Annotated in this window: 49 protein-coding genes (1 of these 49 running past the window's edge); 28 read left to right on the top strand and 21 right to left on the bottom strand. The window is 67.8% G+C overall.

Features of this window, described 5'->3' with window-relative positions:
* From AC5P9I_RS10550 to AC5P9I_RS10495, 12 genes are all read left to right on the top strand, one after another.
* Positions 1-511: the 3' portion of a phosphatidate cytidylyltransferase gene (locus AC5P9I_RS10550; protein ID WP_049464402.1), read on the top strand. It extends 326 nt beyond the left edge of the window; 511 of the gene's 837 nt are visible here — the last part of the coding sequence; its start codon lies off the left edge, out of view; its stop codon occupies positions 509-511.
* A gap of 2 nt (positions 512-513) precedes the next feature.
* Complete coding sequence (locus tag AC5P9I_RS10545) at positions 514-1,704, top strand: 1-deoxy-D-xylulose-5-phosphate reductoisomerase (RefSeq protein ID WP_049464399.1); 1,191 nt, start codon at positions 514-516, stop codon at positions 1,702-1,704.
* Positions 1,705-1,759: 55 nt separating this feature from the next.
* Positions 1,760-3,118, top strand: a complete 1,359-nt coding sequence (gene rseP, locus AC5P9I_RS10540; protein WP_049464397.1) for an RIP metalloprotease RseP — start codon at positions 1,760-1,762, stop codon at positions 3,116-3,118.
* A gap of 74 nt (positions 3,119-3,192) precedes the next feature.
* On the top strand, positions 3,193-5,556 hold the full coding sequence (gene bamA / locus AC5P9I_RS10535) for an outer membrane protein assembly factor BamA (protein ID WP_049464395.1): 2,364 nt from the start codon (positions 3,193-3,195) through the stop codon (positions 5,554-5,556).
* A 432-nt stretch (positions 5,557-5,988) separates the two neighbouring features.
* On the top strand, positions 5,989-7,011 hold the full coding sequence (gene lpxD, locus AC5P9I_RS10530) for a UDP-3-O-(3-hydroxymyristoyl)glucosamine N-acyltransferase (protein ID WP_053506636.1): 1,023 nt from the start codon (positions 5,989-5,991) through the stop codon (positions 7,009-7,011).
* The gene (gene fabZ / locus AC5P9I_RS10525) at positions 7,008-7,466 is read left to right on the top strand and encodes a 3-hydroxyacyl-ACP dehydratase FabZ (protein ID WP_005415845.1); all 459 of its coding nucleotides are present in this window, start codon (positions 7,008-7,010) and stop codon (positions 7,464-7,466) included. Before lpxD ends, fabZ begins: the two co-directional genes overlap by 4 nt.
* A gap of 16 nt (positions 7,467-7,482) precedes the next feature.
* On the top strand, positions 7,483-8,274 hold the full coding sequence (gene lpxA / locus AC5P9I_RS10520; RefSeq protein WP_049464391.1) for an acyl-ACP--UDP-N-acetylglucosamine O-acyltransferase: 792 nt from the start codon (positions 7,483-7,485) through the stop codon (positions 8,272-8,274).
* Positions 8,275-8,327: 53 nt separating this feature from the next.
* On the top strand, positions 8,328-9,530 hold the full coding sequence (lpxB, locus tag AC5P9I_RS10515) for a lipid-A-disaccharide synthase (protein WP_049464408.1): 1,203 nt from the start codon (positions 8,328-8,330) through the stop codon (positions 9,528-9,530).
* On the top strand, positions 9,527-10,186 hold the full coding sequence (gene rnhB / locus AC5P9I_RS10510; RefSeq protein ID WP_049464389.1) for a ribonuclease HII: 660 nt from the start codon (positions 9,527-9,529) through the stop codon (positions 10,184-10,186). The genes lpxB and rnhB overlap by 4 nt, the downstream gene beginning before the upstream one ends.
* 273 nt (positions 10,187-10,459) lie before the next feature.
* Positions 10,460-14,050, top strand: a complete 3,591-nt coding sequence (dnaE, locus tag AC5P9I_RS10505; RefSeq protein ID WP_049464387.1) for a DNA polymerase III subunit alpha — start codon at positions 10,460-10,462, stop codon at positions 14,048-14,050.
* A gap of 55 nt (positions 14,051-14,105) precedes the next feature.
* Positions 14,106-14,975 (top strand): hypothetical protein, encoded by an 870-nt coding sequence (locus AC5P9I_RS10500; protein WP_049464385.1) that lies wholly within the window; start codon positions 14,106-14,108, stop codon positions 14,973-14,975.
* Positions 14,976-15,088: 113 nt separating this feature from the next.
* Positions 15,089-16,048, top strand: coding sequence for an acetyl-CoA carboxylase carboxyltransferase subunit alpha (locus AC5P9I_RS10495; RefSeq protein ID WP_049464383.1), 960 nt, complete (start codon positions 15,089-15,091; stop codon positions 16,046-16,048).
* A gap of 139 nt (positions 16,049-16,187) precedes the next feature.
* On the opposite strand, the gene AC5P9I_RS10490 is transcribed toward AC5P9I_RS10495, so the two are convergent.
* Positions 16,188-16,643, bottom strand: coding sequence for a CopD family protein (locus AC5P9I_RS10490; protein ID WP_049464381.1), 456 nt, complete (start codon positions 16,641-16,643; stop codon positions 16,188-16,190).
* A gap of 150 nt (positions 16,644-16,793) precedes the next feature.
* On the opposite strand from AC5P9I_RS10490, the gene AC5P9I_RS10485 reads away from it, so the two are divergent.
* Positions 16,794-17,384, top strand: coding sequence for a class I SAM-dependent DNA methyltransferase (locus AC5P9I_RS10485; RefSeq protein ID WP_049464380.1), 591 nt, complete (start codon positions 16,794-16,796; stop codon positions 17,382-17,384).
* A 93-nt stretch (positions 17,385-17,477) separates the two neighbouring features.
* On the top strand, positions 17,478-18,785 hold the full coding sequence (locus AC5P9I_RS10480; RefSeq protein ID WP_049464378.1) for a polyhydroxyalkanoate depolymerase: 1,308 nt from the start codon (positions 17,478-17,480) through the stop codon (positions 18,783-18,785).
* Between the two features lie 55 nt (positions 18,786-18,840).
* Here AC5P9I_RS10480 and AC5P9I_RS10475 read toward each other — a convergent pair whose 3' ends face one another.
* Both AC5P9I_RS10475 and AC5P9I_RS10470 read right to left on the bottom strand, forming a co-directional pair.
* Positions 18,841-19,830, bottom strand: coding sequence for a sensor domain-containing protein (locus tag AC5P9I_RS10475; protein WP_049464376.1), 990 nt, complete (start codon positions 19,828-19,830; stop codon positions 18,841-18,843).
* Complete coding sequence (locus tag AC5P9I_RS10470) at positions 19,827-20,192, bottom strand: PadR family transcriptional regulator (protein WP_004150914.1); 366 nt, start codon at positions 20,190-20,192, stop codon at positions 19,827-19,829. The genes AC5P9I_RS10475 and AC5P9I_RS10470 overlap by 4 nt, the downstream gene beginning before the upstream one ends.
* Before the next feature lie 136 nt (positions 20,193-20,328).
* Between AC5P9I_RS10470 and AC5P9I_RS10465 the strand changes: the two genes are divergently transcribed.
* On the top strand, positions 20,329-21,231 hold the full coding sequence (locus AC5P9I_RS10465) for a peptidylprolyl isomerase (RefSeq protein WP_049464374.1): 903 nt from the start codon (positions 20,329-20,331) through the stop codon (positions 21,229-21,231).
* Positions 21,232-21,802: 571 nt separating this feature from the next.
* On the opposite strand, the gene AC5P9I_RS10460 is transcribed toward AC5P9I_RS10465, so the two are convergent.
* The gene (locus AC5P9I_RS10460; RefSeq protein WP_495217361.1) at positions 21,803-22,675 is read right to left on the bottom strand and encodes a DMT family transporter; all 873 of its coding nucleotides are present in this window, start codon (positions 22,673-22,675) and stop codon (positions 21,803-21,805) included.
* Between the two features lie 115 nt (positions 22,676-22,790).
* On the opposite strand from AC5P9I_RS10460, the gene AC5P9I_RS10455 reads away from it, so the two are divergent.
* Together AC5P9I_RS10455 and AC5P9I_RS10450 are read left to right on the top strand one after the other, a co-directional pair.
* Positions 22,791-23,735: a LysR substrate-binding domain-containing protein gene (locus tag AC5P9I_RS10455; protein WP_049470180.1), complete on the top strand. Its 945-nt coding sequence runs from the start codon at positions 22,791-22,793 to the stop codon at positions 23,733-23,735.
* Between the two features lie 68 nt (positions 23,736-23,803).
* Positions 23,804-24,097, top strand: coding sequence for a hypothetical protein (locus AC5P9I_RS10450; protein WP_049470178.1), 294 nt, complete (start codon positions 23,804-23,806; stop codon positions 24,095-24,097).
* 31 nt (positions 24,098-24,128) lie between these two features.
* Here AC5P9I_RS10450 and AC5P9I_RS10445 read toward each other — a convergent pair whose 3' ends face one another.
* Positions 24,129-24,908, bottom strand: coding sequence for a DUF4349 domain-containing protein (locus AC5P9I_RS10445; RefSeq protein WP_049441426.1), 780 nt, complete (start codon positions 24,906-24,908; stop codon positions 24,129-24,131).
* Positions 24,909-24,940: 32 nt separating this feature from the next.
* Entirely contained in the window at positions 24,941-25,297 is a 357-nt protein-coding gene (locus AC5P9I_RS10440; protein ID WP_049470176.1) for a GFA family protein, read from the bottom strand.
* 112 nt (positions 25,298-25,409) lie between these two features.
* Here AC5P9I_RS10440 and AC5P9I_RS10435 point away from each other — a divergent pair, with 112 nt between their 5' ends.
* Together AC5P9I_RS10435 and AC5P9I_RS10430 are read left to right on the top strand one after the other, a co-directional pair.
* The gene (locus tag AC5P9I_RS10435) at positions 25,410-27,218 is read left to right on the top strand and encodes a DUF885 domain-containing protein (RefSeq protein WP_130768556.1); all 1,809 of its coding nucleotides are present in this window, start codon (positions 25,410-25,412) and stop codon (positions 27,216-27,218) included.
* 145 nt (positions 27,219-27,363) lie between these two features.
* The gene (locus tag AC5P9I_RS10430; protein ID WP_088475791.1) at positions 27,364-28,362 is read left to right on the top strand and encodes a polysaccharide lyase; all 999 of its coding nucleotides are present in this window, start codon (positions 27,364-27,366) and stop codon (positions 28,360-28,362) included.
* 9 nt (positions 28,363-28,371) lie between these two features.
* Here the strand turns inward: AC5P9I_RS10430 and agp are convergent, their stop codons facing one another.
* From agp to AC5P9I_RS10415, 3 genes are all read right to left on the bottom strand, one after another.
* A complete protein-coding gene (agp, locus tag AC5P9I_RS10425) occupies positions 28,372-29,601 on the bottom strand; it encodes a bifunctional glucose-1-phosphatase/inositol phosphatase (protein WP_088475790.1) in 1,230 nt (409 codons plus the stop codon).
* 67 nt (positions 29,602-29,668) lie between these two features.
* A complete protein-coding gene (gene smrA / locus AC5P9I_RS10420) occupies positions 29,669-31,501 on the bottom strand; it encodes a multidrug efflux ABC transporter SmrA (RefSeq protein ID WP_049470159.1) in 1,833 nt (610 codons plus the stop codon).
* 157 nt (positions 31,502-31,658) lie between these two features.
* Positions 31,659-33,221: a serine hydrolase gene (locus AC5P9I_RS10415; protein ID WP_235645182.1), complete on the bottom strand. Its 1,563-nt coding sequence runs from the start codon at positions 33,219-33,221 to the stop codon at positions 31,659-31,661.
* A gap of 110 nt (positions 33,222-33,331) precedes the next feature.
* Here AC5P9I_RS10415 and AC5P9I_RS10410 point away from each other — a divergent pair, with 110 nt between their 5' ends.
* A complete protein-coding gene (locus tag AC5P9I_RS10410; protein WP_049470154.1) occupies positions 33,332-33,775 on the top strand; it encodes a VOC family protein in 444 nt (147 codons plus the stop codon).
* Positions 33,772-34,647: a DUF72 domain-containing protein gene (locus AC5P9I_RS10405; protein ID WP_049470151.1), complete on the top strand. Its 876-nt coding sequence runs from the start codon at positions 33,772-33,774 to the stop codon at positions 34,645-34,647. Before AC5P9I_RS10410 ends, AC5P9I_RS10405 begins: the two co-directional genes overlap by 4 nt.
* Here AC5P9I_RS10405 and AC5P9I_RS10400 read toward each other — a convergent pair.
* Positions 34,568-35,182 (bottom strand): Pr6Pr family membrane protein, encoded by a 615-nt coding sequence (locus tag AC5P9I_RS10400; RefSeq protein ID WP_049470148.1) that lies wholly within the window; start codon positions 35,180-35,182, stop codon positions 34,568-34,570. The two genes, AC5P9I_RS10405 and AC5P9I_RS10400, sit on opposite strands and share 80 nt — an antisense overlap.
* Before the next feature lie 78 nt (positions 35,183-35,260).
* Here AC5P9I_RS10400 and AC5P9I_RS10395 point away from each other — a divergent pair, with 78 nt between their 5' ends.
* Complete coding sequence (locus AC5P9I_RS10395) at positions 35,261-36,208, top strand: DMT family transporter (protein WP_049470145.1); 948 nt, start codon at positions 35,261-35,263, stop codon at positions 36,206-36,208.
* Positions 36,209-36,247: 39 nt separating this feature from the next.
* Here AC5P9I_RS10395 and AC5P9I_RS10390 read toward each other — a convergent pair whose 3' ends face one another.
* The 5 genes from AC5P9I_RS10390 to AC5P9I_RS10370 form a co-directional block, all read right to left on the bottom strand.
* Positions 36,248-37,318, bottom strand: coding sequence for a GGDEF domain-containing protein (locus AC5P9I_RS10390; RefSeq protein ID WP_049470142.1), 1,071 nt, complete (start codon positions 37,316-37,318; stop codon positions 36,248-36,250).
* A 144-nt stretch (positions 37,319-37,462) separates the two neighbouring features.
* Positions 37,463-38,185: a pseudouridine synthase gene (locus AC5P9I_RS10385; RefSeq protein WP_049470139.1), complete on the bottom strand. Its 723-nt coding sequence runs from the start codon at positions 38,183-38,185 to the stop codon at positions 37,463-37,465.
* Positions 38,186-38,219: 34 nt separating this feature from the next.
* On the bottom strand, positions 38,220-39,884 hold the full coding sequence (locus tag AC5P9I_RS10380; RefSeq protein WP_049470136.1) for a sensor domain-containing diguanylate cyclase: 1,665 nt from the start codon (positions 39,882-39,884) through the stop codon (positions 38,220-38,222).
* A gap of 107 nt (positions 39,885-39,991) precedes the next feature.
* A complete protein-coding gene (locus AC5P9I_RS10375; protein WP_130768557.1) occupies positions 39,992-42,415 on the bottom strand; it encodes a putative bifunctional diguanylate cyclase/phosphodiesterase in 2,424 nt (807 codons plus the stop codon).
* Positions 42,416-42,627: 212 nt separating this feature from the next.
* Positions 42,628-44,565: a DEAD/DEAH box helicase gene (locus AC5P9I_RS10370; RefSeq protein ID WP_049470132.1), complete on the bottom strand. Its 1,938-nt coding sequence runs from the start codon at positions 44,563-44,565 to the stop codon at positions 42,628-42,630.
* Positions 44,566-44,830: 265 nt separating this feature from the next.
* On the opposite strand from AC5P9I_RS10370, the gene AC5P9I_RS10365 reads away from it, so the two are divergent.
* Complete coding sequence (locus tag AC5P9I_RS10365; RefSeq protein WP_014036469.1) at positions 44,831-45,052, top strand: RNA-binding S4 domain-containing protein; 222 nt, start codon at positions 44,831-44,833, stop codon at positions 45,050-45,052.
* A gap of 11 nt (positions 45,053-45,063) precedes the next feature.
* Here the strand turns inward: AC5P9I_RS10365 and ubiM are convergent, their stop codons facing one another.
* The 4 genes from ubiM to AC5P9I_RS10345 all read right to left on the bottom strand — a co-directional run bounded on the left by ubiM (position 45,064) and on the right by AC5P9I_RS10345 (position 48,491).
* Positions 45,064-46,242 carry a 5-demethoxyubiquinol-8 5-hydroxylase UbiM gene (gene ubiM, locus AC5P9I_RS10360; protein ID WP_130768558.1) on the bottom strand — a complete coding sequence of 393 codons (1,179 nt, stop codon included), beginning with the start codon at positions 46,240-46,242 and terminating at the stop codon, positions 45,064-45,066.
* A gap of 80 nt (positions 46,243-46,322) precedes the next feature.
* A complete protein-coding gene (locus AC5P9I_RS10355) occupies positions 46,323-46,712 on the bottom strand; it encodes an MAPEG family protein (RefSeq protein ID WP_049470127.1) in 390 nt (129 codons plus the stop codon).
* Positions 46,713-46,723: 11 nt separating this feature from the next.
* Positions 46,724-47,269, bottom strand: coding sequence for a DUF4019 domain-containing protein (locus tag AC5P9I_RS10350; protein ID WP_049470125.1), 546 nt, complete (start codon positions 47,267-47,269; stop codon positions 46,724-46,726).
* Positions 47,270-47,327: 58 nt separating this feature from the next.
* Positions 47,328-48,491 carry a COG3904 family protein gene (locus tag AC5P9I_RS10345; RefSeq protein ID WP_049470122.1) on the bottom strand — a complete coding sequence of 388 codons (1,164 nt, stop codon included), beginning with the start codon at positions 48,489-48,491 and terminating at the stop codon, positions 47,328-47,330.
* A 290-nt stretch (positions 48,492-48,781) separates the two neighbouring features.
* On the opposite strand from AC5P9I_RS10345, the gene AC5P9I_RS10340 reads away from it, so the two are divergent.
* The 3 genes from AC5P9I_RS10340 to AC5P9I_RS10330 all read left to right on the top strand — a co-directional run bounded on the left by AC5P9I_RS10340 (position 48,782) and on the right by AC5P9I_RS10330 (position 52,107).
* Complete coding sequence (locus AC5P9I_RS10340) at positions 48,782-50,260, top strand: DNA-3-methyladenine glycosylase 2 family protein (protein WP_049470119.1); 1,479 nt, start codon at positions 48,782-48,784, stop codon at positions 50,258-50,260.
* Entirely contained in the window at positions 50,257-50,748 is a 492-nt protein-coding gene (locus tag AC5P9I_RS10335; protein WP_049470116.1) for a methylated-DNA--[protein]-cysteine S-methyltransferase, read from the top strand. Before AC5P9I_RS10340 ends, AC5P9I_RS10335 begins: the two co-directional genes overlap by 4 nt.
* Positions 50,749-50,853: 105 nt before the next feature.
* Positions 50,854-52,107 (top strand): alkaline phosphatase family protein, encoded by a 1,254-nt coding sequence (locus tag AC5P9I_RS10330; protein ID WP_049470114.1) that lies wholly within the window; start codon positions 50,854-50,856, stop codon positions 52,105-52,107.
* Between the two features lie 133 nt (positions 52,108-52,240).
* On the opposite strand, the gene AC5P9I_RS10325 is transcribed toward AC5P9I_RS10330, so the two are convergent.
* Together AC5P9I_RS10325 and AC5P9I_RS10320 are read right to left on the bottom strand one after the other, a co-directional pair.
* Positions 52,241-52,420, bottom strand: coding sequence for a 30S ribosomal protein THX (locus AC5P9I_RS10325; RefSeq protein WP_004150462.1), 180 nt, complete (start codon positions 52,418-52,420; stop codon positions 52,241-52,243).
* Positions 52,421-52,530: 110 nt separating this feature from the next.
* Complete coding sequence (locus AC5P9I_RS10320) at positions 52,531-52,944, bottom strand: MerC domain-containing protein (protein ID WP_049470111.1); 414 nt, start codon at positions 52,942-52,944, stop codon at positions 52,531-52,533.
* Between the two features lie 136 nt (positions 52,945-53,080).
* Between AC5P9I_RS10320 and AC5P9I_RS10315 the strand changes: the two genes are divergently transcribed.
* Complete coding sequence (locus AC5P9I_RS10315) at positions 53,081-55,285, top strand: TonB-dependent receptor (protein ID WP_049470109.1); 2,205 nt, start codon at positions 53,081-53,083, stop codon at positions 55,283-55,285.
* A 169-nt stretch (positions 55,286-55,454) separates the two neighbouring features.
* Positions 55,455-55,904 (top strand): hypothetical protein, encoded by a 450-nt coding sequence (locus AC5P9I_RS10310; RefSeq protein ID WP_049470105.1) that lies wholly within the window; start codon positions 55,455-55,457, stop codon positions 55,902-55,904.
* Positions 55,905-56,078: the final 174 nt, after the last annotated feature.

Genomic DNA, 56,078 nt, shown 5'->3' with positions numbered 1-56,078 from the left:
GCCCTCGCGGATCCTGAAGATGGCGGCCGGCACCCTGGCCATCGTCCCGGCCTGGGCCGCCCTGGTGCTGATCCATGCCGGCGGCGACCCGCCGGGCAAACAGGGCCACCTGTGGCTGCTGGCCGCGCTGGCGCTGGTGTGGGCGGCCGACTCGGGCGCCTATTTCGCCGGCCGCCATTTCGGCAGGCACAAGCTGGCGCCGCGGATCAGCCCCAACAAGACCTGGGAAGGCCTGTTCGGCGGCCTGCTGGCCGGTGTCGCCGTGGCCGTCGGCCTGGGCTGGCTGGCCGGCATCGATGCCGCGCACCTGCCGGGCCTGCTGATCACCTCGGTGGTGGCCGTGTTCGCCTCGGTGCTGGGCGACCTGTTCGAGAGCCTGATCAAGCGACACGCCGGGGCCAAGGACTCGGGCCACCTGATCCCGGGCCATGGCGGCGTGCTCGACCGTGTCGACGGCGTCCTGGCCGCGGTCCCGGTGTTCGCGCTGGGCAAGGAAATCTTCGGGTTCTGACCATGAATGCAGCTGCAGACCTGCGCCGGGTCGCCGTGTTCGGCGCCACCGGTTCGATCGGTGCCTCCACGCTGGACGTGATCGCCCGCCACCCGCAGCGCTACCGGGCCACCGTGCTGGCCGCCGGGCGCCAGGTGCAGGCGCTGCTGGCGTTGTGCCGCCAGCATGCGCCGGCCCATGCGGTCATCGCCGATGAATCGCTGTATGCCGAGCTGCGCGACGGCCTGCGCGACGCCGGCCTGGCCACCGAGCCCCATGCCGGCCAGGCCGCGCTGGACCAGCTGGCCGCCAGCGACGCCTGCGATACCGTGGTTGCGGCCATCGTCGGTGCCGCCGGCCTGTCCTCGACCCTGGCCGCGGCGGCCGCGGGCAAGCGCATCCTGCTGGCCAACAAGGAATCACTGGTGCTGGCCGGCGAACTGCTGACCCGCACCGCCGAGCATGCCGGCGCCGAAATCATCCCGATCGACAGCGAACACAGCGCGATCTTCCAGTGCCTGCGCTCGCGCGATGCCAGCGTCGACGGCGCCGGCGTGCGCCGGATCCTGCTGACCGCCTCCGGCGGCCCGTTCCGCGGCCGCAGCCGCGCCGAACTGGCCCAGGTCACCCCGGCACAGGCCGTTGCCCACCCCAAGTGGTCGATGGGGCCGAAGATCTCGGTCGATTCGGCGACGTTGATGAACAAGGGCCTGGAAGTCATCGAGGCCCATCACCTGTTCGGCGTGCCCGGCGAGCGCATCGAGGTACTGGTGCACCCGCAGAGCCTGGTCCATTCGCTGGTCGAATTCGTCGACGGCTCGACCCTGGCCCAGATGGGCCTGCCGGACATGCGCACCACTCTCGCCGTTGGCCTGGGCTGGCCGCAGCGCATCGAATCGGGCGTGGCCGGGCTGGACCTGCTGGCCCAGGGCCGGCTGGATTTCGAGGCCCCGGATACCGACGCCTTCCCCTGCCTGGCGCTGGCTTGGCAGGCGATGCAGGCCGGCGGCACCGCGCCTGCGGTGCTGAACGCCGCCAATGAAGAGGCGGTTTCAGCGTTTCTTCAGGGCCGGATCGGTTTCCTGACCATCCCGGCGCTGGTTGCTAACGCGCTTTCAACACTGCCGACCGAGCCAGCCGATACACTGGAGGTCCTGTTGTCCGCCGACCAGCGGGCACGCCAGCTCACCCTGAACGCCATCGACGCCGCCTGAACGACCGCCTAGCCCCGCATGACGCCGCCGCCCCTGCCCGCCACTGTGAGCCTGCATGACTGACTTCATCGGATCGGTCTGGTGGATGATTGTCAGCCTCGGGCTGCTGGTCACGTTCCACGAGTTCGGGCATTACTGGGTCGGGCGCCTGTGCGGGGTCAAGATCCTGCGCTTCTCGGTGGGCTTCGGCCGGCCGCTGTGGTCGCGCCGCGACCGGCACGGTACCGAGTTCGCGATCGCCGCCATTCCGCTGGGCGGTTATGTGAAGTTCCTCGACGAACGCGAGGTCGAGGTCCACCCGCACGAGCGCGGCCAGGCCTTCAACCACAAGACCGTCTGGCAGCGCATCGCCATTGTCGCTGCCGGCCCGATCGCCAACCTGCTGCTGTGCATTCTGCTGCTGTGGGCGATGTTCGTGATCGGCAAGCAGGACTACTCGCCCACCATCGGGCGTGTCAGCGGCATCGCCGCCAGCGCCGGCCTGGCCAGCGGCGACCGCGTGCTGCGCGTGGACGAGCGCCCGGTGGCCACCCTCGGCGAGGCCAGCATGGCGCTGACTGCCGCGGCGATGGACCGGCGTGACGTGAAGCTGGAAGTGCTGGACCCGGCCGACCAGGTGCGCGTGCGCACGCTGCCGCTGTCGCAGCTGCCAGCCGGTTTCGATGAACGGCGGGTCCCGATCCTGGCCGGCCTGTACTGGCAGTCCTGGCTGCAACCGGCCCTGGTCGATTCGCTCACCGCCGATTCCGTGGTGGCCGGGCAGCTGCAGCCGGGCGACCTGATCGTGGCCATCGACGGCCAGCGCATCGACAGCGTCGACCAGGTGATCGGCGAGATCCAGGCCCTGGGCCGCGCCGGCGGCCCGGGCATGATCGAGGTCCTGCGCGGCGGCGAGCGGCTGGCGCTGGAGGTCACCCCGCGCCAGGGCAAGGATGGCAAGGGCGACCCGGTCTGGCAGATCGGCGTCGGCTTCCCCACCCGCTACAGCCCGGCCTATGACACCCTGCTGCGCTATGGCCCGCTCGATGCGGTGACCGTGGCGGTGCGCGAGACCGGCCGCCTGGCCGCCGACTCACTGGGCATGATGGCCCGCATCGTGACCGGCAAGGCCTCGCTGCAGAACGTTTCCGGGCCGGTCACCATCGCCCGCGTGGCCAATGTCTCGGCCCAGCGCGGCCTCGACTGGTTCCTGCAGTTCCTGGCCCTGCTGTCGCTGAGCCTGTGCATCATCAACCTGCTGCCGATTCCGATCTTGGACGGCGGGCACCTGCTGTATTACCTTATCGAGTTGGTCAAGGGCAGCCCGCTGAGCGAGCGTGCCATCGCCGCCGGCCAGTACATCGGCCTGGCGTTGCTGGCCGGGCTGATGGGGTTGGCGTTCTACAACGACATCCTCGGCCTGGTCCCGCGATGAACTTTTCCACGTTGTTGCCGTCTACAGCGTCGGCATCCCGCACCAATGAAATCGACCTTCCTACCGGACGTGACATGACGCGACTCCCCAATCGCCGCCTGCTGGCCCTCGCCCTCGCCGCCGTCACCGGCGCTCCCGCCCTGGCCCAGGCAGCCGAGCCCTTCACTGTCAGCGACATCCGCGTCGACGGCCTGCAGCGCATCAGCTCGGGCACGGTATTCACCTACCTGCCGGTGGAGCGTGGCGAGACGGTCACCGACAACAAGGTCGGCGAGACGATCCGCGCCCTGTACAAGACCGGCTTCTTCGAAGACGTGCAGCTGGACCGCCAGGGCACGATCTTGGTGGTGACCGTCAAGGAACGCCCGGCGATCAACAAGCTGACCGTGACCGGCAACAAGGACATCAAGTCCGACCAGCTGCTCAAGGGCCTGTCCGACATCGGCCTGACCGAGGGTGGCACCTTCGATCGCCTGAGCCTGGACCGCGTGACCCAGGAACTTCGCCGGCAGTACAACGACCGCGGCAAGTACAACGTCGACATCACCCCGACGGTGAGCCCGCTGGACCGCAACCGCGTGGACATCGCCATTGCCATCAAGGAAGGCAAGGCGGCCAAGATCCGCCACGTCAACCTGGTCGGCACCGAGAAGTACGACAGCAAGGACATCCTCGACACCTGGGAGTCGAAGGAGCACAACTGGGCGTCGTGGTACCGCCGTGACGACCAGTACTCGAAGGAGAAGCTGTCCGGCGATCTGGAAAAGCTCAACTCCTGGTACCTCGACCGCGGCTACGTCGACTTCAGCATCGATTCCACCCAGGTTTCGATCAGCCCCGACAAGCGCGACATGTTCCTGACTGCGGGCGTTACCGAGGGCGCGCAGTACAAGATCTCCGAGATCAAGGTCAGCGGCGACACCATCCTTCCCCAGGAGGATGTCGAGCGCATGGTGGTCCAGAAGTCCGGTGACACGTTCTCGCGTGCGCTGCTGGAATTCAGTTCGGACACCATCACCAACTCGCTGTCCAACATCGGCTACGCGTTCGCCAAGGTGAACCCGATCCCGACCACCAACCGCGCCGAGCAGACCGTCGCCATCAACATGCAGGTCGTGCCCGGCCCGCGCGTGTCGGTGCGCCGCATCCTGTTCCGTGGCAATACCCGCACCTCCGATGAGGTGATGCGCCGCGAAATGCGCCAGTTCGAGAACAGCTGGTACTCGCAGGCCGCGATCGACCGCTCCAAGATCCGCCTGCAGCGCCTGGGCTACTTCGAATCGGTGGAAGTGGAAACCCCGGCCGTCAGCGGCAGCAACGACCAGGTCGACGTCGTCTACAACGTCAAGGAAACCACCTCGGGCAGCTTCGTGTTCGGCCTGGGCTACTCGCAGTCCTACGGCATGACCACCTCGGTGCAGCTGTCGCAGAACAACTTCCTCGGCGGCGGCAACCGCGTGTCGGTCGAAGCCTCGCGCAGCAGCTACCTGCAGCGCTACGGTTTCAGCTACACCAACCCGTACTTCACCGATGACGGCGTGTCGCTGGGCTACAACCTGTCCTGGCGCGAACTGGACTACTCCGACTTCAACACCGCGCAGTACAACAGCACCAACGGTGCCGCGCAGGTGGTGTTCGGCGTGCCCCTGACCGAGACCGACACCGTCTCGCTGATGTTCGGCATCGACAGCAACCAGATCACCACGTACCAGGGTTCTACCCCGCAGTCGATCATCGACTACATCAACGCGGTCGGTAAGCGCACCTTCCATGCCTGGCGCACCGAGCTGGGCTGGGCGCGTGACTCCCGCAACGACTACTTCATGCCGACCCGCGGTACCTACCAGCGCATCGGCCTGGAAACCACGCTGCCGGGTTCGACCATCGAGTACTACAAGCTGAACTACCAGATCAGCAAGTACTGGCCGATCATGCCGTCGCTGGTGATCAACACCCGCGCCGAAATCGGCTACGGCGATGCCTACGGCAAGGACTACACCCGTACGCTGACCAATCCCGATGGCACCACCCGTACCGTCACTGCCAGCGGCCTGCCGTTCTTCGAGAACTTCTACGCCGGTGGCACCAACTCGGTGCGTGGCTTCGAGGACAACACCCTGGGTCCGCGCGAAGTCACCACCGGCTATCCGGAAGGCCAGCCACTGGGTGGTTCGCTGAAGACCGTCGGCTCGGTGGAAGCCTACTTCCCGCGCCTGTTCGACAGCCCGTCGGCGCGCGTGTCTGCCTTCGTCGACTTCGGCAACGTGTATACCGGCGTGGACAACTTCAAGGCCAACGAACTGCGCGTATCCACCGGTGTGGCGCTACTGTGGCGCGCCCCGGTCGGCCCGATCTCGATCAGCTACGCCTTCCCGCTGAAGAAGGAAGACGATGACAAGATCGAGCGGCTGCAATTCACGTTCGGTGGCCAGTTCTGAGGAACGTCGTTCCTCAGAACTGATCCACCTCCGGTGAATTGCCCGCGCATTTCACCTATCCCCCGCGCCGTTGGCGCGCCCCCCTTAACAAAGGGGGGCTCTCCACCAGACGGGGTGCGAAGCGCCGGGCATTGCCCGGCGTTTTCGTTTGGCCTGGATGCCGGAAGCGCCCGCTCTGCTTTTGATCTTTCTGTTTTTCCGTGGCTGGCACTCGCGCCAGGCCGTCGGAGGTCGGACGGGGTGGGGCTGCGGGGGTGTGAGCCGCATGGATGTGGCGACCAAGGCTACATGGACGTACTTGCGCCGCCCCCCGCAGTCCCGCCCCGTCCGACCCAGCCCATGACACTGGCTCTGCCGGCCGCGAGGGGCCCTGCCGTTGGCTGCATATGCCCCCCGCATGACCGAAATGGCGCCACACGTTAAACTCCCGCCGTGAATACTCCCACCTACACCGCCCAGCAACTCGCCGAGCAGTTCGGCCTGCAGGTCCATGGCGACCCCGCCACTGCCATCCATGGCGTGGCCACCCTCGCCCACGCCGGTCCTGGCCAGCTGACCTTCCTCGCCAATCCGCGCTACCGCGCCCAGCTGGCCGACAGCCAGGCTTCGCTGGTGGTGCTGCGTGCCGACGATGTCGAGGCCGCCCCCGGCGCCGCGCTCGTGGCCAAGGACCCCTACACCGCATTCGCCAAGATCGCCGCGCTGTTCGACATCGCGCCGACCCGCCCGCCGGGCATCCACCCCAGTGCGGTCATCGATCCGGACGCACGGGTGGCTGCCAGTGCCCACATCGGCCCGTTCGTGACCATCGGCGCGCGCAGCGTCATCGGCGAGAACTGCATCATCGGTGCCGGCAGCGTGATCGGCGAGGACTGCAGCCTCGATACCGGCTGTGAACTGATCGCCCGCGTCACCCTGGTCACCCGGGTCAGGCTGGGCAAGCGCGTGCGCATCCATCCCGGCGCCGTGCTCGGCGCCGATGGCTTCGGCCTGGCCATGGATGCCGGCAAATGGATCAAGGTGCCGCAGCTGGGCGGCGTGCGCATCGGCGATGATTGCGAGATCGGCGCCAATACCTGCGTTGACCGCGGCGCGCTGGAAGACACCGTGCTCGCCGAGGATGTGCGCCTGGACAATCTGGTGCAGATCGCCCACAACGTGCAGATCGGTGCGCACTCGGCCATCGCCGGCTGCACCGGCATCGCCGGCAGCGCCAAGATCGGCCGCTACTGCCTGCTCGGTGGCGCCGTGGGCGTGGTCGGCCACCTCGAGATCTGCGACAAGGTCGTGATCACCGGCAAGTCGGTGGTCCGCAACTCCATCACCGAGCCGGGCGAGTACTCGTCCGGCACCCCACTGACCGACAACCGCACGTGGCGCAAGAACGCCGCGCGCTTCAAGCAGCTCGACGCACTGGCTCGCCGTGTCCTGGCTGCTGGCAAGGAGAAAGAATGAACGATTCGCTGCAGCTTCCGATCGACGTCTGCCAGATCCAGGAACTGCTTCCGCACCGCTATCCGTTCCTGCTGGTGGACCGGGTGCTTGAACTCGACGTCGAGGCCAAGCGGATCCTGGCGCAGAAGAACGTCAGCATCAACGAGCCGTTCTTCCAGGGGCACTTCCCGGGCCGCCCGATCATGCCCGGCGTGCTGATCATCGAAGCGCTGGCGCAGGCCGGCGGCGTCATGACCCAGCTCACGCTCGGCCGCGATGCGCAGTCCAAGCTGTTCTACATGGTCAAGGTGGAAAACGCCCGCTTCAACAAGCAGGTCGTGCCCGGCGACGTGCTGATGCTGGACGTGCAGATGAAGCGCCTGATCCGCAACATGGGCTGGTACTACGGCGAAGCCAAGGTCAACGGCGAAGTCGTTGCCTCGGCCGAGGTCATGTGCGCCGGCGCCAAGGGCTGATCCACTGGAGGCAGCAATGACTGACAACGCACCGCGGATCCACCCCACCGCCGTCATCGACCCGGCCGCACGCCTGGCCGACGATGTCCAGGTGGGCGCCTTCACCCTGATCGGCCCCGACGTTGAAATCGATGCCGGCACGGTGGTGGGCCCCCATTGCAGCATCCACGGCCCGACCCGGATCGGCCGCGACAACCGCTTCGTCGGCCACGCCGCGATCGGTGGCGAGCCGCAGGACAAGAAGTTCGGCGGCGAGCGCACCGAACTGGTGATCGGCGACCGCAACGTGTTCCGCGAGTTCGTCACGCTCAACCGCGGCACCGGCGGCGGCGGTGGCATCACCACCATCGGCAACGACAACTGGATGCTGGCCTATACGCACGTGGCACACGACTGCCATGTCGGCAATTTCTGCGTGTTCTCCAACAACACCACCCTGGCCGGCCACGTGACCGTGGGCGACTACGTGATCATCAGCGGCTTCGCCGGTGCCCACCAGTTCTGCCGCATCGGCGCGCACGCCTTCCTCGGCATGGGCGCACTGACCAATGGCGACGTTCCGCCGTTCACCATGGTCGGCACCGATTCGCTGGGCCGCCCGCGCGGCATCAACAGCGAAGGCCTGAAGCGCCGCGGCTTCGACGCCGAGCGCATTTCGGCCATCAAGCGTGCCTACCGCACGCTGTACGTGGCAGGCCTGCCGCTGGCCGAGGCCAAGGTGCAGCTGACCGAACAGGCGCGTGACAGCGACGACGTGAAGGCGATGCTGGACTTCATCGAGCACGCCGAGAGGCCCCTGCTGCGATGAGCAGCGTGACCGGCCAGGCGCCGGCCGGCGCCGCGGTGATCCCGCTGGCCTCGATGGCCGGCAGCGTTCCTGCGCAGCGGGTGCTCAGCGAGCGCCCGTTGCGGATCGCGCTGGTTGCCGGTGAAGCCTCCGGCGACCTGCTCGGTGCAGGCCTGGTGCGCGAATTGAAGGCGCGCTTCCCGAATGCCGAGTTCGCCGGCATCGGCGGCGACGCCATGCGCAGCGCTGGCTGCCAGACCTGGCACGATGCCAGCGAGCTGGCGGTGATGGGGCTGACCGAAGTGCTGCGCCACCTGCCGCGCCTGCTGAAGCTGCGCTCGGCGTTCCGCCAGCGTGCGCTGGACTGGCAGCCGGACGTGTTCATCGGCATCGACGCACCCGACTTCAACCTGGGCATCGAGCGCTGGCTGAAGCAGCGCGGCGTGCGCACCGTGCATTACGTCAGCCCCTCGGTCTGGGCCTGGCGCGAGAAGCGCGCCGAGAAGATCGGCAGCAGCGCCGACCTGGTGCTGTGCCTGTTCCCGATGGAGCCGCCGATCTATGCCAGGCACGGCATCGACGCGCGCTTCGTCGGCCACCCGATGGCCGATGACATTCCGCTGCAGGGCAACCGCGAGGAAGCGCGTGCCGCGCTCGGCTTGCCGACCTCGGCCAAGGTGCTCGCCGTGCTGCCGGGCAGCCGCCTGGGCGAGATCTCGCGCCTGGGCGAGCCGTTCTTCGAAGCGGCCTGGCAGGTTTCCGAGCGCATTCCCGGCCTGCACGTGGTGGTGCCTGCCGCCAATCCGGCCTGCAGGCAGCTGATTGAAGAACAGCTGTCGCGCTCGGCATTGCCGGTGGCCTACTCGCATGTACTGGATGGCCAGGCGCGCAACGCGATGATCGCCGCCGACGTGGTGGTGCTGGCGTCGGGCACCGCGACCCTGGAAGCGATGCTGGTGAAGCGGCCGATGGTGGTCGGGTACCGCGTCAACGAGCTGACCTATCGCCTGGTGAAGGCGCTTGGGCTGATCAAGGTCGACCGCTTTGCCCTGCCCAACATCCTGGCCGGCCAGGACCTGGCGCCGGAACTGATGCAGCACGACTGCACGCCGGACCGGCTGGCCGCGGCCATCCAGCAGTGGTTTGACCACCCGCAGCGGGTGACCGATCTGCAGGATACCTACGTGCGCCTGCACGAACGCCTGCGCCGCAACGCCTCGGCGCGTGCCGCCGACGCCGTCGGCGAACTGCTGATGCGCGACCAGGCACAGCCATGAGCCGCCGTCACGCCGCCGCAGCCAGCCTGACCCTGTTCGACGGTGTGGCCGTGGTCGAGCCGGAGCGTCTGGTGGCCGGCGTCGACGAGGCCGGCCGTGGCCCGCTGGCCGGGCCGGTGGCAGTGGCGGCGGTGGTGTTCGACCCGTCGCGGCCACGCATCAACGGCCTGGACGACTCCAAGCAGCTGACGGCGGCACGCCGCGAACAGCTGCATGACCGCATCATCGAGCGTGCGCTGGCCTGGCACGTGGTGCTGGTGGACGTCGACACCATCGACCGCCTGAACATCTACCAGGCCACCCTGCAGGGCATGCGCGAGGTGGTGGCAGCGGTCGCCCACGTGGCCGGCTTCGCCCGCATCGACGGCAACGTGGTGCCCAAGGGCCTGGTGCTGCCGGCCCAGGCGCTCATCGGTGGCGACGGCATCGACCGCGCGATCATGGCGGCGTCGATCCTGGCCAAGGTCTCGCGCGACCGTTACATGCAGGACGTCCACGCCCGCCACCCGCAGTACGGCTTCGAGCAGCACAAGGGCTATGGCACGCCGGCCCACCTGGCCGCCCTGCGTGAACACGGCCCCTGCATGGAGCATCGACGCAGCTTCGCCCCGGTACGTGAGTGCCTGGACACCACCCGCGGCCCCGCGATCGCCTGAACGGCCGCCGACAGCGACAAGCCGTGCGGTGAGGAGTGCCCCCGAGCCGGGGGGACGCGCCAGCGACGCGGGGGTGTGGAAGCACGGCAGGACAGGGCCCGCGGCTCGCCTGCGAACCGTGGCAAGCGATAGCGCGAATGCGATATCGCGTGCCGTCAAGAGCTTGTCGCCACCCCCTGCCCTCGCTACCCTGACCGGGCACTCCAGCGCTTCCGACCCCGGCGACGAACCTCCGTCAGCACCCGGGGCCCGCGCGCTCCAACCTGGTCCGGCATGTCCAACTCCCGCTTCGTACATCTCCACGTCCACACCGAGTTCTCGCTGGCGGACTCGACCATCCGCGTGCCGGCCAAGCCGGACCAGGCGGACCCGAAGAAGGCCAAGCAGGCCAACCTGCTGTCGCGCTCGGTCGAACTCGGCCTGCCCGCGCTGGCGGTGACCGACCTCAACAACCTGTTCGCCCTGGTCAAGTTCTACAAGGCCGCCGAAGGCGTCGGCATCAAGCCGATCGCCGGTGCCGACGTGCTGATCGCCGAGGAAGGCCAGGACCCATGGCGGATGACCCTGCTGTGCCGCGATCGCGAGGGTTACCTGAGCCTGTCGCGGCTGCTGACCCGCGCCTGGATGGAAGGCCATCGCCCCGAAGGCGGCGTGGCCATCCACCCGGACTGGCTGAAGGCCGGCAACGCCAACCTGTTCGCGCTGGCCGGGCGCCAGAGCCTGGCCGGGCGCCTGGCGCTGGACGGCAAGCATGAGCTGGCCGAGCAGCAGCTGGCCGACTGGCAGCGCGTGTTCGGCGATGGCCTGCACCTGGAGCTGACCCGCACCGGCCGCGAGGGCGAGGAGACCTTCAACCAGTTCGCGCTGATGGCCGCCGGCCAGCGTGGCCTGCCGGTGGTGGCCAGCAATGACGTGCGCTTCCTGTCGCCGTCGGACTTCAGCGCGCACGAAGCGCGCGTGTGCATTTCCACCGGCCGCGTGCTGGACGATCCCAAGCGCCCGCGCGAGTACAGCGACCAGCAGTACCTGAAGTCGGCCGAAGAAATGTGCGCGCTGTTCGCCGACATTCCCGATGCCATCGACAACACGCTGGCGCTGGCCGAGCGCTGCAACATCGAGATGCGGCTGGGCACCTACTTCCTGCCCAACTACCCGGTGCCCGACGACGAGACCCTGGACACCTGGATCCAGAAGATGTCGCGTGATGGCCTGGAAGAGCGCCTGGAGAAGAATCCGCTGGCGCCGGGCAAGACCCGCGAAGACTACTTCGAGCGCCTGGAGTTCGAGCTCGACACCATCATCAAGATGGGCTTCCCCGGCTACTTCCTGATCGTGGCCGACTTCATCCAGTGGGGCAAGAACCAGGGCATTCCGATCGGCCCCGGCCGTGGTTCGGGTGCCGGCTCGCTGGTGGCATGGGCGCTGAAGATCACCGACCTGGATCCGCTGCCGTACAACCTGCTGTTCGAGCGCTTCCTGAACCCCGAACGCGTGTCGATGCCCGACTTCGACATCGACTTCTGCATGGACCGTCGCGACGAGGTGATCGACTACGTTGCGCGCAAGTACGGGCGCGAACGCGTCAGCCAGATCATCACCTACGGCACCATGGCCGCCAAGGCGGTGGTGCGCGACTCCGGCCGCGTGCTCGGTTTCCCGTACGGCCTGGTGGACGGCGTCTCCAAGCTGATCCCGAACATCCTGGGCATCCACCTCAAGGATGCGCTGGGCAAGGGCAAGGAAGGCCCCAGCTCGGAAATGGCCTCGGCCGAACTGATCCAGCGTTACGAGACCGAGGACGATGTCCGCGACCTGATCGACCTGGCGCTGCAGCTGGAAGACCTGACCCGCAACGCCGGCAAGCATGCCGGTGGCGTGGTGATCGGGCCCGAGCCACTGAGCGAGTTCTGCCCGCTGTACGCCGAACATGACGAGAACGGGCTCGGCAAGAACCCGGTCACCCAGTTCGACAAGAACGACGTGGAAGAAGTGGGCCTGGTGAAGTTCGACTTCCTCGGCCTGCGCACGCTGACCATCATCGACTGGGCAGTGAAGGCGATCAACAAGCGCCACGAACGCGCGGGCATCCCGCCGGTCGACATCGCCGCGATCCCCCTCGACGATGCGCCTACCTACAAGGACATCTTCGCCAACGGCAACACCGGCGCGGTGTTCCAGTTCGAATCCTCCGGCATGCGCCGCCTGCTGAAGGATGCGCGCCCCGACCGCTTCGAAGACCTGATCGCGCTGGTGTCGCTGTACCGCCCCGGCCCGATGGACCTGATTCCTTCGTTCAACGCGCGCAAGCACGGGCAGGAAGAGATCATCTATCCCGATCCGCGCACCGAAGCCATCCTGAAGGACACCTACGGCATCATGGTGTACCAGGAGCAGGTCATGCAGATGGCGCAGATCGTCGGCGGCTACTCGCTGGGCGGCGCCGACCTGCTGCGCCGCGCGATGGGCAAGAAGGTGCCGGCGGAAATGGCCAAGCACCGCGAGATCTTCCGCGAAGGTGCAGCCAAGGGCGGCGTCGATGGCCCCAAGGCCGACGAAATCTTCGACCTGATGGAGAAGTTCGCCGGCTACGGCTTCAACAAGTCGCACGCCGCCGCCTACGCGCTGGTCAGCTACCAGACCGCATGGCTGAAGCGCCACTACCCGGCCGAGTTCATGGCGGCCACGCTGTCGTCCGATCTGGACAACACCGACAAGGTGGTCGGCTTCCTCGACGAAGTGCGCAACCTCGGCCTGACCGTACTGCCGCCCAAGGTGAACCAGTCGGCCTTCATGTTCGAAGCGGTGACGCCGGACACCATCCAGTACGGCCTCGGTGCAATCAAGGGCGTCGGCCAGGGCGCCTGCGAAGCAGTGGTCGAGGAACGACTGAAGGGCGGCCCGTTCAAGGACCTGCTCGACTTCTGCACGCGCGTTGGTTCGGCCAAGCTCAATCGCCGTACCCTGGAAGCGATGATCAACTGCGGTGCGCTGGACGAGCTCGGCCGCAACCGGGCCTCGCTGATGCTGCAGCTGCCGGAAGTGATCAAGGCCACCGACCAGATGGCGCGCGAACGTGCCTCCGGGCAGAACTCGCTGTTCGGCGGTCCCGACCCGAGCGCCGTGTCGATCCAGCTGGACCTGCCCGAGGCCGAAGAATGGCCGCTGCTGCAGCGCCTGAACGGCGAGCGCGACACGCTGGGCTTCTACCTGAGCGGCCACCCGTTCGATCCCTGGCGCGACGATGTGCGCGACCTGGTCGGCAACGACCTGGGTTCGGTGGAGAAGATCTGGAGTGCCAACAGCGGCGGCGGCGGCGGCGGCGAAAAGCGCTGGCGGCCGGAAGTGCAGACCGTGCTGGCCGGCCAGGTGGTCGGCGTGCGCCGCAAGGGCGAGAGCCAGATCTTCATCCAGCTGGAAGATGGCCGCGGCCGCGTCGAGTGCAGCGCGTTCTCCGACGCGATGGCCGAGTTCGGCCACCTGATGACCAAGGACCGCATCCTGGTGGTCAAGGGCGGCCTGCGCGAGGACGAGTTCAACGGCGGCTTCGCGCTGCGCATCCGCCAGTGCTGGGACTTCGATGAAGTCTGCGCCAACTACGCCACACGGTTGTCGCTGCGGCTGGACCTGCGCCAGCAGCGCCCGGTCTGGGAGCGCATCGATGCGCTGCTCGACCGCCATCGCCCGGGGCGGACGCCACTGCGCCTGGACCTGCTGCTGAAGGGGCCGCACGGCGGCGTCGCCGGCATGCTTGATGTGTCCGGGCAGAGCGCGGTGCGCATCGATTCCAAGCTGATGGAGGCGCTGCGCGCCGATCCTGCCGTGCGCACGCTGAAGGTGCGTTACAGCCCCCCCTGGGCCAGCTGAGGCTGGCTCCGTGGTTTTCCCGTTTCCGCGTTCCATGTATCAAGGACGATTGCCGATGAAGACCCTGCTGTTCCCGTTCGCTGCCGCACTGGCCCTGGCCGCCTGCTCCCCGTCGAAGATCGAGTTCCAGATCGACAACCCGACCGACACGCCGCTGGCGCTGAGCATCGACGGCCAGGACCTGCCGGTGGCCGCACACGGTTCGCGCCCGGTCTCGCTCGCTGTCGGCGAGCATCGCCTGCATACCGAAAAGCTCGGTGATGTGCGCTTCATCGTCTACGTCGACGGCCGTGGCGGCCTGATCAACCCGACCCTGAGCGAGTACGTGATCGCCCGCGAGGTCTATGTCACCGACGAGAGCAAGCTGAAGAACTTCGGCACCGGCACGGCCGGCATCGAACTGGGCGGCGTCGACTTCGAAGGTCCCTTCGAGAAGCGCCACGACCTGTTCATCGACAAGACCTGGACCTACGGCGTGCGCGAGCCGTTCCCGAAGGAAAAGGTGGTGGCCCATGTCGATTCCAGCGGCGGCCAGATCGTGGCAAAGGTGTTCACCGCCCCGGACTTCATCACCTACGTCGAGGAAGGCATGGGCCAGCCCGGCGCGTTCAAGCGCGAACAGCCGGCCGGCTACGTCGCGCCGGCATTCAGCCTAGAGCCGGCCCCGGCCAGCCTGCCGGCCCTTGACCCCGCCTTCGAGGCGCATGCCGCGCCGCTGCGCGAGGTCTATGCGCGCTGGCTGAAGGCCACCACCGCCGATGAACAGAAGGCCCTGCGCAAGCAGGACTTCGACGCGCAGATGGCCTTCACCTCGGCCACCGCGACCCTCGGCGCCAACCTCGGCCGGGAGGCCAACGAGGCCTACAACGACTTCGTCTCCCAGCGCGGGCAGCTGATGGGCCGCAGCGCCCTGGTGGTGCCCTGAACTGACTGGCGCGCCCTGCCCGCCTGCGCTACCGTCGCCTTCCAGACGAAGGCGTACGGGCGGTTTGCACGCATTCGGCTAGAATTGCCCCCTTCTTTACACGACGGCTTCCGATGAATCCGAACTACCTCGACTTCGAGCAACCCATCGCCGACCTGGAAGCCAAGATCCAGGAGCTGCGCAACGCCAGCGCCGGGCCGGCGGTCAATGTCGAGGCGGAAGTGCATGCGCTGCAGGACAAGCTGCGCGTGCGCACCGCGCAGATCTTCCGCAACCTGACCTCGTGGCAGGTGCTGCAGCTGGCCCGCCACCCGTCGCGGCCGTACACCGCCGACTACATCCGCATCATCTGCGATGAGTTCCAGGAGCTGGCCGGTGACCGCGCCTTCGCCGACGACAAGGCCATCATGGGCGGCCTGGCCCGCATCAATGGCCGCGCAGTGATGGTGATCGGCCACCAGAAGGGCCGCGACACCAAGGAAAAGATCAAGCGCAACTTCGGCATGCCCAAGCCGGAGGGTTACCGCAAGGCGCTGCGCCTGATGAAGATGGCCGAGCGCTTCGGCCTGCCGGTGCTGACCCTGATCGACACCGCAGGCGCCTGGCCGGGCATCGACGCCGAATCGCGCGGCCAGTCCGAAGCAATCGCGCGCAACCTGATCGAGATGGCCGAGCTGAAGGTGCCGATCATCTGCACCGTGATCGGTGAAGGCGGCTCCGGCGGCGCACTGGCGTTGGGCGTGGGCGACCGCACCGTCATGCTGGAATATGCGGTGTACTCGACCATCACCCCGGAAGGCTGCGCCTCGATCCTGTGGAAGGACGCCGGCAAGGCCAAGGAGGCGGCCGAGCAGCTGGGCCTGACCGCGCCGCGCCTGAAGAGCCTGGGCCTGGTCGACAAGGTCGTGCGCGAGCCGACCGGTGGCGCCCACCGCAACCCGACCCAGATGGCCAAGCGCCTGAAGGCGGTGCTGCTGAACGAACTGGACGCACTGGACGCGCTGTCCACCGAACAGCTGCTGGAGCAGCGCTACACGCGCCTGCGCAGCTACGGCACGTACGAAGCAGCCTAAGCCCTGTAGGGCCGGCCGCTGGCCGGCAACACGAGGTGATTGCAGAAATGAAAGAGCCGGGCATTTGCCCGGCTCCTTCGTTTGCGCCCTGACAGCATCCACGCATGGCGTGGATCTACCGGGCGCAGGTGACCCCGCCTCAGAACGGCTTGGCCAGCACCAGCCACACGATGGGAATGAACGCCAGCAGCGGGATCTCGTTGATCCAGCGCAGCGCGCGCGACGACGGCAGCGCCCGGCCCTTGGCCACGCCCTTGAGCAGGCGACCGGTCCAGCCGAAATACACCAGCAGCAGCACCACCAGGCCCAGCTTGGCGTGCAGCCAACCGGCGCCGCCCGGAGCGACCATGGTCGGGAAATCGGGGATGACCTTGTAGCCCAGCCACAGCACCAGGCCGAGCAGGAACGCCAGCCCGAACATCGAGTGGCCGAAGCGGTACAGACGCAGGCCCATCAGCTGCAGGCGCTCGGTCACCGCTGGCTGGCCCGCGGTTTCAGCCAGGTTGACCAGGATGCGCGGCAGGTAGAACACCGTGGCCATCCACGCCACCACGAACACGATGTGGAAGGTCTTGACCCAGTAGTAGCTCTGCATGCGCTCGCTCCGGCGGCTGGCGTAGGTTGGCGGCCATTCTCGCATGCCGTGGCGAAGCCGCCGCAGCCACGCATGCCGCGACACATCGACGCATGGCGCGTCGCAACACCGTACGATAGGCGCCGTTTTCCGCCGATCGCGCACCGCCCCATGGACAAGACCTACGATGCCGCCTACTTCCAACGCTGGTACCGCCGTGCCGACATCGGCGGCAGCGCCCGCCTGGCGCGCAAGGTCGCATTGGCCGTGGCCAGCGCCGAGTACTACCTGGAGCGGCCGATCCGCAGCGTGCTGGACATCGGCTGCGGTGAAGGCGCCTGGCGCGCGCCGCTGCTGAAGCTGCGTCCGAAGGTCGAATACCTTGGCTTCGACGGCAGCGAGTACGCTGTGCGCCGCTACGGCAGGACCCGCAACCTGCACCTGGCGCGCTTCGGCGATTTCGCCTGGCTGCGGCCCTGCGCACCGGTCGACCTGCTGGTCTGCTCGGACGTGATGCATTACGTGCCCAACCGTGAACTGCGCGCCGGCCTGGCCGGCCTGGCCGAGCTGACCGGCGGGGTGGCCTTCCTGGAGACCTTCGCCGCCGAGGACGCGTTCGAAGGCGACCACGACGGCTTCCAGGCGCGCCCGGCGCGCTGGTACCGGCGTGAGCTGACCCGCCAGGGCCTGCAGCCGGTAGGGTCGCACTGCTGGCTCGGCCCCGCCCTGGCAGGCGATGCGGCCGCGCTGGAGCGGATGTGAATCCGGATTCATTATTTTCAGCCGACTTAACCTGCGGGACACCCGGATGGGATATGCTGCGCGGCAACATATGACCATACATATTCGGTCGTCATGCTCTATCAACTGCACGAACTGACCCGCAACCTGCTCGCCCCGTGGGTGCACCAGGCCCAGGCCAACGCCAAGTTCTTCGCCAACCCGGGCCATTGGTGGTCGCAGATGCCCGGTGCCGATCGCCTGGCGGCGGTCAATGAACTCTTCCATCGCATCGGCAAGGATTACGAGAAGCCCGAGTGGGGCATCAACGAAATCGAGGTCGAAGGCGAGCGCGTGCCGATCGTCGTGCACGAGGAAGTGAGCAAGCCGTTCTGCAAGCTGCTGCGCTTCAAGCGCCACAGCAATGAAGCCGACCAGCTGCACACCATGCTCAACCAGCCGTTCGTGCTGGTGGTGGCGCCGCTGTCGGGCCACCACGCCACGCTGCTTCGCGATACCGTGCGTACGCTGCTGCGCGACCACCGCGTGTACGTCACCGACTGGGTCGACGCGCGCATGGTGCCGTCCAGCGAAGGCGAGTTCGGGTTGGATGACTACATCGCCTACATCCAGGAGTTCATCCGCCACCTCGGCGTGGAGCGCCTGCACGTGGTGAGCGTGTGCCAGCCGACCGTACCGGTGCTGGCTGCGGTTTCGCTGATGGCCAGCCGTGGCGAACCGACGCCGCGCACGCTGGTGATGATGGGTGGCCCGATCGATGCGCGCTGCAGCCCGACCGCAGTGAACAACCTGGCCACGCAGAACCCGCTGTCGTGGTTCGAGAACAACGTCATCCACACCGTGCCGGCCAGCTATCCGGGTGCCGGTCGTCGCGTGTACCCGGGCTTCCTGCAGCACGCCGGCTTCCTGTCGATGAACCCGAGCCGCCACTTCAGCTCGCACTGGGATTTCTACACCGACCTGGTCAAGGGCGACCTGGAAGACGCCGACGCGCACCGTCGCTTCTACGACGAGTACAACGCGGTGCTGGACATGCCGGCCAAGTACTACCTGGACACCATCCGCGTGGTGTTCCAGGACTTCCTGCTGCCGCGTGGCGAGTGGGTGGTGAACGGCGAGAAGGTCGATCCGTCGGCAATCCGCGATACCGCGCTGCTGAGCATCGAAGGCGAGCTGGACGACATCGCCGGCCTTGGCCAGACCGAGGCGGCGCAGGCGCTGTGCACCGGCATCGCGGCCGATCGCCGCGAGCATTTCATCGTCGAAGGTGCGGGGCACTACGGCATCTTCAGTGGCCGTCGCTGGCGCGAAGTGGTGTACCCGAAGGTGCGTGATTTCTTCGCCGCGCATGCCGAAGCACCGGCGGCGAAGGCTACGAAGAAGAAGAGCAACGTCACCCCGTTGCGCCGGAAAGCGGGTTGATTCCCGGCAGGGGTCGGAGCCCTTTCCAACGGAAAGGGATCCGACCCTTGGCCTGTTACAACCGCACCAGCAGGTTCTTGGCGATCAGCCCGTGCAGCTTGCCGATGCCACGGGCCATGTGCAGGGTCAGCACCAGCAGCAGCGCGCCGGCCGCGGCCAACGTGATCGCCACCAGCGGCGAGGCCGCCATCGGCAGTACATTCACGTCGTTGATGTACACGCCCGGGATGTCACCACTGAAGATCGCCGCGACCGGCGCCCAGATCAGGCTCAGCGACAGCGAGAGCAACGTCACCGCGATGGTGAAGTAGATGATGCCCAGCGGCAGCATCAGCACGAAGTACAGCAGGGTCAGCCAGGTGCGCCCGTCGGTGAACATGTCGCCGATGCGCTGCAGCCAGGTGCGGCTGCGGTCGGTGTAGCGCGGGCGGCGCGGCATGCGCTCGCCCAGCAACGCTTCCACCAGCCGACCTTCCAGCAGCGCCAGCCCGCGCACCGAGCCGAAGAACAGCACGGTCAGCGGAATGCCGACGATCAGGATCAGCAGGCCGAGCGACAGCGACAGGCCGGTCACCACCCAGGTGAAGAAGAAGATGCCCGTGGCCAGCGACAGCAGCATGTAGAACAGCGCGCCGTAGGTGTGCGGATCGGCCACCACGCCGAAGAAGCGCGCCAGCAGCGAACGCGGCACCGGTGCCGGCGGCGGTGCGGCCGGCTCGACGCCACTGGCTTCGGCCGCCGCACGCAGCACCGGCGCGGTGTCCGCACGCGGCGTGCGCAGCGCGCGATTCACCGTCACTTCGGTCTCGCGGTAGATCTCGGCCACTTCATCCGGGGCGCCATAGCTGCCGGCCACGTCGGCGATGACCTCGGCTTCGCTGCGGCCGGGCTGCGCCGCCAGCTCCGAGCGCAGGTATTCCTCGGCGTCATACAGCGCGTCCTGCACCATCGCCGGGTCGGCGCCTTCCAGCGCCGCCCGCAGCTGCGCCAGGTACTGCGGGATGGTCGTGGGCAGGGCGCGGCCTGCCAGGCTCGGGTCGTTCATTGCGGTACCCCCTCCAACACGGAATCGACGGAATCGCGGGTGGCCTGCCAGGCCTGGCGCCACTGCGCCAGCACTTCGCGGCCGCGTTCATTGATGCGGTAGTAGCGGCGCGGCGGACCGCTGCTGGACGGCTCCACGTGGCTTTCCAGCAGGCCGGCGCCCTCCAGGTTGCGCAGCACCGGGTACAGCGCACTCTGCTTGCCGCTCAGCACGCCCTCGCCCACCCGCTCCAGCTCCTTGGCAATGAGGTAGCCGTACAGCGGCTCCCCGGCCCGGGCCAGCACCGCCAGCAGGGCCAGCGATACCGTTCCGGCGCTGAGCTCCTTCTGGAACTTCTTCAGGTGGACATCGTCCTCGGACATGACCGGCCCTCCACTACGTTGAAGTCCACAGTAGTGCGAAGTTCGGTATAGCGAATGTGTCGTTAGTCACTCTGCCGGTTGGCGCGACTGCGCGGCTCGCGCAGAATCGAAGCCTCGTTCATGTTCCGGGGTTCCCATGCCGCACCGCCGTTGCCTTGTCCTGACCGCCCTCGCCCTGTCCTGCCTGCTGCCCGCCCTCGCCAGCGCGGCCACGCCCTACCGCAGCCCGCAGCAGATCCTCGACGCCTCGGCGGCCAGCGACTGGCGCACCCCGGACCCGGCCAACCTGCTGTACATGGACCTGCCGGCCGGTCGGGTCATCATCGAGCTGGCACCGCAGTTCGCCCCGCGCCATGTCGCCAACATCCAGACCTTCGCCCGCGAGCATTTCTGGGACGGCACCAGCATCTACCGTTCGCAGGACAACTTCGTGGTGCAGTTCGGCGATGCCGACGCCGATGATGCGGCCAAGGCCAAGCCGTTCGGCAGTGCCGCACGCAAGCTGCCGGCCGAGTTCGAGCGCGCCAGCGCCGGCCTGAAGGTCAGCGTGCTGCCGGACCGTGATGGCTGGGCCGCGCAGACCGGTTTCGTCGACGGCTTCCCGGTCGGCCAGGACCCGCAGGCCGGCAAGGCCTGGCTGGCGCACTGCTACGGCATGCTGGGCGCGGGCCGCAGCAACGAAGAGGACAGCAGCATCGGCGCCGAACTGTACGTGGTGACCGGGCAGTCGCCGCGCCAGCTGGACCGCAACATCACCCTGGTCGGTCGCGTACTGAAGGGCATGGAGCTGCTCAGCGCGACGCCGCGTGGGCCGGCGCCGATGGGCTTCTACACCGACCCGACGCTGCGTACGCCGATCGTATCGATCCGCCGCGCCAGCGACGTGCCGGCGGCCGAGCGCACGCCGATCCAGGTACTGCGTACCGATTCGAAGACCTTCGCCGATACGGTGGAGGCGCGGCGCAATCGCGTGGATGATTTCTACAAGCGTCCGGCCGGGCATATCGATCTGTGCAATATTCCGGTGCCGGTGCGGTGATGGTTTCCTGCGCGTGACGCGTGCTGAAGGTGCTTCCCTGTTCATGGGCGTCACTTTTCTTTTCGCGCGAAAAGAAAAGTAACCAAAAGAAACGCGCCGCCAGGTCGCGAGCCGCCGTGCTTCGCACGTCGGTCCCCTGCGCTTCTCGGTGAATCAGGGGACGGTGCCGAACTCGCTGCGCTCAGACATCGGCACCTCTTCGCCCCTGATTCCCCTGCGATGCTCGGCTCACTCAAGGCGGACCCAAGGTCAAGAGCCACAGCTGCACGACGATGCTTGGTAGTGCCGGGCCGGGCCCGGCGAGCGAAGCGACCGTTTCTGCCTTTGATCTTGGATCCGCCTTGAGCGAGCCGAGCACCGCAGGTCCGGCGAGGGCGAAGAGGCGCGGGTGTCTGAGCGCAGCGAGTTCCCGCGCCGTCCCTCGACGGGCCGAGGAGCGCAGGGTACCGGTGCGCAGCACCGGCTCGGGACCTGGCGGCGTGTTTCTTTGGTTACTTTCTTTGCACGAGCAAAGAAAGTGACACCCATGAACAGTGAAGCACCTTCAGCACGTGCCACGTGCAAAAACGCCTCAGCCCTTCTGACTCACCGCCACGCTACCCAGAATCAACGCGCCCGCAATCAGCATCTGCAGCGTCACCGGCTCACCCAGGAACAACCACGCAAACGCCGCGCCGAACAGCGGAATCAGGTAGGTCACCGTCGACGCACGCGACGGGCCGATGCGGCCGATCAGGCGGTAGAACATCAGGAACGCCAGGCCGGTACAGGCGACGCCCAGCGCGATCGCTGCGCCCCAGGCCTTCAGTGGAATCGCCGCCTGCGGCCAGTGGGTCACCGCCATCGGCAGCATCCACAGCGAGGCACACGACAGCGTTGCAGCAGCGGCCGCGGCCGAGGGCAGGCCGGTCATGTGCCGCTTCACCAGGTTCACGCCGAGGCCGTAGAGCAGCGAGGCCGCCGCACCGGCCAGCACTGCAGTGCCGATGCTCAGGCCCGAGACCTTGGCCGTGGCCAGGACCACCACGCCGGCGAAGCCGACCAGCAGCGCGCGCACACGGCGCATGCCGATCTTTTCACCGAAGAACAGGAACGCGATCAGCGCGGCGAACAGCACGGTCATCGCATTGCAGATCGCACCGATCGCGGCCGGTGCCTGCTCGGCCGCGTAGGCGAACAGCACGAACGGCAGCGCCGAGTTGATCAGGCCGATCGGTGCCAGCCACAGCCAGCGCCGTGGCGGGAACTGTGCGCGGGCGCGCCACAGGAACGGCAGCAGCACCAGCGCACCCAGCACCAGCCGAAGCTCGACCAGCGCGAACGGGCCGAACGAGGGCACCGCCACCCGCATGAACAGGAACGAGCAACCCCAGATGGCGCCCAGCAGGGTCAATTCCAGCGGCGTGCGCCAGTCGCGCTCGGCCGCCTGTGGGACCGCATTCATGCCCTGCCTCCGTCCATCGTCTGTTCCTGGTCAAGGCGTACAGGATCAGGCGCAGACGCCCGCCGCACAAGCGCGTAGTATCGCTGCCAGCCACAAGTATGGTTTGAGGCTGGACATGCAGCTACGCCCTTCCCTGCTCCCCGCACTGGCCGTGTTCGCGGTCGCCGCGCGCCACCAGAACTTCGCCCAGGCCGCGCAGGAGCTGCACCTGACCGCCAGCGCGGTCAGCCATCACGTGCGCCGCCTGGAGGAGGTGCTCGAGACCCGGTTGTTCCTGCGCCACGCCCGCGGCGTGCGCCTGACCGCCGAGGGCCGGCAGCTGGCCGATGCCGCCAGCGCGGCCTTCACCGACGTTGCGGCGGTGGCCCACCACCTGCATCCGGATGCCGACAGCGTGCCGCTGCGGATCACCACGCTGCGCTCGCTCTCCTACTGCTGGTTGCTGCCCCGGCTGCCGCGCTTCACCCAGGCCTATCCGCATATCCGCATCGAGCTGCACACCGGCAGCGGCCTGGATCGCTACGACGACAACGGACCGGAAGTCGGCATCCGCTACGGGCTGGGCCAATGGCCGGGCCTGCGTGCGCAGCACCTGATGGATGACTACCTGTTCCCGGTGGCCTCACCGGCGCTGGCCGGGGTCGAAACGCTGCTCGATCCGGCGCGCATCGCCGACCTGCCGCTGCTCACCGACCTGTCACCGCAGGGCTGGCGCGACTGGTTCCGCCACGCCGGCGTGCGCCCCCCGTCGCCGCTGCCACCGATGCACACCTTCGCCGACAGCACCGATGCGATGCGTGCGGCGGTATATGGCATGGGCGCGGTGCTGGCGCGCACCCACATCGCCCAGCCCTACCTGCAGCGTTACGAGGTGGTGCGCCTGCCCGGCCCCGCACTGAAGGCGCGCTACGCGTATCACGTGGTGCACGCCGAGGGACAGCCTCCCAGCCCCGCCGCACGCCTGTTCATCGACTGGTTGCTGGAACAGGCGCAGGACGAGCGCACGCCGGTTCCGGCGTTGCCGGAAAGCCTGCTCGGCCGCCCGGCCACGCTTGCCTGACTTCGCCCTCACCCGTTCTTTGCCCGATGCTGGCTAGGCTGCGTGCACCTCCACAACGTACCTACGCCATGGCCATGCTGCGACTGCGCATCACCGGAACCGAAGACGACGCCCGTGCCATCAGCGACCTGCTGCTCGGCCTGGACGGCATCGAACATGTCGAGGAAATCGACGACCTGATGCCACACATGGACGACGACGATTCCAGTTCGGCCGGGCTGTCCGACGACATCGGCCCCGGCATCCATGAGCTGGAAGTGGAAGTCGGCAATGAAAGCACCGCGCAGAAGGTACGCGACGCCGTGCAGGAGCTGGCGCTGGAGCTGGATGTGTTCGTCGAGTACGAGACCGACGAGGGCTGATGCCGGCCGGCGGCCGGCATCAGCCTTGACCTCAGACGTTGGGCGGCAGCGTGCGGCGGCGGCGACGCCACCACGCGCGGGCCCCCCAGGCCACGACCAGGGCCAGCACGCCCACCGGCAGCAGGGCCGCCACCGCGCGGATCAGGAACGCGATGCTGCTGCCGAGGATGCCGCCCGATTCGCTCAGCGCCTCGCCGATCTCGCTGCGGCTGCGCTGGCCAGAGGTGGTCTCGAAGTGCAGCGTCACCAGCTGGGTATCGATGCGACGACGCTGCTGCGCGGCGTCCTTGTTGGCCTGCTCGACGCCGGCCTCGATTTCCGACAGGCGCGTGGTGATCGCCATCAGGTCTTCGATCTTCAGGTCCTTGCGGTCCTGGTAGGACAGCAGACGGGCGTGTTCCTTCTCCAGCCGCGCCTTGGTCAGCGCCGTGTCCGCCACGGCCTGTGCCAGATCCTCGGCGCGGGTGGTGCGCGACTGCAGCGTGCCGCCCTCACCGGCCATCGCGATCAGCGGCTCGGCGCCCTTCGGCGCGATGCGCACCTTGACCTCCCCGCTGGGTTGCTCGCCACTGCGCTGGTCGACCTGCAATACCGCGCAGTCGCCGAACTTCGCGCTCTGGCAGGCCTGGGCGATCTGCTGGATGCGCGGTGCGATCTTCGCCGCCTCCAGCTGCACCTGCACGTCATGTTCATAGGCCAGGAACGCACCTTCCGGCGACGCGACCGCCGCTTCGGCGGCCGGGGCGCCCGCATCGGCGGCCATGTCGCCCTGCTTGGCGCAGCCCGCCAATGCCAGCAGCACCACCGGCATCGCCAGACTCCGCGTCCAGGCGCGCGCGCCCGTCACAGTGCGGCTCCGTTATACGAAGTGACCGAAAGACCGGCCAGATCCACCTGCGGTACGCAGCGCACGTTCACCGCCACCATCGGCGTGCCGGTACGCGGGTCGACCGCCTCGCTGTAGGGTGCGATGCCGCACGTGCGGCAGTGGTGATGGTCGATGTGGGCCTTGTTGAAATGGTAGGTGGCTACGTCCGCCGGATCGGTGACCAGCTCGAACGCCTCACGCGGGGCAAACCACAGCAGGCCGCCGCGGCGGCGGCACAGCGAGCAGTTGCAGTCGAGGACGTCGCTGATCGGCGCCTCGGCCTGTACGGTGAATGCGATCCTGCCGCAATGGCAGCTTCCCTGGTATTGCATGTCCTGCGCTCCGCTGGAGGGTCCTTGTCTGTATCCATGGTAATCCTATGGCACGGGGACAAAGCAGCCCCAGGGCCCTATGCTCGGGGTTTGCCCCTGTACAGGAACGCCGATGCGCCCGCATCTTCTTGCCCTCGCCCTGGTCGCTGCGCTGGCCGGTTGCCAGCCAGCCGACGCCCCGACCACCGCTGCCGCCCCGGCCGCCGGCCAGCAGGCCGCTGACGCGGCGGTCGACGCCGCCTTCGCCGATCTGTCCAAGCGCGCGCTGGACACCTGGATGCAGCTGTCGCCGGTCAGCGCCACCCAGATCGGTGACCACCGCTACGACAGCGAACTGGACGACCTGAGCGTCGCCGGCCAGCAGAAGACCGTGGACGCCTACAAGGCGTTGCTGGGCGAGCTGGACAAGATCGATGTGGCCAAGCTGGGCCGCGAGAACCAGGTGGACGCGGCGATCCTGCGCAAACAGCTGCAGTCGGAAATCTGGAACGCCGAAGTGCTGCAGTCCGGCAAGTGGGACCCGCAGCTGTACAACGGCGTCGCCGGCAGTGCGATCTATGGCCTGATGGCGCGCGAGTTCGCGCCGCTGCCGGAACGCCTGAAGTCGGCCACCGCGCGCATGGAAAAGCTGCCGGCGATCTTCGCCCAGGCGCGCGAGAACCTGGATCCGGCCCGCGTGCCGAAGATCCACGCCGAGACCGTGGCCAAGCAGAACAAGGGCATCCTCAGCATCGTCGATACCTTCATCACCCCGCACATCGGCGAACTGCCGCAGGCCGACCAGCAGCGTCTGCAGGCGGCCATCGAGGGCCTGAAGAAGGCGGTGGACGAGCAGCAGACCTGGCTGGACAAGACCCTGGTACCCAATGCCAAGGGCGACTTCCGCATCGGTGCGGAAAAGTACGACCAGAAGCTGAAGTTCGCGCTGAACTCCTCGCTGTCGCGCCAGCAGATCGGTGAGCGTGCGCGCGCCGAACTGACGCGCGTTCGCCAGGACATGTACGGCATCGCGCAGACCGTGCTGAAGGACAAGCCGGGGGCGCCGGAGATGCCGGCCCAGCCGACCGACGAGCAGCAGCAGAAGGCAATCGAAGCCGCGTTGGAACTGGCCTACGCCGACAAGCCGGCTCGCGACAAGGTGGTCGACGACGCCAAGGCCGCGCTGGCGCAGTCCACTGCATTCGTGCGCGAACACGACCTGATGACCCTGCCCGGCGCGCCGGTGGACATCATCCTGATGCCGGAATTCCAGCGCGGCGTGGCCGTGGCCTACTGCGATTCGCCGGGCCCGCTGGACAAGAACCTGAAGACCTTCTACGCCGTGTCGCCGATTCCGGACGACTGGAACGAGAAGCAGGTCGACTCGTTCCTGCGTGAGTACAACTCGCGCATGATCCACCTGCTGAGCATCCACGAAGGCACCCCGGGCCACTACCTGGAAGGCTGGCACTCGGCCAAGTTCCCCTCCACCCTGCGTGCGGTGCTGCGTTCGGGCCTGTTCGCCGAGGGCTGGGCGGTCTACACCGAGCGCATGATGCAGGAGCAGGGCTACCTCAACAACGACCCGCTGTTCCACCTGGTGCAGCTGAAGTTCTACCTGCGCACGATCTCCAACGCGATCCTCGACCAGGGCGTGCACGTGGACAACTGGGATCGCGAGAAGGCGATGCACCTGATGACCCACGATGCGTTCCAGCAGGAAAGCGAAGCGGCCGGCAAGTGGGTGCGTGCGCAGCTGACCTCGGCACAGCTGCCGACCTACTTCGTCGGCGCGCAGGAACACTTCGACACCCGCAAGGCGGTGCAGGAGAAGCTGGGCGACAAGTTCAACCTCAAGGCCTACCACGACCAGATGCTGTCCTACGGCGCACCGCCGGTGCGTTTCGCACGCCAGCTGATGCTGGACCAGCCGATCGAGTGATCGGGACGGTGTGAGATGAAGCGGAGCGGCCCGGGGAAACCCGGGCCGATCTGTTTGTGGGGGATCGCCAGGCCATCTCCGCATCACGTGCCGGCAACATGGCCAGGCGCATCGTTCGCCGGATTCCCCCTTCCGCCGGTTTCCAATGTCTCTCCCCTTGCTTCGCCTCGCCCTGCTGTCCACGCTGCTGGCCAGTGCGGGTGCCTTCGCCGCCTGCCCCGCGCCGCCGCCCGGCCAGCCGGACATCCGCGCGCTTGGCTACTACACCGACAAGGTCGGCTCGGTGATCGACCCGGCACTGCAGCAGCAGAACAGGGACGCCACTGCACCGCTGGACCGCTATGCCGCCGACGTGGCGCGCATGAGCGATGACTACCTGCGCGACGGTGACTCGGCAGCCGCACAGTGCACGCTGAACTGGCTGGGGGCGTGGGCCGACGATGGCGCCATGCTCGGGCAGATGATCCGGGTCAACAACGATCAGTCGTTCTACATGCGGCAATGGATGCTCGATGCAGTGGCGATGGCCTACCTGAAAGTGCACGACCAGGCCGATGGCCGCCAGCGTGCGCGCATCGATCCCTGGCTGCAGAAGCTGGCACGGGCCAACCTGGGGTACTGGGACAACCCGAAACGGCGCCGCAACAACCACTACTACTGGGGCGGCCTGGGCGTGCTGGCCACCGGACTGGCCACCGACGACGATGCGCTGTGGCAGGCCGGCCACGCCGCGTTCCAGAAGGGCATCGATGACATCCAGGACGATGGCAGCCTGCCGCTGGAGATGGCCCGCGGGCAACGGGCCCTGCACTACCACGACTACGCATTGGCGCCACTGGTGATGATGGCCGAGCTGGCGCGTCTGCGCGGCCAGGACTGGTATGCGAGCAGGGATCACGCGATCGACCGCCTGGCGCGACGGGTCATCGAAGGCAGCAGGGACCCTGCATGGTTCAACCAGCACACCGGCGTTGCCCAGTTGCCCCTGCAGGCCAGCGGCTGGGTCGAGTTCTACCGCCTGCGCTCACCGGATGGCGGCGTGTTCGACGCCGCGCATGCGCGCGGACCGTTCCACTCGCCACGGCTGGGCGGCGACCTCACGCTGATGGCCGCGCAGGGCATCGTGCGCACACCGCTGCGATAGCCCTCTGTTTCAGTTCCAGCGAAGGCCCCGCTGCAGCAGGTGCTTGAACTGCGCAGGGCTGCAGCCCTGCCGATTGCAGCCTGGCAAGGACAGCACGACGCGCCCCGGCGGCTGCGCCTCGGTCAGCGGCACGGCATCGCGTAGCTGCGCGGAGGTCGGATAGACGTAGGCCAAGCGGAACCGCTCGCCACCGCTCCGGCGGTCACGCCAACGCTCGAACTGCAGCAGGCCACCAATGGGCGTCTTCTCGTACTGCCCTGGCAGCCGGTAGTCACCGATTCCCATTGCGGCCAGCACCGAACCGATGTTCGAATCGTGGCCGACCAGCAGGCTCACCTTGGGCGACGCCGGATCGTCGAACAAGGCATCGAGCTCCGCCAGCAGCGGCGCGGCCACGTCCCGTGCCACGTCAGGGGTGCCAAACAGGATGTCCTGGTAGCCGTTACGGATCTGCGCCAGCGCCTGCCATTGGCGTTCCGCGTTCAAGCGGCCCCAACCTTCGCGCGGAACGCCACTTCCCTGGTAATGCTCCATCAGCAGGGCATCGACCAGACCGCTGGCCAGTGCCAGTGAACCCGAAGCGCGTGGCTCCTTGCCCGGCTCCGCACTGAAGGTCGTGTCGGCCAGCGTCAGATGGCAGTCGCTGCGCCCCGCACAGGCCGCCGACTGCGGGTAGAGGGTGATCGCCTCCACTGCGGACAGTGCCGGTGCCAGATCTGCTGCGGCCAGCGCCTGCTGCATTGCCGCCAGCGCGCGCTTGCGGAAGGCCGCGTCGTCACGGTGGATCACCGGATTGAACAACGGATCCATCGTGCCCAGCGCCCTGCGCTGCTCGACCTCCACATGACAACCCGGGAATGCGCCGGCAACGAAGAACTGCGCGGTGGCCTGGGTGCGCTGCAGGCTGTTGGCATGGGCGTGGAAGTCAGCCCGCTGCGGGCAACCCGACCCCGGCAGCAGCTGCGCCTGGCGCACCCACTGGCCGATGTAGCGGCCCATGTAGACCTCCAGCACGCCGCCCTTGGTGGTCAGCTCGCCGGGGCTTACGTCCCAGCGTGTCCAGTGCTCTGGCGTGGCATGGGCCAGGGCGCCCGACGCGACCACCGGCGCGCGCAGGTTGTGGCGGCTGAGCAGGACGACCTGCTCGAGCTGTTCGCCTTGCACGGGTGCCGTCGCCGCGGCTGCGGCCGTTGTGGCCAAACCAAGTGCCAGCAGCAGTGGGCGCAGGCATCGGATCATGCAGGTCTCCTGAGACACGCCGGGGTCAGAGCCCTTTCCTCCTGAAAGGGATCCGACTCCGAAACCGTTACTGATCGGCCGCCACGAAACCACCGGTCTGCCGCGCCCACAACCGTGCGTACAGGCCACCGGCGGCAATCAGCTCGGCATGGCTGCCGGTCTCGACGATGCGGCCCTGGTCCATCACCACCAGCCGGTCCATGCGCGCGATGGTCGACAGCCGGTGCGCGATCGCGATCACCGTCTTGCCGCCCATCAGCTCATCCAGGCTGTCCTGGATCGCCGCTTCCACTTCCGAGTCCAGCGCCGAGGTGGCTTCGTCCAGCACCAGGATCGGGGCGTCCTTCAGCAGCACGCGGGCAATGGCGATGCGCTGGCGCTGGCCGCCGGAGAGCTTCACGCCACGCTCGCCGACATGCGCGTCGTAGCCGCGACGCCCCTGCCCGTCCACCAGCGTGTCGATGAAGGCTTCGGCACGCGCCTTGGCCACGGCAGCGCGCAACTGCTCTTCGGTTGCGTCTGGACGGCCATACAACAGGTTGTCGCGGATCGAGCGATGCAGCAGCGAGGTGTCCTGGGTGACCACGCCGATCTGCTGGCGCAGGCTTTCCTGGGTGACGTGGGCAATGTCCTGACCGTCGATCAGGATGCGGCCGCTCTCCAGGTCGTACAGGCGCAGCAGCACGTTGACCAGGGTCGACTTGCCGGCGCCGGAGGGACCGACCAGGCCGATCTTCTCACCCGGCTTCACCACCAGGTCGAGGCCGGCGATCACGCCGCCCTTCTTGCCATAGTGGAAGTGGATGTCCTGGAAGTGCACGCCACCGCGGGTCACCTGCAACGGTACCGCATCCTCGCGGTCCTGCACGGTCAGCGGCTGGGCGATGGTGGTGATGCCATCCTGTACCGTGCCGATGTCCTCGAAGATGCCGTTGATGGTCCACATGATCCAGCCGGACATGTTGTGGATGCGGATCACCAGGCCGGTCGCGAGCGTGATCGCGCCGACGGTGATGTGGCCGCCATTCCACAGCCACAGGGCCAGGCCACAGGTACCGGCAATCAGGAAACCGTTGACGATGGCGATGGTCAGGTCCATGCCGGTGGTCACCCGGGTCTGCGCGCGGTGCTTGACTGCCAGCTCCTGGATCGACTCGGCCACGTAGGCCTGCTCGCGTCCGCCGTGGGCGAACAGCTTCAGCGTGGGGATGTTGGTGTAGCCATCGACGATGCGGCCCATCGCCTTGGAACGCGCTTCGGACGCAATCCAGGCCCGTTCCTTCGCGCGCGGGACGAAGTAGACCAGGATCACCGCGTAGGCCAGCAGCCACAGGATCAGTGGCACCATCAGCCGCCAGTCGGCCTGCGCGAACAGGTACAGCGCGGTGCCGGTATAGACCACGATGTACCAGAGCGAGTCGACCATCTGCACCGCCGACTCGCGCAGCGAGGTACCGGTCTGCATCACCCGGTTGGCAACGCTGCCGGCAAAGTCGTTCTGGAAGAAGCTCAGGCTCTGCCGCACCACGTAGTTGTGCATCAGCCAGCGCGAGCGGTTGCTCAGGCCGGGCACGATGGCCTGATTGACCAGCAGGTTGTGCAGGCCGACCAGGATCGGCCGCGCGATGACCGTGATGAACAGCATCCAGCCCAGTTCATTGGCATGGCGCCTGAAGAAATCGGCACCGGGCTGCTCGGCGACCATGTCGACGATGCGGCCCAGGTAATCGAACATCGCCACTTCCACCAGCGCCAGCAGCAGGCCGGCGATCAGCGTCGCCAGCAGCACCGGCCACACCGGGCGCAGGTAGTGCAGGTAGAACGGCAGCACCTTGCGCGGTGGCATGCGCCCATCCACGGGCGGGAACACTGGAATCAGGGATTCAAACCAACGGAACATCGCATTCCCTCGCCTCTTGCAAGCGGCGGAGTATCCCACGACGGATGTGTACGCCAGCCGACGGTCACCCGCGGCTCCGGTAGTGCCGGCCGCTGGCCGGCAGCCTCGCGACGCATCCGGGGATCATCGGGTTGCCGGCCAGCGGCCGGCACCAGCCTCACTCCCTGACCGGGGTGAACAGCAGGTCCTGGAAATCGAAGCTGAAGTCGGTCAGGTCGGAAATCGACTGCATCCGTACCTCGCGCACCTTGCCATCCGGATCCAGGCTGAAGTTCACGAACGCGTCGGCGTTGAGCGAACGGTCGTCCCAGCGCACGATGAAGGTGTCGTGCTGCCAGTGCTCCAGGCGGCCGCTCAGCTGCGCGGTCTTCATGAAGCGCAGGCGCAGGCCCTTGCCTGCGGCACTGACCTGCATGTCGCCATACCAGCGGTCGCGGAACGTGCCGGTGTAGCCGGCTAGCGCCAGCGACGGCCTGCTGCCCTTGTCGCGCGCGCTCTGATGCTTGGCCCAGGCCTCGTCGGCCTTGTCCTGGCCCTTGGCCACGGCCTTGGCATAGGCGTCCACCCAGTCGTGCTTGTCGCCGCCCATATAGGCATCAAGCACGCTCAGGGTGATCGCGTTGAACGCCGCGCCCACTTCCTGGTTGGTCAGCACCACCACGCCCAGCTTTTCGCCCGGCACCAGGGTCAGCCGCGAGACCATGCCCGGCCAGCCGCCGGTGTGCCATACCAGCTTGCGTCCACGGTAATCGCTCAGGCTCCAGCCCTCGCCATAGCCGGCAAAATTGGCCCGTGCCGGTGCCAGCTCCGGCACGCTCGGCGCCGGGATCGACTGCGGGGTGATCATCCGCCACATCTGCTGCTGGCTTTTTTCACTGAACAGCACCGTGCCATCGGCAAGCTTGCCCTCGGCCAGCTGCACCTGCATCCAGCGCGCCATATCGTGCGCGCTGGAATAGATGCCACCGGCACCGGCATTGTTCGACCAGGTCAGCGGCGCGACGGTGCGCAGGTCCTTGAAATCGTACTTGGCATGGCCGACCGCGGCCTTGTCGCCCGGCTTCAGGTGGTCGGCGTTGTAGCGCGTGCCGGCGATGCCCGCCTTGTCGAAGATGCGGGTCTGCAGGAACTGCTGGTAGCTCATGCCGGAGACATGTTCGATCACCTGCTGGGCCACCGCGTACAGGATGTTGTCGTAGGCATAGTTTTCGCGGAAGCCGCCCTTCAGCGGCACCCTGCCCAGCCGCTCCACCACTTCGGCGTTGCTGTAGGAGGTGGTCGGCCAGAACAGCAGGTCGCCGGCGCCCAGGCTCAGTCCGCTGCGGTGCGAGAGCAGGTCGCGGATCGTCATCTGCCCGGTCACGAACGGATCGGACATGCGGAACGATGGCAGGTGCTCGATCACCTTGTCGTCCATCTTCAGCTTGCCGTCCTCAGCCAGCAGGTTCAGCGAAGTGGAGGTGAACGCCTTGGTATTGGAGGCGATGGCGAACAGCGTGTCGGCCTGCACCGGCTCCGGCTTGCCCTGCTCGCGCACGCCCCAGCCGCGCTCCAGCACCACCTCGCCGTCCTTGACCACGGCCACCGCGATGCCGGGCACGTCGAACTGCGCGCGCACGCGCTCGACGGTCGCATCCAGATCCTGCAGCGGCGGCGGGGTCGCCGCGCTCGCCATGGTCGTGCACGCCAGCAGCACGGCTCCTCCAATCCAGGTGTTCATGCAGCACGATCTCCGAACAGGGGTGGCGGCCGTGTGCAGGCCGTCACCGGGGTTTCGCGGGATGGTAACGGTCGCCGATGCACCCTGCCCTGTGCCATAGGAGGGGTGTCATGGGACAGAACGGGCAGTCCGGCAAGGGCTCCACCATCATTCCATGCCTGCGCTACCGCGATGCGCTGGCCGCCATCGACTGGCTGCAGCGCGCCTTCGGTTTCCATGCCCAGGCCGTATACGCCGACGGCGATACCGTGTTCCACGCCCAGATGACCTTCGGCACCGGCATGATCATGCTGGGCTCGGCAGGTAACCAGAGCGCATGGAGCGAACACGCGGTACTGCCCGGCGAAGTCGGCGGGCGCCAGACCCAGAGCGCCTGCGTGATCGTCAGCGATGCCGACGCGCACTATGCCCGGGCCAAGGCTGCCGGCGCGCGCATCGTCATCGACATCGCCGACCAGGACTACGGCGGTCGTGGCTACGCCTGCGCCGATCCGGAAGGCTACCTGTGGTGGTTTGGCAGCTACGACCCGTGGCGCGAGGACCACGGCCAGTGATCGCGTCGTCGCACCCGGCGGAGATCCGCTGTGGCATCGGTGGCTGGGTGTTTCCCGCGTGGCGCGGCGGCGTGTTCTATCCGGCAGGGCTGCCACAGCGCGAGGAACTGGCCCACGCCAGTCGCGCCCTGCGCTGCATCGAGATCAATGGCACCTTCTACCGCACGCCCACCCCTGGCCAGTGCGCGCAGTGGGCAGCACAGACGCCGCAGGGCTTCCGTTTCTCGATGAAGGCGCCACGCTACCTGGTCCAGCGTCGCGACCTGTCCAGCACCGTGGACGCGGCCGCGCCCTTCCTGGAGGCGGCGCTGGCGCTGGGTGACCGGCTCGGCCCGTTGCTGTGGCAGTTCGATCCACGCCATCCGGCCGATGCCGAAGCGCTGGATCGGCTGATGGCTGAGCTTCCCAAGCAGCTGCAGGGTGTGCCGCTGCAGCACGCGCTGGAGGTGCGCAACGCCGCGGCACATGGTCCGGCACTGGTCGCCGCCGCGCGCCGCCACGGCGTGGCGCTGGTGATCGAAGACAGCGACGAGGCGCCGTTGCACGGCGATGTCAGTGCCGGCTTCGTCTACGCACGGATCAAACGCAGCCAGGCCCGCTTGAAGGAGGGGCTGCCCGCCCCGGTGCAGCGGCGCTGGGCCGAGCGTGCGCTGCGCTGGTCACGCGGCGAGCCGGTGGACGACCTGCCCTGCCTGGCCAAGCCAGCCGCGCTCGCACCACGCGAGGTCTACCTGCTGTGCATCGGCGCGGGCAAGGCACGCAATCCGGCCGCGGCGATGGCCCTTCAGCGCCTCATCGACGACGCCAGCGATCCAGCCCCCACAGCAGCGTCCACCCCGTCACGAACACGCCCGCCACGCGCAGCACGTTGAGCAGGAACGCGGCCAGCCCCAGCCGTTGCAGTTCCAGGAACGGATACGGCGCCTGCCCTGTCACAACGGCCACCCACATCGCCCACCCCAGGTAGATCAGCGGCACCCACAGCACCGTGCCCAGCGCGCGCCAGCGCAGCGCCCCATGCGGCAGCAGCCAGCACCACCCCAGCAGGTACAGCGCCGGTACCGCGTAGTGCAGGCCGGCATCGACCCACCACTGCAATCCGCTGGGCTGCCACAGGCCCTGCAGCGCCAGCACGTAGACGCAGGCCGTCACCCCGATGCACAACGCGAGCACTGCGGCGACCGTCGTGCCCAGCACGCCCGCACGCACCAGCCTGACGCATCCCACGCACACCGCCAGGTTGCTGAGGATGGTGAAGTAACCGAAGAAGCGCAGCGTCACCGTGCCGATCCCGGCCCCTGCGCCTGCCCCGCGCACCAGCAGCAGGTACTGCAGCAGCAACGACGCGGCGGCGATCAGTGCGGTCAGCGCGGCCCAGGTGCGCAGGACGGAGCGGTCGGCAGCCATGGCGGGGTCCCTGGGCAGGTTTCCGCGAGCATGCCACAGGCATCGCCGGCTGCCGCGCGATTGCCTCACAATAGGCGGATGAGCACACCCGACACCCGCAAAGCGCTGTGGCAGATCCACTTCTGTGTCCTGCTGTGGGGCGTCACCGCCATCCTCGGCAAGCTGATCACCCTGCCCGCACTGCCGCTGGTGTGGTGGCGCATGCTGCTGGTGACGGCGATGCTGGCGTTGCTGCCGCGGGTCTGGCGAGGATTGCGCACGCTGCCGCTGCGGCTGGTGGCCGGCTACGCCGGCATCGGTGCGCTGGTGGCCCTGCACTGGCTGACGTTCTACGGCGCGGTGAAGCTGGCCAATGCCTCGGTGGCGGCCACCTGCATCGCGCTGGCGCCGGTGTTCACCTCCATCATCGAACCCTGGGTCGCCAAGCGTCCGTTCCAGCTGCGTGAACTGGCGTTCGGCCTGGCGGTGCTGCCGGGCGTTGCGCTGGTGGTCGGCGGCGTGCCCGATGGCATGCGCCTGGGCGTGTTGATCGGTGCGCTGTCGGCGCTGCTGGTGGCCGTGTTCGGCTCGCTCAACAAGCGCATGGTCAGCCACGCCGATCCACTTACGGTCACCGCACTGGAACTGGGTGCCGGCACCCTGACCCTGACCCTGCTGGCGCCGCTGATGCCGTTCCTGCTGCCCGCGCTGGCCAGCCCGCTATGGGTGGTCCCGAATCTGCACGACGGCATCCTGCTGCTGGTGCTGGCCGGGTTCTGCACGCTGCTGCCGTTTGCCCTGGCCCTGGTCGCGCTGCGCCACCTGAGCGCCTACACGGTGCAGCTGGTGACCAACCTGGAGCCGGTCTATGCGGTGGTGCTGGCGGTGGTGCTGCTGCGCGAACAGCACGAGGTGACCCCGTGGTTCTACCTGGGCGTGGCGATCATCGTCGGCGCGGTATTCCTGCATCCACTGCTGAACCGCCGCAAGCCGGTGCAGCACCCTGAAATCCTTGGCACGGCCGAGGCGCGCAACATCGCCGATTGAGCGCAGCCACGCAGGTGGTGGTAGTGGGCCGGTGCTGATTCAGTCCGCCCGTTCCACCCGGTTGCGGCCATTGCCCTTGGCCCGGTACAGCGCCTTGTCGGCGCGTGCCAGCATTTGATCCACGGTCTCTCTTGGCTGGTGCTGGGCAACGCCGATGCTGATCGTGACCGGGAAGCCAAGCGGCAGGTCGGCCACCGCCAGGCGCAGGAATTCGCATTGCAGTTCGGCGGTGCGCAGGTCGGTCGCCGGCATCACCACCACGAACTCCTCGCCGCCGTAGCGCGCGGCCATGCCACGACCGGCGAAGTGCGAGCGCAGCAGCACGCCCAGCTCGGCCAGCACGCGGTCGCCGGTGGCGTGGCCCTGGAAGTCATTGATGTGCTTGAAATGGTCGACGTCCAGCAGCGCGACGCACGCCACACCGGGCAGGTCTCCGCTTGGCGCAACGGCCTCTTCCAGCGCCGCCGCCATCGCGCGGCGGTTCGGCAGGCCGGTCAACGCATCGGTGCGGCTCTGCGCGGCCAGGTCGGCATTCTGCGCCAGCAGCACGTCCTGGTACTCCGACAGCAGGCGCTCGTAGTCATCGCGTTCCAGCATGTGCTTCTGGATGTCGAGCGCGAAGCGGCGCAGCTCCATCACCAGCATCACCTGCCGCGACAGCGCAGCCAGCGCCTCGGCCTTGTCGCTGGCCAGGTGCTGCGGCTGCGCATCGAACACGCACAGCGTGCCCAGCGGCAGGCCATCGGAACTGATCAGCGGCGCACCGGCATAGAAACGGATGTGCGGATCACCCACCACCACCGGGTTGTCGTGGAAGCGGATGTCCTGCAGTGCATCCTCGACCACCATGATCTGCTGCGGCTGCAGGATGGCGTGGCCGCACATCGATTCGCTGCGCAGGTTTTCTGCCGCATCGATGCCCTGGATCGACTTGAACCATTGCCGCTCGACATCGATCAGGGTCACCGCCGCCATCGAGGTGCCACAGACCGCCTTGGCGATCACCACCAGGTCGTCGAAGGATTTTTCACGCTCCGAATCAAGGATGCGGTAGCGGTACAGCGCCTCGAGCCTCAGAGCTTCGTTGGCAGGCTTGTCGGGCTTGATCATGCAGCGTCACGTTCCGGCAGGTCACCGCGAAGTCTAGCGGATGCCGGTCCCCAATCTGCACCCTGGGTGGTGCCGGCCGTTGGCCGGCATCCCGCGCTCAGTCGATGCCGGATGCAGCCGGCCAGCGGCCGGCACTCCCGCGCGTTACCAGTCCAGCTGCTTCGGCAGCAGGCCCTGCAGTTCCTGCTCGGTCAGGTTGCGCCACTGGCCCGGCTTCAGCGCGCCGATCTTGATGTTGTCGATGCGGACGCGGCGCAGCTGGGTCACCCGATAGCCGAACTCGGCGGCCATCAGGCGGATCTGCCGGTTCAGGCCCTGCTGCAGGGTGATGCGGAAACCGAACTTGGCGATGCGCGAGGTCTTGCACGGCAGCGTCATCTGGTCGTGGATGCGAACGCCACGGGCCATGCCGCGCAGGAACTCATCGGTGACCGGCTTGTTCACCGCCACCAGGTACTCCTTCTGGTGGCCGTTCTCGGCACGCAGGATCTGGTTGACGATGTCGCCGTTGCTGGTCATCAGGATCAGGCCTTCGGAGTCCTTGTCGAGGCGGCCGATCGGGAAGATGCGCTGTTCATGGCCGACGAAGTCGACGATGTTGCCCTTGACCGACGTTTCGGTGGTGCAGGTGACGCCGACCGGCTTGTTCAGCGCGATGTAGACGTGGCGGCGGGCGCCGGGCTTGCGGGCCACGCGCGCGCGCAGCGGCTGGCCGTCGACCAGCACCTTGTCGTCCTCGCCCACCACCGCGCCAGTGCCGGCCGGATGGCCGTTGACGGTGACCCGGCGGGCGGCGATCAGGCGATCGGCCTCGCGGCGGGAGCAGAAGCCGGTGTCGGCGATATGTTTGTTGAGTCGGGTGGTCATCGGCGCATTATCCGGCATTGCCGCGCGCGGCGCTTCATGCGAGCCCGGGCGGATCGAGCGCTTCGCCGTCGAATACGCGGTTGCGGCCGGCGCGCTTGGCCACGTACATGGCGTGGTCGGCGCGGCGCAGCAGCGCGGCCAGGTCGTCCTCGCCCGGCCGCCATTGCGCCAGGCCGATGCTGGCGGTCACCTCCAGCCCGGGCACCTGCAACGCCCGACCGGCCTCGGTGATGTGCTGGCGCAGGCGATCCAGGCGGGCCGAAGCGGCCTCGCGGGGCATCCCCGGCATCAGCAGCAGGAATTCCTCGCCGCCCATCCGCACCACCTGGTCCTGGCTGCGGACCGCGGACCGCAACGCACGCGCCACCGCCACCAGCACCTGGTCGCCCACGCCGTGGCCGTGGCGGTCATTGATGTCCTTGAACAGGTCGATGTCGAGAAAACCGATCACCAGCGGCCCGCGCTCGCGATCCACCCGCTCCAGGTGCTGGGCCAGCTGCTGCAGCCCGGCGCGGCGGTTGGGCAGGCCGGTCAGGCCATCGGTTTCGGCCAGCTGGCGCAGTTCATCGCGCTGCTGGCGCAGTCGGCCCAGCCGCTGGTTCAGCGCATAGGCGGCCATCATCAGCAGCCAGGTCACCGCCAGCTGCAGGGCTTCCACGCGGTATTCCAGCAACCACCCGGCGCGGCAGGCATCGGCCAGGATCAGTACCAGCATCGGTGCCAGCGCGGCCAGCCCTGCCTGCGCCCAGCGATCGCCGCGCAGCCGCGCCCACACCCCGACTGCCAGCGCCAGGCCACAGCCCAGCAGGTAGGACAGCTGAAGGCCCTGCGCCACCCAGGCCAGGCTGCGCCACGGCAGCCAGGGCACCAGTACGGCCAGCAGCAGCAGTCCCCACAGCGCCAGCCGCTGCAATGGACGCGAACCCGGCAGCAGGCGGTCACCGCCGTTCAGGCGCCACAACGCCGGCAGCACCAGCGCCTGGGACGCCGCGGTCAATGCCAGCAGCCACCACGCGCTGCGCTCACCTACCGGCAGCCAGGGCTCGGGGTAGCCGCTCAGCCCCCCGAGGATGGCCTGCCACAGCACCAGCACGGTGGTACCGGCGATGTAGACCAGGAAACTGCGGTCGCGGGTGGTGAGGAAGGCCATCAGTGCGGACAACGCCAGCGCGATTGCCACGGCGATGCAGGCCGCGCGCACCAGCAGGCGGGCGGTATCGTTCTGCTGCACCGGGCTGGGCGCCCCCAACCGCAGGGTCGGTACCCAGCGCGCCTTCAGCGGTGTCTGCCACGAAACCCGGAACGGTTCGTGGCTGCCCGCCGGCGGCACCGCCACCAGCCCGATGCCGGCGCGGAAGCGTGAGTCTCGGGTACGGGCATCGTGCATGTTGCCGCAGATTTCGCGATCACCGTGCTGCACGCGGACTTCGCCGGCGAACACATTGAACACGTCCAGTGCCTGCGGCTGGCCTGACCAGCCTTCCGGCGGCGCGGGCACCAGCACCTGCTGCCGCGAACCGGCCAGCATGGCCGCCGTGCATGCGCGATGCGGGGTCGGCTCATCGGTGCCTGCACCGACCAGCAGATAGTCGCGCCCGGCTTCGGCTGTGGCGGCCCACAACGGCCACGGCGTTGCCAACCACACCAGCAGCACGACCAGCACCGCTCCTGTTCCGTACTGCCACTGCCTGCCGCCCACGCCAGTCCCGTTTCCTGCTTACGCCCGCGCCCACTGCACGTCGCCCCTGGCGGGCATTATCGCAGCCACGGCCACCGCCCACGTGTAGACCAAGGTCGCTGTCAGGTTCAGCCAGCGGCGGGCGGCCCCTTCACCGCCACCAGGCGCACCGGCCGCAGGTCGGCCAGGGTCATCCGCTCCAGCGGCTGCGGCCGCTCGATCGCATAGCCCTGCAGGCCCTGCACCCCGAGCCGGGTCAATGCGGCGGCCACTTCGGCGGTCTCCACCCATTCGGCCACCACCTCCATCTGCAGCTCGCGCCCCAGCTCACTGATCGCGCGCACCGTGGCATGGCTGACCGGATCAGCATCCATGTCGCGCACGAATGCCCCGTCGATCTTCAGGATATCGGCCGGCAACTGGCGCAGGTAACCGAACGAGGACAGGCCGGAGCCGAAATCATCCAGGGCCATCCGGCACCCCCGTGCCTTCACCGCGTCGATGAAGGCGCGCGCCTGGCTGAGGTTGCTGATCGCCGCCGTTTCGGTGATCTCGAAGCACAGCTTGGCGGCCAGCGCGCGGTTGCGCTCCAGCAGGTCGCAGACAAAGGCAAGGAAGCCGGGCTCGGCGATCGACTGCGCCGACACGTTGACGTTGCACAGTCCCAGCTGCCGCACGTGCGCCGGGCATACCTGCAGATGCCGGAACAGCAGGCCGAGCACGTGCCGGTCCAGCGCCACGGCCATTCCGTAGCGCTCCACCGCCGGCATGAACTGGCCTGGCAGGTGCAGGCTGCCATCGCTGCCGCGCATGCGCACCAGGACCTCATAGTGCAGGTAGCTGGGATCGCCGACGCGGGCGATGCGCTGCGCGTACAGGACCATGCGGTTCTCGGCCATGGCCAGGCTGACGCCCTGCAGGCGCTCGGCTTCCTGGCGCCGCTCCTCCAGTGCCATGCGGTCTTCGTTGAAGCAGTGCACGCGGTTGCGGCCGGCCTGCTTGGCCGCGTAGCAGGCGCTGTCGGCGGCGCTCATCAACCAGTTCACATCCGGTGCCTCGGCGCTGACCTCGACCACGCCGATGCTGCAGCTCAGCTGCGGGCTGCCCTCGCTGATCGGGAACGTCGCCTGCCCCAGATTGCGGATCACCCGCTGCAGCACGCGCTTGGCCTCGTCCTGCCCGGCATGGGCAAGGAACACCGCGAACTCGTCCGCACCCAGCCGGCCCACCCAGTCGCCATCGCGCACCGCCGCCACCAGGTAGTCGGCGAAGCTGCGCAGCATCTGGTCGCCGGCGGCGTGGCCGAAGCTGTCGTTGACCAGCTTGAAGTGGTCCAGGTTGATGTAGCACAGCGCATGCGTGCCGCCCTCGCTGCGCACCTGCAGCAGCGCGCGTTCCAGCAGCCGCTCGATCTCGCGGCGGTTGATCAGGCCCGTCAGCGGGTCATGGCTGGCGTGGTGTTCGATCTCGCGCGCCAGGGCATGGTTCTGGCTGACGTCTTCGATGATGGCGAACACCGACAACCCGCCCCCGGCGCTGCGCACCCCGGTGCCGCTCCAGCGGCCCCAGACCAGGCTGCCGTCGCGACGGCGGAAGCGCAGTTCGCTCGGCCGCAGCTGGCGGTCCCAGTCGATGCGCCCCACTCCGTCGATGACCAGCTCACCGTCCATCAGCAGGTCACCCAGCGACAGCTGCAGCAGCACGTCGCGGCGATGGTCGAGGATATCGGCCATCGCCTGGTTGGCCTCGATCACCTTGCCTTCGGTGTCGAGCTTGAGCATGCCGACGTTGGCCTGGTAGAACGCTGCGCGGAAACGGCTCTCGTGCTCGGTCAGGTCCTTGCCGACGCGGCGCGCCAGGGCGACCGCCATCAGGCTGATCGCCAGCACCGACAGGCCCGCGACCATCAGGGTCGCCAGCCGCACCAGCGTGGCCATCCGCAGCAGTGCCTGCGAGAACGCCTGGCTCTGCACCTTCATCCGCTGGTCCAGGTCACGCAGCTGCTGCAGGTAGTGGTCGCGTGTGGCAACGGGCACCAGGCTGCCGTCGTGCCGCAGCTGCAGTTCATCGATCAGTCGCTGCAGCGCCATCAGGTCGCCATCGGTCTGCCGCCACAACGCGCTCGCTTCGCGGAAGGCACCGATGTCGCGCGCGTAGCGGAACGAGAACACCAGGCGTGGGATGTCGGCGCGCGCGTTGCCGCCCTGCAGGAAGCCCTGCCTGGCTTTTTCCTCGTCCGGTTCGGCCTGTTCCAGCGCCAGTCGCGCCTGCAGGTCGCCCAACGGCACCTGCAGGGCCTGGCGTGCGTCGTCCAGGTCCTGGGCATCGCCGCGCGCCAGGTAGCGACTGAGTGCGGCAGTGGCATCCTGCTGGCCACGCGACCAGTAGCCCTGGCCGGCGATCCAGGCAGTGGAGGCCGCCTGCAGTTCCTGGATCAGGGCGGACAGAGCGACCAGTCCGATCGCCATGCCCGTCAACAACGCAAATCGCAGTCCCAGCCCCCGGGTCATCGGCACCCGTCGGCTGTGTTGGTCCGTGCCACTCCTACCCATCCCGGATCCCCCTGAATGTGCTGCGGTGACAACCTCCTTAGGAACCGGCTCAGCCTAGGACCGGCAATGTGTGGGCCATGCGAAAAAGGGGACGGAGGGGATTAAGTCGTATCTGGCTGGCCATGCGCCTGTGCCAAGAACGACTTAATCCCCTCCGTCCCCTTTTTCTGTCCGCCAGCCCGGGGGCTGGCGGTGGTGTGGACGGCTGCGGCTTAGAAGCTGCGCGGGCCGCGCGGCTTGAAGCCGTCACGACGCGGCGGGCGGCTGTCACGGTCACCGCCGCGGTCGCCAGCCGGGCCACCCGGCCCGCTGCGACGGGGGCCACCCGGGCCGCCCGGGCCACGCTTGTCGAAGCGCGGCTTGAACGGACGCGGTGCCGGGTTGGTGTCTTCACCCGGGGCCAGCGCGCGCATCTGCAGCTGCTGGCCGGACACCCAGACCTTCTGCAGGTGCGACAGCACGTCCGGCGGCATCTGTGCCGGCAGGTCCAGCAGCGAGAAGTCGTCGTGGATGTCGATGCGGCCGATGAAGCGGCTTTCCAGGCCGGCTTCGTTGGCGATGGCGCCGACGATGTTGGCCGGCTTCACGCCATGCTGGTGGCCGACCGAAATGCGGTAGGTCTCCATGCCCTGCTCCGGTGCACCACGCGGCGGAACCTCGCGGCGCGGACGCGGCTCGAAACCACCTTCGGCGTCGTCGCGACGCGGGCCGCGCTCGAAGCGCGGACCCCGATCGTTGCGCTCGAAGCGATCGCCACGTTCCGGACGGTCGCCACGGTCGAAGCGCTCGCGCGGTGCGCGCTCTTCGCGCGGGGCACGCACCGGCGGCTGCAGCAGGAACGGGGTGTCACCCTGCAGCAGCTTGGCCAGCGCGGCGGCGATCTCGATGGCCGGCACGTTCTGCTCGTTCTCGAAGCGCTCCAGCAGCTGGCGGTAGAAGTCCAGGCCGCCGGCACCCAGGGTTTCGCTGATGCGCGAGGTGAACTTGTTGATGCGGGTGTCGTTGACCGCTTCCACGCTCGGCAGCTGCATCTCTTCGATCGGCTGGCGGGTGGCGCGCTCGATCTGGCGCAGCATGCCCTTCTCGCGCGGGGTCGCGAACAGGATCGCCTCGCCGCTGCGGCCGGCACGGCCGGTACGGCCGATGCGGTGCACGTAGCTTTCGGTGTCGTACGGGATGTCGTAGTTCAGCACGTGGCTGATGCGCTCCACGTCCAGGCCGCGGGCGGCCACGTCGGTGGCGACCAGGATGTCCAGCTTGCCTTCCTTCAGCATGGCGATGGTGCGCTCACGCTGGGCCTGCTGCATGTCACCGTTGATGGCGGCAGCGGCCAGGCCACGGGCCTGCAGCTTGCTGGCCAGTTCTTCGGTGCCGGCCTTGGTCCGCGCGAAGATGATCATCGCGTCGAACGGCTCGACTTCCAGGATGCGGGTCAGCGCGTCCAGCTTGTGCATGCCACTCACCCACCAGTAACGCTGGCGGATGTTGGCCGAGGTGGTGGTCTTGGCCGCGATGGTCACTTCCACCGGGTCCTGCAGGTAGGTCTGCGCGATGCGACGGATCTGCGGCGGCATGGTGGCCGAGAACAGGGCCACCTGGCGCTGCTCCGGCAGCTTCTTCAGCACGGCTTCGACGTCGTCGATGAAGCCCATGCGCAGCATTTCATCGGCTTCGTCCAGCACCAGCGTCTTCAGCTCGGACAGGTCCAGGGTGCTGCGGTCCAGGTGATCGATCACGCGGCCCGGAGTACCGACCACGATGTGCACACCGCGGCGCAGGGCCGACAGCTGCTGGCCGTAGGGCTGGCCGCCGTACACCGGCAGCACGCGGAAGCCGGGAATCTTCGACGAATAGGACTGGAATGCCTCGGCAACCTGGATGGCCAGTTCGCGGGTCGGCGCCAGGATCAGGGCCTGGGGCTTGATCTGCTGCAGGTCGATGTTGGACAGTACCGGCAGCGCAAAGGCGGCGGTCTTGCCGGTACCGGTCTGGGCCTGGCCCAGCACGTCGCGGCCTTCCAGCATCGCCGGGATGGTAGCGGCCTGGATCGGCGACGGGGTTTCATAGCCGATGGCGGTGACCGCCTGCATCACGGGCTCGGACAGGCCGAGCTGCGCGAACTGCAGCGGCGCTTGGGAATCTTGGGACATGGGGAACTCCGAAGGCACTGCCGTCTTCCTGGCAGTGCGATAAAAAAGGTGATGGTCCGCGCTTTGGGCGCCCTTCTTATCGCGTGCCCTGGCGCTGCTCGGTCGGAGGAGATTTCACTCGCTCAGAGCGGAATGATACCGCATTGATGCTGAACGAGGCATACAGCTTTCCTCACACGTGCCGTCGGGCCCGTGCTGGCGCACAATACGCGCCCTCTTCCCGGCCCGGCCGCTGGCCTGTGCCCTCCTCCCAGGAACGCGCTCCATGCAGATTCTCGAATTCGACCTCGACGGCGACTACGTCGAACTCAAGCAGCTGCTCAAGCTGGCCGACCTGGTCACCAGTGGCGGCGAGGCCAAGATGGTCATCAGCGAAGGCCAGGTACGGGTCGACGGCGAAGTCGAACTGCGCAAGGCCTGCAAGATCCGCGCGGGCCAGGTGGTCGAATTCGCCGACAGCCAGATCCGCGTGCTGGCCGCCGGCTGAGCTGAAGCGGTTCAGGCCACGCGCTGGGTCAGGTGCGTGGCGATCAACTGCCTGAACGGTGCCACGCCCTGCGCCACGCGCAGGCCGGCCGCCCGCAGCAGCCGTGCCGGCCGGCGATCGTCGGTGTACAGGCTGGCGATCGCATTGGTGGCTTCGTACAACGGACGCGACGCCAGCCGATGACCGCGCTGGTAGCGGGCCAGCATGCCGGCGGCGGCAATGTCGGCACCGCGGCGCTGCTGTTCGACGATGCCCTGCGCCAGTCGTTGTGCGCTGGCCAGGCCCAGGTTGAAGCCATGCGCGGTGACCGGGTGCATGCCGACGGCGGCATCGCCGATCAGCGCCGATCGCTCGCCGACGAAGCGGTGGGCGTACACCCCCACCAGCGGATACGCCTGCGCCGTGGCCACCGGCTGCATCCGGCCCAGGCGGTGTTCGAAGCAGGCGCTGATGGCCTCACCGAAAGCCACCTCGTCCATCGCCAGCAGCGCCTCGATCTGCCGTGGCGGCAGCGTGATCACCGCCGATGCCTGGCCCGCGTTGAGCGGCAGCAGCGCCATCGTGCGGCCGTAGCCGAACCACTCCCAGGCGGCGTGGTGATGGTCGCGCTCGACCTGCATGCGGCATACCAGCATGGACTTGCCGAAGTCGCGCATCTGCGCACCGATGCCGAGCATGCGACGCGTGGCGGAGAAGCGGCTGTCGGCCGCGACCAGCAGCCGCGCGTGCAGCGTACTGCCGTCGTCCAGCGTGACCACGTGGCCCTGCGCATCGGCCTGCGCGCCCAGCACCTTGCGCCCGTCGAACAGGTGCAGGCCATCCTGGCCCTGCACGGCGTCCCAGGCAGCACGGCGGATCAGATGGTTGGGTACCAGCCAGCCCAGCGGCTGGCCGTCGACCTGGCTGCTGGCGAAGGTCAGCGCGAACGGCGAGCTGCCGTTCATCACCTTGGCATCGCGCAGTTCAGCGACCTCGGCCTGCGGCAGGCGCTGCCACAGCCCCAGCTGCTCCATGCTCTGCCGCGAGGCATGGGTCAACGCGATCTCGCGCCCATCGAAGGCGGCTTCGGCCAGCGCCTGGCGCGGCTGCACTTCGACCAGCCCGACCTGCAGGCCATTGCCCGCCAGCGCACGCGCGAAACACAGGCCCGCCGGTCCGGCGCCGACCACCACCACGTCCATCCTGCGCATGCGCGCCTCCTGCCGTTGATCCCGTCCGCGCCAGCATAGCGCCGCGCAGCTGAGCGGCCTTGATCTGGATCAGGCCCGGATCACAGCAGTGCGAACACCAGCGCCAGGATCGACAGCAGCGACACCAGCCACACCAGGCTGCGCACGTAGGGCACGCCTGCGGCGTACAGCGGCAGGTAGACCACGCGCGCCCAGAAGTAGGCCTGCGCGGCCAGCGCGGTGGTGTCGTTGCCGCGCCCGGCCAGCACGACCGCGATCGCCGCGGCGGCGAAGAATGGGAACGTCTCCAGGAAGTTGGCCTGGGCCCGCTGCAGGCGACCGGCCAGCGGACTGAGCGGCCTTGCGTCGCCATCCCGTGCCGAGGCATTCCACTTCATTCCCCGTTCGCGGGTGACCACGGTGGAGGTGGCGAAGATGTAGACGAAGCCGAGCACGATCGACCAGGCCAGCATTGTCAGTTCAGTTGCCATCGCTCATCTCCTCAGGGCGCCGACGCGCGCAGGCTGTAGCCGGCCAGGCGCCACACCTGGTCTTCGTCGAAGCGGAACGAGACCAGCTCGCGCACCGGCTGCGCGCTGTTGGCGAAACGGGTCGGGAAGCTGACGTTGATGTAGAGGCCTTCGGGCACCGCAGCGCCGGCGCTGTACTTGACCCGGGTAATGGTCGGCTGGCCACGGCCGGCCAGCGCCCCCAGGCGCGTGCGTTCGGTGGTCAGCTGGCTGACAAATGCGGCCTTCGGCACCGCACGACGCGCGACGGCCGAAGCCCCGTCCCACAATTCGCCGGCGCGATTGGCATCGACCAGCTGCGCCGCCTTCAAGGCAGCCGCGCCCATTTCCGCGTCCTGTTTCTGCACCTGTGCCTGCTGCGCGGCGGTCAGCGCCGGTGTGCCGGCGGTGGCCGGTTTCGCGGCTGCCGGCGAGGCCGGGGCCGGGCGTGCCGGAGCCGGTGCAGGCGTGGCCGGCGCAGGTGCCTGCGCCAATGCGGTCAGGGGCAGCAGGGACAGCAGCAGGAACGCGCGCTTCATGGACACCGCCGGTTTTCTGGAGAGAACCGCAGTCTACGCCAGCGCGGTGACTACGCTGTCAGCGTGCCGGGGCATTGCCCTCCACCGCTGCCGCATCGGCCTGCGCGGCGGGCGCGGCGGTGTTCACTGGCGCCTGCTCGGCCACCGGCGGCGGCTCCGACGGTGCCGGCGGCAGCGTCGCCACGTCGATCTCCGACAGCGGGCTTTCTTCCGGGCACACCGCGTCCGGGAAGCCGAAGCGCTGCTTCAGGGCCTGGCCGCAGCTGTTGATCGACTCCATGTCGGCGCCGTCGCGCTTGCACTGCTGGTCGAAGGCGATCAGGAAGGCATCCTTGCGCTGCACGAAGTCATCGCCACAGGCACGCATCTGCTTGATCCTTTCCAGATCGTCCTGCACCGCATTGGTGCCGTCCAGGCCGAACTGGCGCAGCTCCTCCGGCGTCAGCAGGCGCAGGCTGCGGTTGGGCACGGTCATCATCAGGTCGGCCACGCCCACGGCCACGCCATTGCGCTGCAGGTAATCCTTCACGTTGTCGTAGACCTCGTGCAGCTCGCGGTTGAGTTCCGCGCGCGAGGTAGCCTTGGAACTGATGCGCATCATGCGGTGGATGCCGACCTTGCCGGACAGCAAGCGGTTGTCACCTGCGGCCAGCACGAACACGCAGGCACTGTGGCAGATCGAGCCTTCGCGCACCCAGATGGTCCAGCCCGATTCACCAATGCTGTCCCCGGCGACGATCGCCGATTCCACCTGGCCGCCACTGGAATCCAGGTCGAGGATGCGCTTGTGGATCTTCTGCTGGTCGGCGACCACCGCCAGCCGCCACATCATCTCGGCGAAACCAGGATTGATCTTGCCGGCATAGCGCACCCGCACCAGGCCACGCGCGGCGCAGGGTGCCAGGGCCTGGCTGATCTGCTCGCGCTGCAGGCCTTCCAGCTCGGCACCATCGCCAGCCTCGCCGGCGTACTCGGTGCTGCAACTGACCCACGCGCGGCCGTTCTCCAGCTGCGCCTGCGGCCACGGCCGATCACCCTGGCTGCGCGGTGGTGCCGGCGGCGGCGGTGCGTCGGCGGCATTGATCGACACCATGTTCTCGCCATCGCTGGCCGGTGCCCGCGCCGCCTTGTCGGCTGCGGTTACGTTGCCCGGATTCTCCAGCTGACTGCAGCCCGCCAGGGCCAGGCACAACAGGGGCAACCAGCGGAGTTTGGCGGACATCGGGCAACCGGTCTTCACGTGGGCAAGAGCCACAGTCTACCCGCCCGGGGCGCGCATTCAGCGCGTGGCACTGAACCCCCTCTGACCCTTGGGAAAGCGTGTGGAACGAGGCCGACACGCACGCGCGGCCGCGCAGGACGCCGTGTTACTGCTGCCGGCCAGCGGCCGGCATTACCACGGCCAGCGGCCGGCACCACTGCGGGCACGGGATGCAACCCGGCCTGACTCGCGTCAGCATCCATGTCCGAATGTGGCGAGTATCACCGCCCGCACCCGCCTAGACTGGCGGCATGGACACCGCTCTCGCCCTCGACATTGCCGCCTGTGATCGGGCCCGCCTGGCCCGCGACGCACGCTTCGACGGCGTGTTCTTCACCGCCGTGCGCAGCACCGGCATCTACTGCCGCCCGGTGTGCCCGGCCCCGCCACCGAAGCCGCGCAACATCAGCTATTTTCCGACCGCCGCTGCGGCCTCCGCCGCCGGCTACCGGCCGTGCCTGCGCTGCCGCCCCGAACTGGCACCACAGGCGCAGCAGGCGTTGGCCGGGCAGGCCGTGCAGCGCGCCCTGGCGCTGATCCACGGTGGATTCCTGCAGGAACACGCCGTCGCTGACCTCGCGCGGAAAATCGGACTCAGCGCGCGCCAGCTGCAGCGCCTGTTTGTCGAGCACCTGGGCGCGACGCCCGGACAGCTCCATGCCACCCACCGCCTGCTGCTGGCCAAGCAGCTGCTGACCGAAACCACGCTGCCGGTGACCGACGTCGCACTGGCCGCCGGCTACAACAGCCTGCGCCGTTTCAATACCGCCTTCCTGCAGGGCTGCGGGATGGCGCCGAGCGCACTGCGTCGCCAGCACCCGCCGTTGGCCGCAGAGGATGACGGCCTGGTACTGCGTCTGGCCTATCGGCCCCCCCTGGATTTTGCGCGCATGCTGGCCTTCCTGCGGAAGCGCAGCCTGCCCGGCATCGAGCTGATCGGCGAGGACAGCTACCAGCGCGTGCTCGGCACACCCGAGCGCCCCACCCTGCTGCGCGTCACCGCCGACCCGAAGCGCCCGGAGCTGCGCCTGCAGCTGGGAGCAGTCGATCCACGCCTGATCCCGGACATCGTGCGCCGCGTGCGTCGCGTATTCGATCTGGATGCCGACCTGCAGCAGGTCCACGCCGCGCTGGCCGAAGAACCGCTGCTGGCGCGCGGCATCGCCGAACGGCCCGGGCTGCGCGTGCCCGGCGGCTGGGATGGCTTCGAGGTGGGTGTGCGTGCCGTGCTCGGCCAGCAGGTCAGCGTGGCCGCGGCCACCACCTTCGCGCGGCGCCTGGTCGATGCCTACGGCGCACACCTGCCGGGCATGCCCCCGGCATTCGATCGCCAGTTCCCGGCACCTGCGATGCTGGCCGAAGCACCGCTGGAATCGATCGGCCTGCCCCGCAGCCGCGCGGCCACCGTGCGCGCACTGGCCGCGGCCTGCGCCAGCGGCCAGCTCGACTTCGGGCCTGGCCAGGCCGTGGAGGAGTTCGTTGCGCGCTGCGTTGCACTGCCCGGCATCGGCCCGTGGACCGCGCATTACATCGCCCTGCGCGGGCTCGGCCAGCCCGATGCGTTCCCGGCCGGCGATCTTGTACTGCAGCAGGTCCTCGGCCACGCGCGGGGCCAGCGCCTGAGCGAACGTGCGACCGAAGCGCGCTCGCAACCGTGGCGCCCGTGGCGCGCCTACGCCGTGCTGCACCTGTGGCACCTGTCCGGCACCTTTGTTGGAGAACCGACATGACCCTGTTGTTCGATCGTTTCGACAGCCCGATCGGCGTGTTGACCATTGCCGGCGACGAGCGCGGTCTTTCGCATGTGCTGTTCCCGGAGAACCGCCACCCCGCACGCGGGCGCGATGATTGGCACTACGCACCGGACGCGTTGCCGGAAGCGCGCGAACAGCTGCTGCAGTTCCTGCACGGTGAACGCCGCCGGTTCGACCTGCGACTGGCACCGCGCGGCACTCCGTTCCAGCTGCGTGTCTGGCAGGCACTGGCGTTGATTCCGTTCGGCCAGACCTGGAGCTACCTGCAGCTGGCACAGCACCTGGGCCAGCCCAGCGCGACCCGCGCGGTGGGCGCGGCCAACGGCCGCAATCCACTGCCGATCATCCTGCCCTGCCATCGCGTGATCGGCAGCAACGGTGCGCTGACCGGCTTCGGCGGCGGCCTGGAAACCAAGGCCGCGCTGCTGCGACTGGAACAACGCCAGGCCCCGCTGTTCGCTTGAGCATCGGGGTCAGATCCCTTTTCCGGTGGAAAAACGGATCTGACCCCGGACGGTCCTGGCGCGCCGTGTCTTGGGCCGGTAATTGCACCGACTTATCATGCACGGATGACTTCCGTACGCCTGACCTTTTCGCTGGCACTGCTGCTGCCATTGGCCGCCTGCAGCACCGCGCCCGCCCCTTCCGCCGCCGTTCCCCCTGCGTCCGTCGCTGCGGCCGCGCCGCCGAAGCTGCTGCTGATCTCCATCGATGGCCTGCGCGCCGACGCGCTGGACCGCGGGCTGACCCCGAACCTGCAGCGGATGATCGACGGCGGCGTGCGCGCCCGCTGGATGACGCCGTCCTACCCTTCACTGACCTTCCCCAACCACTACACGATCGTCACCGGCCTGCGCCCTGACCACCACGGCATCGTCAACAACAGCATGGACGATGAGGCGCTGGGCCGGTTCGAGCTGAGCAACCGCGAGGCAGTCACCACCAGTGCGTGGTGGGGCGGCGAACCGATCTGGGTCGGTGCCGAGAATGTCGGCGTGCGCACTGCAACGACCTCGTGGCCGGGCAGTGAATCGGCGATCCGTGGCGTGCGCCCGAGCCAGTGGCGCGTCTACGACGCCACGGAGCCCCTGGAACAGCGCGCCGGCATCGTGCTGGACTGGCTGGCACAGACCGACGCGGACGCGCCGCGACTGACCACGCTGTACATGGAGCATGTGGACAAGGCCGGCCACAACTACGGCCCCGAGTCGACGCAGTACGCCGATGCGATCGCACGCGCCGATCTGATCGTCGGCCAGGTCCTCGATGGACTGCAGCAGCGCGGGCTGGCGGCGACCACCAACGTGATCGTGGTCTCCGACCATGGCATGGCATCCGTGCCTGAGGACCAGGTGATTTCCACCGAATCGATGGCCGACCCGTCGATTGCGCGCAACGTCAGCCAGGGCCAGTCGGTCGGCTTCGTACCGGTGGCCGGTCGCGAGAAGGAGGCCGAACGCGCACTGCTCGGCCGCCACGCACACTACGCGTGCTGGAAGAAGGAAAACCTGCCGGCACGCTGGCACTACGGCACGCATCCGCGGGTGCCGGCCATCGTCTGTGCGATGGATGAGGGCTGGGACGCGCTGCACCTGGAGAAGATCGCCAAGCGCGCAAGACGGGACCGGGGCTCGCACGGATACGACAATGCCCTGCCTTCCATGCGCGCGGTGTTCGTGGCCAAGGGTCCCTCGTTCCGCCAGGGCCTGGTGATCGACGGCTTCGACAACGTGGACGTCTATCCGCTGCTGGCCCATCTGCTGCAGGTGCCGGCCGCACCGAACGATGGCAACCCGGACACGCTGAAGCAGATCCTGCGCTGATGCGGTTGTAGCGGCGAGCCCGCGCTCGGCTGCATTTCCGGCCAGCCGGGCATGGGCTCGGCGCTACAAGAACGCGCATAAAAAAACGCGGCGCCAGGCGCCGCGTTCTTCGTGGACCGGTCGGTCGGCCGGATCAGGCCTTGGCGACGGCCTTCTTCGCAACGGCCTTCTTCGCCGGAGCCTTGGCCACGGTCTTCTTGGCAACCGGGGCGGCGGCGCCTACGGCGACCTTGCTCGCAGTGTGCGAACGGGCGTTGCCGTAGCTGGCGTTGTAGCGCTTGCCCTTGGCGGTCTTGCGGTCACCCTTACCCATGTCTTCAACTCCTCAAGTGTGAAATCTGGTTACCCCGTACTGACACGGGTTCGGCGGGGCCGCCTTGCTGGGCGCCCCCGCGCACGATCGAAAATCCTATCACGGAGCACCTAGTGCGCGCAGCTGGCGTCGTGCACGTGGCCATGGTTGAGGCGCAGGTTGACCAGGTGGGCCACCCCCACCAGCAGGCCGCCGATGGTCATCACCACCGCATGCGGTACCGCGTTGTGGTGCAGCGGGTCGTACAGCACGCCGGCCCACAGCGCGACCAGGCCGGGGATAAGGAAGCCGAGCGCACGCAGCGCACCGTGGCGGCGGTAGCCCCAGACCAGGCTGAACAGCCCGAGCAGGGTCACAAACACCACCAGGCCCTGCTCCACCCCATCGCTCAGCCAGAACGACAGGCCCAGCGAGGGCGCCGCCGCCAGCAGCACCGGGATGACCGCGCAGTGCACCGCGCACAGCATCGAACCCGTGGCACCGAAACGGTCAAGCAGATGGCGCATTCGTGAGGACAGGGACATGACTTCCAGCAGGGTCGGCGAATCGTTATGGAATAATATAACATCCCTTCCCGACCCGCACGGTGTCCCCTCCCCCTGTCCCATCGACGGGATTCGTGCGCCCCGTGATTGATATATTGTAACAAAGGACCTGCCCATGCCCGCCCGTACCCCGCGGTTGAAGCCGCATTCCCTCGCCCTCGCCCTGACCGCCCTGCTCCCGACCGTTGCCTTCGCCGCCGGCGAAGACGATTCCCACCGTGACCGCCACCTGACTGAACTGTCGTCGGTGCAGGTCACCGCTTCGCCGCTGCAGGGCGACGCCGAATCGCTGGCACGCCCGGTGGAGGTTCTGGCCGGTGAACGCCTGGACGAGCAGAAGGCCGGCACCCTCGGTGATACCGTGGCCAAGCTGCCCGGCGTGCAGAGCACCTTCTTCGGGCCGGGTGTCGGCCGCCCCATCATCCGCGGCCAGGAGGGCCCACGCGTGGCGGTGCTCTCCAATGGCATGGGCAACATGGATGCCTCCACCGTCAGCGCCGACCATGCCACCAGCATCGAGCCGTTCCTGGCCGACCAGATCGAGGTCCTGAAAGGCCCGGCCACCCTGCTGTTCGGCAGCGGTGCGATCGGCGGCGCGGTCAACGTGGTCGATGGCCGCATCGCGCGCGAACTGCCGGAGCGCCCGCTGAGCGGCCGCGCCGAACTGCGCGGTAACTCGGTGAACAACGAGCGCAGTGGCATGTTCCGCCTCGATGGCGTCAGCGGCAACGTCGTGCTGCACGTGGATGGCCTGGTCCGCAACGGCGATGACTACCGTATTCCCGGCTACGCAGTGATCGACAGCCTGGAAGACCACCATGACCACGACCACGACCATGAAGCGGCCGAAGGCGAAGAACCGCGTCGCGGCCGCCTCGACAACAGCTCCATCCGTACCCGCGCCGGTGGCGTCGGTGCGACCTGGCTGGGCGACGGCGGCTATTTCGGCGTATCGGCCAGCACCTACCGCACCAACTACGGCATTCCCAATGGCGCGCACGTGCATGCCGACGGCGATGACCACGACCATGACCACGGCCACGATCATGGCGATGAAGAGGAAGGCGGTGACGAGCACGACGTGCGCATCGACATGGTGCAGAACCGCTTCGAGACCAAGGCCGGCATCTACGACCCGGTCTCGTTCCTGAAGAACATCAACGCGCGCGTGGCCTACACCGACTACGAGCACGTGGAGCTGGAGGCCGGCACGCCGTCGACCCGCTTCACCAACCGCGGCATCGAGGCACGCCTGGAAGCCGTGCAGCAGCAGATCGGCGGCTGGGACGGCGCCTTCGGCCTGCAGTTCGGCAACAGTGACTTCGGCGCCAAGGGCGAAGAGGCGTTCGTACCGGATACCGGCACGAAGAACATCGGCCTGTTCGTGCTGCAGGAAAAGCAGTTCGGTCCGTTCAAGCTGGAACTGGGCGGCCGCCACGATCAGGTCAAGCTGGACCCGAGCGGTGACTACCGCCGCCGCACGTTCGGCGCCACCAACCTGTCTGCCGCTGGCATCTGGAAGCTCAACGATGCGGTTGACCTGCGCATCGGCGTGGACAGCTCCGAGCGTGCACCGACCAACGAAGAGCTGTATGCCGCCGGCGCGCACATCGCCACCCGCTCGCTGGAAATCGGCGATGCCAACCTGAAGACCGAGCGCGGCCAGCGCGTGGAACTGGGCATTCACACCCACAGCGAACGCCTGGACTTCTCCGCGTCGGTCTACCAGACGAAGTTCAAGGACTTCATCTACCTGGCCGACACCGGCGTTACCGAAGGGCTGCCGGTGCGCGCCTGGACCCAGCAGGACGCGGTGTTCCGCGGCGCCGAGGCCGAAGCGCTGGTGCACCTGTTCGAGGGCGGCGCCGGTGACTGGGACCTGCGCCTGTTCGGCGACTACGTGAAGGCCAAGCTGGATGGCAGCGGCAGCCGCAACCTGGACATCGCCGTGCCGCACGGCGACCACAACCACAACTACACGGTGGAGCTGGCCAACACCGGCTACCTGCCGCGCATCGCCCCGGCCCGCGTCGGCGCCGACCTGCGCTGGTCGAAGGATGGCTGGCGTGCCTCGGTCGGTGCAGTCCGCTACAGCCGCCAGAAGGATGTCGCCCAGAACGAAGCCCCGAGCGACGGCTACACCCTGGTCGATGCACACCTGGCCTACCGCTGGGATCGCAACGCCAGCAACAGCTACGAGGTGTTCCTGGATGGCAGCAACCTGACCAACCGCGAAGTGCGTCCGCATACCTCGCTGCTGCGCGACTACTCGCCGCTGCCGGGCCGTGGTGTCGCATTCGGCATCCGCGCGTTCTTCTGATCGGCCTACGCCGTCGGAACATTACCTGAGGGGGCCGAAAGGCCCCCTTTTTTTGTCGTATTTGGCATGAACTGGTGAAAGCGGCGCACTACCGACGCGTCACCATCTGCTATACGACTAGACTCAGCCCGGTGTCAATCCAATAGACAAACTGAGCGGAAACATTTGCATGGCCCTGAGTCTCGATGCCGAACTGGAAGAGCGCATCCTTGCAACCGCCAAACGCGGGAGAACCGCTTGGCTGGCCGGTGACATTGCGGAGGCAGAGCATCGCTTCGTTGAAAGCTGGGGCATGATTCCAGAGCCCAAGTCATCCTATGACCACGCCCAAAGTGCATCGTATGGAATAGCTGTCTTCTATCGCGATACCGCTCAGCTTGAGAAGGCCAGAGCGTGGGCGATGGTCGCCAGAGACATTTATGGACAAGGAGAAGCCTCAAGCGAGTACATGGACGAGCTCCTCGCAACGATTGAGTTCGAATCCGGAAACCTTGATGCGGCCTACGCGCTGTTCGAACCGCAGCACCGTAAGTACGGCAGACGCGCCTTTGAAGGCCATAAGAAGGGGTTCATTGATTTCATCAAGAGCAGGAAGAAAACTGGAAAGGTGGATCAGTGAGCCGCTAGCCAGCTCCCATCCGCTCCAGATAGTCATCCACGCATGGCGTGGATCTTATCTCTTGCCGATCTGGCACCTTGGGTGCCGAGAGCCCGGCGTGGGCGACCGTGTGGATCCAGGTCTTGCGACCGAGAAGTAGCTTGGGTCCCCACGCCGGATTCTCCCTGAACCGCC

The organism is Stenotrophomonas sp. YJH_SMC_29, assembly GCF_059371235.1.
The sequence above is the reverse complement of the archived record's forward strand: the minus strand, read 5'-3'. Positions and strand labels throughout refer to the sequence as shown.

What these genes read in the sequence shown, in the direction of transcription:
- AC5P9I_RS10440 (WP_049470176.1), bottom strand. Translation starts at nt 25,297, where the DNA reads ATGCAATACCAGGGAAGCTGCCATTGCGGCAGGATCGCATTCACCGTA.
- lpxB (WP_049464408.1), top strand. Translation starts at nt 8,328, where the DNA reads ATGGCCGGCAGCGTTCCTGCGCAGCGGGTGCTCAGCGAGCGCCCGTTG.
- agp (WP_088475790.1), bottom strand. Translation starts at nt 29,601, where the DNA reads ATGATCCGATGCCTGCGCCCACTGCTGCTGGCACTTGGTTTGGCCACA.
- AC5P9I_RS10325 (WP_004150462.1), bottom strand. Translation starts at nt 52,420, where the DNA reads ATGGGTAAGGGTGACCGCAAGACCGCCAAGGGCAAGCGCTACAACGCC.
- dnaE (WP_049464387.1), top strand. Translation starts at nt 10,460, where the DNA reads ATGTCCAACTCCCGCTTCGTACATCTCCACGTCCACACCGAGTTCTCG.
- AC5P9I_RS10350 (WP_049470125.1), bottom strand. Translation starts at nt 47,269, where the DNA reads ATGAAGCGCGCGTTCCTGCTGCTGTCCCTGCTGCCCCTGACCGCATTG.
- AC5P9I_RS10465 (WP_049464374.1), top strand. Translation starts at nt 20,329, where the DNA reads ATGCCGCACCGCCGTTGCCTTGTCCTGACCGCCCTCGCCCTGTCCTGC.
- AC5P9I_RS10390 (WP_049470142.1), bottom strand. Translation starts at nt 37,318, where the DNA reads ATGATCAAGCCCGACAAGCCTGCCAACGAAGCTCTGAGGCTCGAGGCG.
- AC5P9I_RS10415 (WP_235645182.1), bottom strand. Translation starts at nt 33,221, where the DNA reads ATGAACACCTGGATTGGAGGAGCCGTGCTGCTGGCGTGCACGACCATG.
- AC5P9I_RS10455 (WP_049470180.1), top strand. Translation starts at nt 22,791, where the DNA reads ATGCAGCTACGCCCTTCCCTGCTCCCCGCACTGGCCGTGTTCGCGGTC.
- AC5P9I_RS10345 (WP_049470122.1), bottom strand. Translation starts at nt 48,491, where the DNA reads ATGTCCGCCAAACTCCGCTGGTTGCCCCTGTTGTGCCTGGCCCTGGCG.
- lpxA (WP_049464391.1), top strand. Translation starts at nt 7,483, where the DNA reads ATGACTGACAACGCACCGCGGATCCACCCCACCGCCGTCATCGACCCG.
- AC5P9I_RS10400 (WP_049470148.1), bottom strand. Translation starts at nt 35,182, where the DNA reads ATGGCTGCCGACCGCTCCGTCCTGCGCACCTGGGCCGCGCTGACCGCA.
- AC5P9I_RS10330 (WP_049470114.1), top strand. Translation starts at nt 50,854, where the DNA reads ATGACTTCCGTACGCCTGACCTTTTCGCTGGCACTGCTGCTGCCATTG.
- AC5P9I_RS10370 (WP_049470132.1), bottom strand. Translation starts at nt 44,565, where the DNA reads ATGTCCCAAGATTCCCAAGCGCCGCTGCAGTTCGCGCAGCTCGGCCTG.
- AC5P9I_RS10470 (WP_004150914.1), bottom strand. Translation starts at nt 20,192, where the DNA reads ATGTCCGAGGACGATGTCCACCTGAAGAAGTTCCAGAAGGAGCTCAGC.
- AC5P9I_RS10450 (WP_049470178.1), top strand. Translation starts at nt 23,804, where the DNA reads ATGGCCATGCTGCGACTGCGCATCACCGGAACCGAAGACGACGCCCGT.
- rnhB (WP_049464389.1), top strand. Translation starts at nt 9,527, where the DNA reads ATGAGCCGCCGTCACGCCGCCGCAGCCAGCCTGACCCTGTTCGACGGT.
- AC5P9I_RS10480 (WP_049464378.1), top strand. Translation starts at nt 17,478, where the DNA reads ATGCTCTATCAACTGCACGAACTGACCCGCAACCTGCTCGCCCCGTGG.
- AC5P9I_RS10485 (WP_049464380.1), top strand. Translation starts at nt 16,794, where the DNA reads ATGGACAAGACCTACGATGCCGCCTACTTCCAACGCTGGTACCGCCGT.
- AC5P9I_RS10365 (WP_014036469.1), top strand. Translation starts at nt 44,831, where the DNA reads ATGCAGATTCTCGAATTCGACCTCGACGGCGACTACGTCGAACTCAAG.
- AC5P9I_RS10335 (WP_049470116.1), top strand. Translation starts at nt 50,257, where the DNA reads ATGACCCTGTTGTTCGATCGTTTCGACAGCCCGATCGGCGTGTTGACC.
- AC5P9I_RS10385 (WP_049470139.1), bottom strand. Translation starts at nt 38,185, where the DNA reads ATGACCACCCGACTCAACAAACATATCGCCGACACCGGCTTCTGCTCC.
- AC5P9I_RS10315 (WP_049470109.1), top strand. Translation starts at nt 53,081, where the DNA reads ATGCCCGCCCGTACCCCGCGGTTGAAGCCGCATTCCCTCGCCCTCGCC.
- AC5P9I_RS10445 (WP_049441426.1), bottom strand. Translation starts at nt 24,908, where the DNA reads ATGCCGGTGGTGCTGCTGGCATTGGCGGGCTGCGCCAAGCAGGGCGAC.
- AC5P9I_RS10545 (WP_049464399.1), top strand. Translation starts at nt 514, where the DNA reads ATGAATGCAGCTGCAGACCTGCGCCGGGTCGCCGTGTTCGGCGCCACC.
- AC5P9I_RS10500 (WP_049464385.1), top strand. Translation starts at nt 14,106, where the DNA reads ATGAAGACCCTGCTGTTCCCGTTCGCTGCCGCACTGGCCCTGGCCGCC.
- bamA (WP_049464395.1), top strand. Translation starts at nt 3,193, where the DNA reads ATGACGCGACTCCCCAATCGCCGCCTGCTGGCCCTCGCCCTCGCCGCC.
- fabZ (WP_005415845.1), top strand. Translation starts at nt 7,008, where the DNA reads ATGAACGATTCGCTGCAGCTTCCGATCGACGTCTGCCAGATCCAGGAA.
- AC5P9I_RS10395 (WP_049470145.1), top strand. Translation starts at nt 35,261, where the DNA reads ATGAGCACACCCGACACCCGCAAAGCGCTGTGGCAGATCCACTTCTGT.
- smrA (WP_049470159.1), bottom strand. Translation starts at nt 31,501, where the DNA reads ATGTTCCGTTGGTTTGAATCCCTGATTCCAGTGTTCCCGCCCGTGGAT.
- AC5P9I_RS10310 (WP_049470105.1), top strand. Translation starts at nt 55,455, where the DNA reads ATGGCCCTGAGTCTCGATGCCGAACTGGAAGAGCGCATCCTTGCAACC.
- AC5P9I_RS10475 (WP_049464376.1), bottom strand. Translation starts at nt 19,830, where the DNA reads ATGAACGACCCGAGCCTGGCAGGCCGCGCCCTGCCCACGACCATCCCG.
- AC5P9I_RS10375 (WP_130768557.1), bottom strand. Translation starts at nt 42,415, where the DNA reads ATGGGTAGGAGTGGCACGGACCAACACAGCCGACGGGTGCCGATGACC.
- AC5P9I_RS10355 (WP_049470127.1), bottom strand. Translation starts at nt 46,712, where the DNA reads ATGGCAACTGAACTGACAATGCTGGCCTGGTCGATCGTGCTCGGCTTC.
- AC5P9I_RS10320 (WP_049470111.1), bottom strand. Translation starts at nt 52,944, where the DNA reads ATGTCCCTGTCCTCACGAATGCGCCATCTGCTTGACCGTTTCGGTGCC.
- AC5P9I_RS10495 (WP_049464383.1), top strand. Translation starts at nt 15,089, where the DNA reads ATGAATCCGAACTACCTCGACTTCGAGCAACCCATCGCCGACCTGGAA.
- AC5P9I_RS10435 (WP_130768556.1), top strand. Translation starts at nt 25,410, where the DNA reads ATGCGCCCGCATCTTCTTGCCCTCGCCCTGGTCGCTGCGCTGGCCGGT.
- AC5P9I_RS10460 (WP_495217361.1), bottom strand. Translation starts at nt 22,675, where the DNA reads ATGAATGCGGTCCCACAGGCGGCCGAGCGCGACTGGCGCACGCCGCTG.
- ubiM (WP_130768558.1), bottom strand. Translation starts at nt 46,242, where the DNA reads ATGCGCAGGATGGACGTGGTGGTGGTCGGCGCCGGACCGGCGGGCCTG.
- AC5P9I_RS10410 (WP_049470154.1), top strand. Translation starts at nt 33,332, where the DNA reads ATGGGACAGAACGGGCAGTCCGGCAAGGGCTCCACCATCATTCCATGC.
- AC5P9I_RS10490 (WP_049464381.1), bottom strand. Translation starts at nt 16,643, where the DNA reads ATGCAGAGCTACTACTGGGTCAAGACCTTCCACATCGTGTTCGTGGTG.
- rseP (WP_049464397.1), top strand. Translation starts at nt 1,760, where the DNA reads ATGACTGACTTCATCGGATCGGTCTGGTGGATGATTGTCAGCCTCGGG.
- AC5P9I_RS10340 (WP_049470119.1), top strand. Translation starts at nt 48,782, where the DNA reads ATGGACACCGCTCTCGCCCTCGACATTGCCGCCTGTGATCGGGCCCGC.
- AC5P9I_RS10430 (WP_088475791.1), top strand. Translation starts at nt 27,364, where the DNA reads ATGTCTCTCCCCTTGCTTCGCCTCGCCCTGCTGTCCACGCTGCTGGCC.